At 42.1% G+C, this 57,671-nt stretch carries 47 protein-coding genes (2 of these 47 only partly in view); 32 read left to right on the plus strand and 15 right to left on the minus strand.

The window, feature by feature from the left end; genetic code table 11:
• A protein-coding gene (locus AC0KVP_RS03635; protein ID WP_473339054.1) for an ABC transporter ATP-binding protein crosses the window boundary here: on the plus strand, positions 1–1,727 show its 3' portion. 4 nt of this gene lie to the left of the window's left edge; 1,727 of the gene's 1,731 nt are visible here — the last part of the coding sequence; the start codon falls outside the window, past its left edge; its stop codon occupies positions 1,725–1,727.
• A 165-nt stretch (positions 1,728–1,892) separates the two neighbouring features.
• Here AC0KVP_RS03635 and rluB read toward each other — a convergent pair whose 3' ends face one another.
• From rluB to AC0KVP_RS03670, 7 genes are all read right to left on the minus strand, one after another.
• Positions 1,893–2,999: a 23S rRNA pseudouridine(2605) synthase RluB gene (gene rluB, locus AC0KVP_RS03640; protein ID WP_201706686.1), complete on the minus strand. Its 1,107-nt coding sequence runs from the start codon at positions 2,997–2,999 to the stop codon at positions 1,893–1,895.
• Positions 3,000–3,040: 41 nt separating this feature from the next.
• On the minus strand, positions 3,041–3,628 hold the full coding sequence (scpB, locus tag AC0KVP_RS03645) for an SMC-Scp complex subunit ScpB (protein WP_473339056.1): 588 nt from the start codon (positions 3,626–3,628) through the stop codon (positions 3,041–3,043).
• On the minus strand, positions 3,628–4,422 hold the full coding sequence (locus tag AC0KVP_RS03650; protein WP_473339058.1) for a segregation and condensation protein A: 795 nt from the start codon (positions 4,420–4,422) through the stop codon (positions 3,628–3,630). The genes scpB and AC0KVP_RS03650 overlap by 1 nt, the downstream gene beginning before the upstream one ends.
• 509 nt (positions 4,423–4,931) lie before the next feature.
• Positions 4,932–7,337, minus strand: a complete 2,406-nt coding sequence (locus tag AC0KVP_RS03655) for a sulfatase-like hydrolase/transferase (protein ID WP_473339060.1) — start codon at positions 7,335–7,337, stop codon at positions 4,932–4,934.
• A gap of 665 nt (positions 7,338–8,002) precedes the next feature.
• The gene (locus AC0KVP_RS03660; protein ID WP_473339062.1) at positions 8,003–8,269 is read right to left on the minus strand and encodes a hypothetical protein; all 267 of its coding nucleotides are present in this window, start codon (positions 8,267–8,269) and stop codon (positions 8,003–8,005) included.
• A gap of 54 nt (positions 8,270–8,323) precedes the next feature.
• The gene (locus AC0KVP_RS03665; protein ID WP_004695345.1) at positions 8,324–8,941 is read right to left on the minus strand and encodes an L-threonylcarbamoyladenylate synthase; all 618 of its coding nucleotides are present in this window, start codon (positions 8,939–8,941) and stop codon (positions 8,324–8,326) included.
• Positions 8,942–9,026: 85 nt separating this feature from the next.
• The gene (locus tag AC0KVP_RS03670; RefSeq protein ID WP_058870158.1) at positions 9,027–9,689 is read right to left on the minus strand and encodes an elongation factor P hydroxylase; all 663 of its coding nucleotides are present in this window, start codon (positions 9,687–9,689) and stop codon (positions 9,027–9,029) included.
• Between the two features lie 97 nt (positions 9,690–9,786).
• Here AC0KVP_RS03670 and AC0KVP_RS03675 point away from each other — a divergent pair, with 97 nt between their 5' ends.
• The 6 genes from AC0KVP_RS03675 to lysM all read left to right on the plus strand — a co-directional run bounded on the left by AC0KVP_RS03675 (position 9,787) and on the right by lysM (position 13,540).
• On the plus strand, positions 9,787–10,344 hold the full coding sequence (locus AC0KVP_RS03675; RefSeq protein WP_004982945.1) for a YceD family protein: 558 nt from the start codon (positions 9,787–9,789) through the stop codon (positions 10,342–10,344).
• A 76-nt stretch (positions 10,345–10,420) separates the two neighbouring features.
• Complete coding sequence (gene rpmF / locus AC0KVP_RS03680) at positions 10,421–10,603, plus strand: 50S ribosomal protein L32 (RefSeq protein ID WP_004695348.1); 183 nt, start codon at positions 10,421–10,423, stop codon at positions 10,601–10,603.
• A gap of 176 nt (positions 10,604–10,779) precedes the next feature.
• Complete coding sequence (fabD, locus tag AC0KVP_RS03685; RefSeq protein WP_010327367.1) at positions 10,780–11,766, plus strand: ACP S-malonyltransferase; 987 nt, start codon at positions 10,780–10,782, stop codon at positions 11,764–11,766.
• Positions 11,763–12,497, plus strand: coding sequence for a 3-oxoacyl-ACP reductase FabG (fabG, locus tag AC0KVP_RS03690; RefSeq protein WP_473339067.1), 735 nt, complete (start codon positions 11,763–11,765; stop codon positions 12,495–12,497). Before fabD ends, fabG begins: the two co-directional genes overlap by 4 nt.
• Before the next feature lie 86 nt (positions 12,498–12,583).
• A complete protein-coding gene (gene acpP, locus AC0KVP_RS03695; protein WP_004695351.1) occupies positions 12,584–12,820 on the plus strand; it encodes an acyl carrier protein in 237 nt (78 codons plus the stop codon).
• A gap of 246 nt (positions 12,821–13,066) precedes the next feature.
• Entirely contained in the window at positions 13,067–13,540 is a 474-nt protein-coding gene (gene lysM, locus AC0KVP_RS03700; protein ID WP_473339069.1) for a peptidoglycan-binding protein LysM, read from the plus strand.
• Positions 13,541–13,606: 66 nt separating this feature from the next.
• Here the strand turns inward: lysM and AC0KVP_RS03705 are convergent, their stop codons facing one another.
• Genes AC0KVP_RS03705 through atzF form a run of 3 tightly spaced genes read right to left on the minus strand, consistent with a single transcriptional unit; the run spans position 13,607 to position 19,767 of the window.
• Positions 13,607–14,311, minus strand: coding sequence for a GntR family transcriptional regulator (locus tag AC0KVP_RS03705; RefSeq protein ID WP_473339071.1), 705 nt, complete (start codon positions 14,309–14,311; stop codon positions 13,607–13,609).
• A 3-nt stretch (positions 14,312–14,314) separates the two neighbouring features.
• The gene (gene uca / locus AC0KVP_RS03710) at positions 14,315–17,917 is read right to left on the minus strand and encodes an urea carboxylase (RefSeq protein ID WP_473339074.1); all 3,603 of its coding nucleotides are present in this window, start codon (positions 17,915–17,917) and stop codon (positions 14,315–14,317) included.
• 20 nt (positions 17,918–17,937) lie between these two features.
• The gene (gene atzF, locus AC0KVP_RS03715) at positions 17,938–19,767 is read right to left on the minus strand and encodes an allophanate hydrolase (protein WP_473339078.1); all 1,830 of its coding nucleotides are present in this window, start codon (positions 19,765–19,767) and stop codon (positions 17,938–17,940) included.
• 1,081 nt (positions 19,768–20,848) lie between these two features.
• On the opposite strand from atzF, the gene AC0KVP_RS03720 reads away from it, so the two are divergent.
• The 5 genes from AC0KVP_RS03720 to AC0KVP_RS03740 all read left to right on the plus strand — a co-directional run bounded on the left by AC0KVP_RS03720 (position 20,849) and on the right by AC0KVP_RS03740 (position 28,854).
• Positions 20,849–23,923, plus strand: coding sequence for a type VI secretion system Vgr family protein (locus AC0KVP_RS03720; protein WP_473339082.1), 3,075 nt, complete (start codon positions 20,849–20,851; stop codon positions 23,921–23,923).
• On the plus strand, positions 23,923–25,503 hold the full coding sequence (locus AC0KVP_RS03725) for a hypothetical protein (protein ID WP_473339085.1): 1,581 nt from the start codon (positions 23,923–23,925) through the stop codon (positions 25,501–25,503). Before AC0KVP_RS03720 ends, AC0KVP_RS03725 begins: the two co-directional genes overlap by 1 nt.
• 4 nt (positions 25,504–25,507) lie before the next feature.
• Positions 25,508–26,515, plus strand: coding sequence for a PoNe immunity protein domain-containing protein (locus tag AC0KVP_RS03730; protein ID WP_473339089.1), 1,008 nt, complete (start codon positions 25,508–25,510; stop codon positions 26,513–26,515).
• Positions 26,516–26,667: 152 nt separating this feature from the next.
• Positions 26,668–27,519: a PoNe immunity protein domain-containing protein gene (locus tag AC0KVP_RS03735; RefSeq protein WP_473340408.1), complete on the plus strand. Its 852-nt coding sequence runs from the start codon at positions 26,668–26,670 to the stop codon at positions 27,517–27,519.
• 411 nt (positions 27,520–27,930) lie between these two features.
• On the plus strand, positions 27,931–28,854 hold the full coding sequence (locus tag AC0KVP_RS03740; RefSeq protein WP_317312861.1) for a hypothetical protein: 924 nt from the start codon (positions 27,931–27,933) through the stop codon (positions 28,852–28,854).
• A 363-nt stretch (positions 28,855–29,217) separates the two neighbouring features.
• Here the strand turns inward: AC0KVP_RS03740 and AC0KVP_RS03745 are convergent, their stop codons facing one another.
• Positions 29,218–30,150 carry an IS5 family transposase gene (locus AC0KVP_RS03745; protein ID WP_473336427.1) on the minus strand — a complete coding sequence of 311 codons (933 nt, stop codon included), beginning with the start codon at positions 30,148–30,150 and terminating at the stop codon, positions 29,218–29,220.
• Between the two features lie 465 nt (positions 30,151–30,615).
• Between AC0KVP_RS03745 and AC0KVP_RS03750 the strand changes: the two genes are divergently transcribed.
• Positions 30,616–31,548 carry an IS5 family transposase gene (locus AC0KVP_RS03750; RefSeq protein ID WP_473336427.1) on the plus strand — a complete coding sequence of 311 codons (933 nt, stop codon included), beginning with the start codon at positions 30,616–30,618 and terminating at the stop codon, positions 31,546–31,548.
• 71 nt (positions 31,549–31,619) lie between these two features.
• Positions 31,620–32,576: a DUF3732 domain-containing protein gene (locus tag AC0KVP_RS03755; RefSeq protein ID WP_473339091.1), complete on the plus strand. Its 957-nt coding sequence runs from the start codon at positions 31,620–31,622 to the stop codon at positions 32,574–32,576.
• A gap of 148 nt (positions 32,577–32,724) precedes the next feature.
• On the opposite strand, the gene AC0KVP_RS03760 is transcribed toward AC0KVP_RS03755, so the two are convergent.
• The 3 genes from AC0KVP_RS03760 to AC0KVP_RS03770 form a co-directional block, all read right to left on the minus strand.
• Entirely contained in the window at positions 32,725–34,008 is a 1,284-nt protein-coding gene (locus AC0KVP_RS03760) for a ribonucleotide-diphosphate reductase subunit beta (protein ID WP_159128482.1), read from the minus strand.
• A 137-nt stretch (positions 34,009–34,145) separates the two neighbouring features.
• Positions 34,146–34,283 (minus strand): hypothetical protein, encoded by a 138-nt coding sequence (locus tag AC0KVP_RS03765; protein ID WP_171428485.1) that lies wholly within the window; start codon positions 34,281–34,283, stop codon positions 34,146–34,148.
• 124 nt (positions 34,284–34,407) lie between these two features.
• Positions 34,408–37,239: a ribonucleoside-diphosphate reductase subunit alpha gene (locus AC0KVP_RS03770; RefSeq protein WP_004695373.1), complete on the minus strand. Its 2,832-nt coding sequence runs from the start codon at positions 37,237–37,239 to the stop codon at positions 34,408–34,410.
• Positions 37,240–37,834: 595 nt separating this feature from the next.
• Between AC0KVP_RS03770 and bfmR the strand changes: the two genes are divergently transcribed.
• On the plus strand, positions 37,835–38,551 hold the full coding sequence (bfmR, locus tag AC0KVP_RS03775; RefSeq protein ID WP_004695375.1) for a response regulator transcription factor BfmR: 717 nt from the start codon (positions 37,835–37,837) through the stop codon (positions 38,549–38,551).
• 36 nt (positions 38,552–38,587) lie between these two features.
• Positions 38,588–40,252, plus strand: coding sequence for a sensor histidine kinase BfmS (gene bfmS / locus AC0KVP_RS03780; RefSeq protein WP_473339094.1), 1,665 nt, complete (start codon positions 38,588–38,590; stop codon positions 40,250–40,252).
• A gap of 50 nt (positions 40,253–40,302) precedes the next feature.
• On the opposite strand, the gene AC0KVP_RS03785 is transcribed toward bfmS, so the two are convergent.
• Entirely contained in the window at positions 40,303–40,659 is a 357-nt protein-coding gene (locus AC0KVP_RS03785) for a hypothetical protein (RefSeq protein ID WP_004695379.1), read from the minus strand.
• A gap of 491 nt (positions 40,660–41,150) precedes the next feature.
• Here AC0KVP_RS03785 and AC0KVP_RS03790 point away from each other — a divergent pair, with 491 nt between their 5' ends.
• The 16 genes from AC0KVP_RS03790 to AC0KVP_RS03865 form a co-directional block, all read left to right on the plus strand.
• The gene (locus tag AC0KVP_RS03790) at positions 41,151–41,699 is read left to right on the plus strand and encodes an NADH-quinone oxidoreductase subunit A (protein WP_004695380.1); all 549 of its coding nucleotides are present in this window, start codon (positions 41,151–41,153) and stop codon (positions 41,697–41,699) included.
• Between the two features lie 6 nt (positions 41,700–41,705).
• Positions 41,706–42,383 carry a NuoB/complex I 20 kDa subunit family protein gene (locus AC0KVP_RS03795; RefSeq protein ID WP_004695382.1) on the plus strand — a complete coding sequence of 226 codons (678 nt, stop codon included), beginning with the start codon at positions 41,706–41,708 and terminating at the stop codon, positions 42,381–42,383.
• Positions 42,384–42,471: 88 nt separating this feature from the next.
• Positions 42,472–44,259, plus strand: coding sequence for an NADH-quinone oxidoreductase subunit C/D (gene nuoC / locus AC0KVP_RS03800; RefSeq protein WP_078426486.1), 1,788 nt, complete (start codon positions 42,472–42,474; stop codon positions 44,257–44,259).
• 14 nt (positions 44,260–44,273) lie between these two features.
• Complete coding sequence (nuoE, locus tag AC0KVP_RS03805; protein WP_004982912.1) at positions 44,274–44,783, plus strand: NADH-quinone oxidoreductase subunit NuoE; 510 nt, start codon at positions 44,274–44,276, stop codon at positions 44,781–44,783.
• Positions 44,780–46,111, plus strand: a complete 1,332-nt coding sequence (gene nuoF, locus AC0KVP_RS03810) for an NADH-quinone oxidoreductase subunit NuoF (protein ID WP_094148764.1) — start codon at positions 44,780–44,782, stop codon at positions 46,109–46,111. Before nuoE ends, nuoF begins: the two co-directional genes overlap by 4 nt.
• Before the next feature lie 11 nt (positions 46,112–46,122).
• Entirely contained in the window at positions 46,123–48,804 is a 2,682-nt protein-coding gene (gene nuoG / locus AC0KVP_RS03815) for an NADH-quinone oxidoreductase subunit NuoG (protein WP_473339104.1), read from the plus strand.
• A 3-nt stretch (positions 48,805–48,807) separates the two neighbouring features.
• Positions 48,808–49,815: an NADH-quinone oxidoreductase subunit NuoH gene (nuoH, locus tag AC0KVP_RS03820; protein WP_004695391.1), complete on the plus strand. Its 1,008-nt coding sequence runs from the start codon at positions 48,808–48,810 to the stop codon at positions 49,813–49,815.
• A 16-nt stretch (positions 49,816–49,831) separates the two neighbouring features.
• Positions 49,832–50,374, plus strand: coding sequence for an NADH-quinone oxidoreductase subunit NuoI (nuoI, locus tag AC0KVP_RS03825; RefSeq protein ID WP_004651038.1), 543 nt, complete (start codon positions 49,832–49,834; stop codon positions 50,372–50,374).
• Complete coding sequence (nuoJ, locus tag AC0KVP_RS03830) at positions 50,374–50,892, plus strand: NADH-quinone oxidoreductase subunit J (RefSeq protein WP_171056751.1); 519 nt, start codon at positions 50,374–50,376, stop codon at positions 50,890–50,892. The genes nuoI and nuoJ overlap by 1 nt, the downstream gene beginning before the upstream one ends.
• Positions 50,892–51,200 carry an NADH-quinone oxidoreductase subunit NuoK gene (gene nuoK, locus AC0KVP_RS03835; protein ID WP_004695395.1) on the plus strand — a complete coding sequence of 103 codons (309 nt, stop codon included), beginning with the start codon at positions 50,892–50,894 and terminating at the stop codon, positions 51,198–51,200. The genes nuoJ and nuoK overlap by 1 nt, the downstream gene beginning before the upstream one ends.
• Complete coding sequence (gene nuoL, locus AC0KVP_RS03840) at positions 51,197–53,086, plus strand: NADH-quinone oxidoreductase subunit L (protein ID WP_094148762.1); 1,890 nt, start codon at positions 51,197–51,199, stop codon at positions 53,084–53,086. The genes nuoK and nuoL overlap by 4 nt, the downstream gene beginning before the upstream one ends.
• A gap of 7 nt (positions 53,087–53,093) precedes the next feature.
• Positions 53,094–54,701 (plus strand): NADH-quinone oxidoreductase subunit M, encoded by a 1,608-nt coding sequence (gene nuoM / locus AC0KVP_RS03845; RefSeq protein WP_171065421.1) that lies wholly within the window; start codon positions 53,094–53,096, stop codon positions 54,699–54,701.
• 3 nt (positions 54,702–54,704) lie between these two features.
• Entirely contained in the window at positions 54,705–56,201 is a 1,497-nt protein-coding gene (gene nuoN, locus AC0KVP_RS03850; protein WP_005400347.1) for an NADH-quinone oxidoreductase subunit NuoN, read from the plus strand.
• Positions 56,202–56,323: 122 nt separating this feature from the next.
• A complete protein-coding gene (upp, locus tag AC0KVP_RS03855; RefSeq protein WP_058870138.1) occupies positions 56,324–56,959 on the plus strand; it encodes a uracil phosphoribosyltransferase in 636 nt (211 codons plus the stop codon).
• Between the two features lie 81 nt (positions 56,960–57,040).
• Positions 57,041–57,334: a cold shock domain-containing protein gene (locus AC0KVP_RS03860; RefSeq protein WP_005400349.1), complete on the plus strand. Its 294-nt coding sequence runs from the start codon at positions 57,041–57,043 to the stop codon at positions 57,332–57,334.
• Positions 57,335–57,455: 121 nt separating this feature from the next.
• Positions 57,456–57,671: the 5' end (the start) of a cold shock domain-containing protein gene (locus AC0KVP_RS03865; protein ID WP_094148760.1), read on the plus strand. 516 nt of this gene lie beyond the right edge of the window; 216 of the gene's 732 nt are visible here — the first part of the coding sequence; it begins with the start codon at positions 57,456–57,458; its stop codon lies off the right edge, out of view.

Below are 57,671 nucleotides of genomic sequence, written 5' to 3' on the forward strand. Positions count from 1 at the left end.
CTGAACTTAATCATATGACAGCGCCAGCCTTACTTCAGGTGGAAAACTTGCGTGTCAGCTTTAAAAATGAAGAAAAGCAGTACATTGAAACGGTCAAAGGCATCAGTTTTAGTATTCCAGTGAATACCACAGTGGCCTTGGTTGGGGAGTCAGGCAGTGGGAAGTCGGTCACATCGCTAGCGACTATGGGACTACTATCTCCTGAAAGCAGTCAAATTGCTTCGGACAGTAAAATTTTGTTTGAGGGGCAAAACCTACTCGATTTACCACGCCGTGAAATGCGGAAAAAGTGTGGTAAAGATATTGCCATGATTTTTCAGGAACCGATGTCATCCTTAAATCCTGTGTTTACGGTAGGTTCACAAATTGCAGAAATTTTGCAGTTACATTTGGGCATGAGTCGTAAGCAGGCGCGTGCACGTGCTTTGGAACTGTTGATAGAAGTTGGGATTCCATCTCCTGAAACCAAGATTGATGCTTATCCGGGGCAATTGTCGGGTGGGCAGCAGCAGCGCGTCATGATTGCTATGGCAATTGCGTGTAAACCCAAACTATTGATTGCCGATGAACCGACGACGGCGCTGGATGTCACTATTCAAAAGCAAATTTTAGATTTGCTGGAGTCTTTGCGGAAGAAGCATCAAATGTCGATGTTGTTTATTACCCATGATTTGGCTTTGGTCGGGGAAATTGCTGATCAGGTAATCGTGATGCGAGATGGTCAAATTCGTGAACAAGGCTGGGTTAAAGATATGCTTGAACGCCCTCAAGATGTCTATACCAAAGCGTTGTTGCACTGCCGTCCGCAACTATCTAAACGTCCCATGCGTTTGCCCATGATCAGTGATTTCATGCAGCAAAAGGGCGATGACTATATTGAAACGCATACCATCGATGTCGAGTCACTTCAACAAAGATCTCGCGGCTTAACTGGCCAAGAAGCGGTTATTTTAGATGTGCGTGATCTTAAAAAGTCATTTTATAGTCGTAAAGGATTATTCGGCAAAGAGGAGTTTCAAGCGGTCAAAGGCGTGAGTTTCCAACTGGCAAAAGGCAAGACTTTGGGCTTGGTGGGTGAGTCTGGTTCGGGGAAAACCACCATCGGATTATTGCTGATGCGTTTACAGGCAGCGACAGGAGGAAAAGCGCTGTTTGAAGGTCAAGATATTTTAGCCATGTCAGAAAAAGAGTTTGCTCGGTATCAACGCAAGATTCAAATCATTTTTCAAAATCCCTATGCATCACTTAATCCACGCTTTACTGTCGGGCAGATTTTAATGGAGCCGATGCAGGTACATGGGATCGGGGCGAATGATGCTGAACGTAAACAGATGGCTTTGGACTTGTTAGAACGCGTGAGCTTACCTGCACAGGCTTTTTATCGTTATCCACATGAGTTTTCAGGCGGACAGCGTCAACGTATTGCGATTGCGCGCTGCCTAACTTTAAAACCTGAGGTTTTGATTTGTGATGAGTCGGTATCAGCATTGGATGTTTCGGTACAAGCCCAAGTACTGAATTTGCTGCAAGACTTACAGGATGAATTTGGACTGAGTTATATCTTTATTTCACATGATTTATCAGTGGTGAAATATATTTCAGATCAAATTATGGTGATGAATCATGGTGATTTGGTGGAAATAGCCAATTCAGATGATTTGTACCAGTCGCCACAGCACGAATATACCAAACGTTTACTTAGTGCTATTCCGCAAAGTGTGGCATGAATGGGGGGCTGTTGTTTTAATAATAAAAATGCTTAATAGGTTGGGCGTTTTTTATGAGGAGTTTGCAGTTTTTTTCTGATCTAGAACAGAAAGAGGGCTTATTGTGTAGTGTTAACACATATAAAAAGAGCCACTCGAAAGTGGCTCAAATTTTGACTTTAAAAATTAAAACTTCTTAAAGCCTTTATTTCCAAAAGGTTTACGTGGCGCATTTTCATCACGCGCGTCGCGTTGACCATAGGTGCCTTTGTTGCCAAAGTTCTCTGGACGGCTGTCACGTTGTGTGTAGCCTGAGTTTTGGCGTGGTTCACGTTGACCATAACCTGTTTGAGCATTGTCCTGACGACGTTGGCTATGACCATTTGGATTTTCACGACGTTCACGGTTGAAAGCTGGCTTCGCTTGTTGTTGGCCTTCATCTTCATTGTCACGGCGCTGTTGACGTAAGAAACCACCACGACGTGCAGCCATTGGTTTTTCTTGCATACGTTCAGTACGACGTTTTGCCATGCCGTACAAACCAGTGCCTTGACGTGGTTTTAACTCAACCGCTTTGGTTAAGTTATCGATGTCGTTTTTGTCCAATTCCATCCAACGACCCGTACGTAGTTCGCGTGGTAAAATAACCGTGCCATAACGTGTACGGAGTAGACGGCTGACTTTTAAACCTTGCGATTCAAAAATACGACGTACTTCGCGGTTACGACCTTCTTTTACCACCACTTGATACCAACGGTTAATCCCTTCACCGCCAATTTCAGAGAATGACTCAAACTTCGCTGGGCCATCATCTAACACCACACCTTTGAGCATGTTGTTCTTAATTTGAGGCGTCACTTCACCCATAACACGTACAGCATACTCACGTTCAACTTCGTTTGATGGGTGCATCAAGCGATTCGCGAGTTCGCCATCATTTGTGAACAACAGTAGACCTGTTGAGTTAATATCCAGACGTCCAACCATCACCCAGCGATCATTCGCGATTGCAGGTAATTGATCAAATACCGTTGGACGTGACTCAGGGTCGTTACGTGAACAAATTTCGCCTTCTGGTTTATAGTAAATCAGAACACGACGACGAATTTCATCTTCAATTTGGAACGATACTTTACGACCATCGATGCGAAGCTCATCACCTGGTTCAATACGTTCGCCTACTTGGGCAACTTGGCCGTTGACACTCACACGACCAGCGGCAATGACTTCTTCCATATAACGGCGAGAACCCAAACCAACTCGTGCGAGTACCTTTTGCAACTTTTCACTCATGACAGCATAACCTTAGAAATTATCATCAACAGTTCACCTATTTACGACTTCGGTGCATTCGCATCGAGGGCCATAAAAGCTTCCTTGGCATCCTGCAGGGGAGGCAACTGACCTAAAGAATTTAGGCCAAATGCATTTAAAAATTGGGGCGTCGTAACTAACAACGCAGGTCTTCCTGGGAGTTCACGAAAACCAGATTCTTTAATCCAGTTCCAATCAAATAACGCTCGTAACAGTTGACTGTTATTTGAGACTCCTCGAATTTGTTCTATATCTGCTCGAGTGACGGGTTGATGATAAGCAACCACGGCCAACATTTCGAGTAGCGATGGCGAGAGGCGAGTTGGTCGCTCTGGCCACGTTTGTGCAACAATTTGACGGTATTTTGCTCGAACCTGAAAACGAAAACCTTGAGCAGTTTCAATCAGTTCAATCGAACGACCATGTTGTAGCATGGCAAGTTGTTGTAAAAACTGGCGTAAATCTTGTTTGCTATATTGATTTTGGAACGATTCTTTCAATCGCGCAAGTGAAACAGGCGCATCACTGGCAAAAATAATTGCTTCTAACTGCATCAGCACTTCATGCAAGTTATCTTCATTCGTTAAAGGAGCGGTTTGTTCTAACATTATTTTTTGACTCCTTGTATCGAAAGTGGTGCTTCAACACCTGAACTCACAATTTGAATACGTTGCTGACGTGTTAACTCTAAAATGGCCATAAACGTCACGACCATGCCCATACGACCTTGGATGGGACGCAGCAAAGATTCAAAAACTAAAACTTCACCTGAAGCGACTTTGCTTTCAATAAAAGCCATGCGCTCTTCAAGTAAAACAGGTTCTTGTGCAATTTGATGGGTGATCGGCTCAGGTCGGTTAAACACGCAGAACAGTGCATCACGCAGCTGTTGCACATCATGACCGTCATTATTGTTTAGAGTTTGGCCTAAGCTGACATTGGTTGAGAAGGTGTCTCGCTCTAATATAGGCATTTGCCCCAAGCGTTCAGCCGCTTGTTTAATACGGAGATAAGTTTCTAAACGGTCAATCAGCTCTTGTTTTGGATCTTTTTCAATTTGGATTGTATTGGGTGCTTTTGGCAACAGCAAACGTGACTTTAAATCAGCCAAGAGTGCGGCCATCACCATATAGTCCGCTGTCAGCTCAATGTTAAGCGACTTCATGGCATCCATATAAGACAGGTATTGCGCTGCAATCGGGGCAATATCTAACTGTAATAAGTCGAAGCCGTTTTTTTGAATCAGGTAAATCAGAAAGTCGAGTGGTCCTTCAAAATGCTCTAAAAGAATTTCAAATGCAGCTGGAGGAATATATAAATCCTCGGGGATGGAGTCATGCCACTCATCCATAACACGGATTTGTGGAAGATCTTCCATGGCATTATGGACGGATTGATTCATTACAGTTATTGGCCACGCGAATTTTCAAAGGCATGATTATGTTTTTTCGAATCAGTACTTAAGGAGAAAAAGTAGAGGCGATTTAAAAAATACATAATTTTAATAGGGCTTAGTGTAAAACAAATTGCGGCGTGAATACATGATTTCACCGACCAAATAACAAAAAAAGCTGTAAATAAATAGAGAGTATTTATTTGTGTGATGCTTTTTATCCGCTGATGTCGTGGCTAAATTTGCAGAAATGGATTGGGTTTAAGAGAACATGATGTACTTAGGGCCTAGTCCTGTGGTTTAAAAAATAATCGATTTATTGTAAGTAGCTAGATGAGGCTGCATAGTGCGGCATTATGAATCTCAAAAGCAGCCTACAAAATAGGCATTGGATGAATACCTTAAAGAATAGCGCTGAAATACGAAGAAAGTATTTCAGCGCTGCTCCAACTTCAGAGACTTTGAAGTCTCAAATTTTTGGGTGTTGATCAATCTCAGATCATCGCGTTTGAAATTATTTAGTCTTTTAAATCGATTGTGACGGTATCGATTTGACCTGTGAATGCATACGGCGCTTTTTCATTGTAGCGAGGTGAAACGGTTGAGCCTAAGTCCATACCGATATCGAAGGTTTCAGTTGCGGAGAAGCGATAAGGAACCACTTTTTCAACCTGACCTTGGGCAACCGTATCGCCATTGACGCTGATCGTCACGGGTCCACCAATACCATGTCGTCCTTCACGCCGAGTCTGTTGATAATCTACAACGATGCTGTGTTTACCCGGCGCTAACGCTTTGGTGGCAGCAATCCGATAATAAGATTGGGCAAAGAAGTTGTATTCGTACACAGGTATGCCATTTTCCAAATACAACGAGAACCCGCCTCCTGAACCACCTTCAGCCACAATCACACCATTGGCACCGCTTTTAGGAATGACAACGTCAGCCTTAATGCTATGCGAGCGTTGATACATCGGTGGTGCACTGCCTTCAGGTAGACGCGTGGTGCCTGCTGAATAGGTAAATTGCTTTCGTCCACGAATCGAAGAAGGGCGCTCTGGATTAAAGGCACGTTCCACAAAACGGTCATCTAATGGGTATACGCCATATTTGCCAGCTTCTTGGTCGAACAGCTTCTGCATTTCTGCTAGGCGTTGAGGCTCTTTGGCTGCTAGGTCATGCGCTTGGGAAAAGTCCTGCTTGATATTGTATAGCTCCCATTGACTATCTTTAAAACCTTTAGAGCCACTCAGCTTCCACGGTACGCCATGGAAGGATGATGCAACCCAGCCGTCTTGATAGATGGCGCGATGTCCACCCGTTTCAAAGTATTGGATATGGCGCTGATCTTTGGCTTTTGTATCATTGAAACTGTATGTCATGCTAATGCCAGACATTGGCGTTTGCTTTACACCATCCACGAGGTTAGGCTGCGGAATATTAGCCGCTTCTAAAATGGTTGGGGTGATATCGGAAACATGATGGAATTGGTTATGAATAGCATGTGTGGCTTTAATTTTCGCAGGCCAAGAAACGATCATGCCATTACGTGTTCCCCCGAAGTGAGAAGGAACACGTTTCATCCATTGAAATGGAGATGAGCCAGCCCATGCCCAGCCTACAGGATATTGGTTTTCGTGTTTTGGGCCGCCAATTTCATCAATATGTTTTAATTGATTTTCAACGGTATCTGGAAAACCATTTTGAGTCATTAGGTTATTTAAGGTGCCGGTTAATGTCCCTTCGGCACTGGCACCATTATCCCCCGCAATAAAAATAATGAGGGTATTGTCTGCATCGGGAAGTTTTTTGATGGCTTTAATCAAACGTCCCATTTCATGATCTGTTTGTGCGAGGAAGCCTGCAAAGACTTCTTGATGTTTTGCAAACAAGCGCTTCTCATCTGCACTCAGCGCAGCCCAAGCTTGAATGCTATCTGGGCGAGGCGTTAAATCGGTATTTTTAGGGACAATGCCAAGCTTTTTTTGACGGGCCAAGGTTTCTTCACGGACTTTGTCCCAACCTTGATTGAACTGCCCTTGAAACTTGTCAATCCATTCTTGATTGACATGCAGTGGTGCATGGACAGCACCGGGTGCCATATAGACAAAATACGGTTTATCTGGTGAGACTGAGCCTTGACGATTGATCCAACCAATTGCATCATCGACCAAGTCAACATTCATGTTATAGCCTTGCTCTGGCCGTTTAGTTGGTTCAACGGGTGTCACTCCGCGGATCAGCTGTGGTTCCCATTGACTCGATTCACCACCAAAAAAGCCATAAAAATATTCGAAACCGAGACCTGTTGGCCAGCGTTCAAAGGGACCAACTGGGGATGTTTCCCAGTCAGGGGTGTTGTGCCATTTACCAAATGCCGCAGTGGCATAACCATTGTCTTTAAGGATTCTAGCGACACTGGCACTTTCTTTGGGCCATATTGTGTTATATCCCGGATAACCTGTTGAAAGTTCAGTAATGGTTCCCGCTCCAACTTGATGTGGGTTTTGTCCTGTTAAAAGCGCTGCACGTGTTGGAGAGCTAATCCCTGTGGTATGGAAACGATTGAAAATCACACCATCATCTGCAAGTTCATCCATTTCAGGTGTCGGCACAGGCCCACCAAAGGTGCCAGCTTGCCCAAAGCCTAAGTCATCTAACAAAATCACCACCACATTGGGTGCGTCTTTAGATGCTTTTACAGATTGAGGGAAATCTTGTTTAGAGCCTTCAAAGGTTTCTTTAATCACCCCTTTAAATGCGGGTGTGGGTTGGGGTAAGACCAAGCCTGTCTGGTTTAAGGCTTGAGGTGGAGTACTTTGGGGTTCAGGTGCGGCTAAAGCGGCATGTGATGCTGTAATAGCTGCGACCAGCGTGAGGACTTGTGTCAGTGGTTTTGGGGTTAATGGTCTATTTTTGTTCATATGCAATCCCTTATTAAAAGTTTCCTTGTTGTGGTGTTGAAAAACCATATTCAGTTTTGAAAAAAAATGCGCAAAAATGCGAAGTAGGAAGAAAAGACCTACAGAAGAAAAAGGCTTAGATGTTTGGGTATTCCGATTGAGTTAGAGCTCCAGACATGAGGCTTTCACAACTTTTCCTCATTTCATACAACCTGTTGTAGGCTCGATTTAAATGAAGCTGAGATAGTTGTTTGGGGTAAACCTGAATGTGATAGATTGGCTTGGATGCATTGGAGTGGTTGAAACGGCAAACAGGCCTAATATTGTTATATTCCATTGGTTTGGCATTTTTCGTCCTTATTGATTTGATTATGATGTGGCTGTTTTTCATGCTCATGACGATCCATCGTCAATGTACGGCGAAGTATGTTTGATGTTCTGGCCGTACAGTAGCAAACTGCTTCAGAAGATGAACCACTCAAAAGAATGGACTTGGCTGTTTTTTCTGCACTTTTAAATGAAGATGGTTCTTTGCAGTAACATCGGTCGTTAGCGCTAAAGCCGCACAGGTGAAGTGCTTTAATTTTTTATGGATGTGTACTGATTTGAAAGCCTAGGGATGTAAAGTGCGTCCAAAATATGCATAAATGCGTCAGTTGACGCCAAGGAAAAGATTCATCCACAATTTACTCAGGTGCTTGTAGCGCAAATTCAATGATGCGCTGACAGCTGTCTTGCAGGCAGAGATTTTTGGGTTCAAGATATTTAAAGTATTGTTGGATGGTCGCGATCGGCAGGAAATAGTTGTACAGATTCTTTTCCCGCATAATGCAGTTGATTGAACTCGGGCTTTGCACCAAAGTCTCGGACTCAAGCGTCCACGGACGCTGAACATATAAACTATGTTGCGCGGGAAATTGATTCAGATTGAGCAAAACCGTAAACAGGGTCATGTTGATCTCTTGAGAATGTGAGATTCAGTTTCCCTAGCGAATAAATGCAGCGCATCACTCAAATGCGCTGACATCGCCAAGCCCACGGCGAATCACTTCAGGGTGATCACCTGATAAGTCGACAATACTGGTGGTGCTCAAGGTGCCCAGCCCGCTGTCGATAAACACATCAATTCGTTTTGAAAGTTGCATTTCAATGTCATAGGGATCATCCAGCGGTTCTTCCTGATTCGGCAGGATTAAAGTACTGGTTAGTAGCGGCTCACCTAACTCTTTGAGTAACATTTGGCACACAGGGTTACTTGGAATACGTAGACCAATGGTTTTTTTCTTCGGATGCATCAAGCGTTTAGGCACTTCACTGGTTGCAGGCAAAATGAACGTGGTCACGGCTGGTGTATTGTTTTTCAGTAAACGATACATGGCATTATCGACTTTGGCATAAGTGGCAATATCGGACAGATCTGCACAAATGATGGCATATTGATGTTTGGCCCCAAGGCCGCGAATTTGAGCAATCCGCTCCATGGCATTTTTATTCCCAATCTGGCAGCCAATGGCATAAGCGGCATCGGTCGGGTATACCACCACATCGCCTGCACGAATCCGTTCTACTGCTTGGCTGATGGAGCGTGCTTGAGGGTTATCAGGATGGACTCTTAAATGAAGCATCGTTTTTATCTCCTGATGGTTTTTTCAACATTATCGCGCTTTATCTCGGTGATGTTCAATGACCAAAATGTGAATCGTGTGAAATTTAGTCGAGCATTTCTCTTTGAAATTCATCGCTCTGTAATGTTTTGCCAGCACGAGTACATAGGCAAATACAGTCAATGAAGTGTTTCGCATCACGTGGTAATTGAGCTTGGCCTGAAAAATAAGCCTGAACTTGAGCAAAAACATGGTCTTTGAAGCGGTTGCCGTCACCACCTTCACCAGTCAGATTGTCTAAGGAAACACGGAACTTCCGACCAAAAGCTGTGGCAAATAACCATTCAATGGCTTGCGGTTTAATTTCAACCTGCTCAAATAAAGCTTGTTGCTCAGCCGTACGACCATCGGGTGCATACCAGTAGCCTAAGTCGGGGAGTAGACGGCGTTGGTCTCCTGCGATGCTCCAATGGCTGATTTCATGCAAGGCGCTATTAAAAAAACCATGGGCAAATTGGATGCGTGCAGGGGTGCTGTCTATCGCGGGAAAATATTCAGGTTCAAAGTCACCTTTAACCAAGTTGACATTCAGGTGGGAAAACCAACGATTAAAGTGTAAGATGAGCCAATCAACTTGTTCTGCTTCTGTACACAAATTCTCCCACGTCGAGAGTTGCACTTGGCGGTTTGAAATGTCAGAATCGACAGTTGAAATTGTGCTCACAAGTGATGAAATACTCACTTCTGTTTGCGGCTGCAACAGATGCATGACTTAAGTTACCCAAATGGTCTGTCTAAATAAGTACAAAATTGTATCTTAATCTTTGACAGAGTACTGATGAATTTGTAGAATTGCCGCCTTAATTATGTCAGCAAATACCTTTCCGGCACAGATTGAGCCGTTTAAATGGGCCGAACAAGGCTTTACATGGTCAGGAACACTGCCATTGTCTCGCTTTGCTCGTATAGCCCGTGAAGCTGTTGGATCAATTGATGATCAATTGATTAACATAGACTGTAAGCTATCAATGGATGCGTATCATCGTATTGTATGGCTAGATGGTCACGTTGAAACGAACGTTCCAATGGAATGCCAGCGCTGTTTAGGCACGGTAAACATTGAACTCGTTTCAGATTTTCATCTAGCTCTAGTGGATGATGAGTCACTGATAGAGCGCTTGGATGAGGATGCTGATTTCATCGTCTTAGGTGAAAGTGAAGCAACGACGAAAGGTAGCTATGATGCGCCTGCGACGGCTGATTTACTGTCTCTGATAGAAGATGAATTGTTATTGTTGATGCCTTTGTCCGCTAAGCATGACGCTTGTGAACATAAGCACCAACCTGCCGTTGAAGAACTTGTTGAAGAAAAGCGGGATAATCCGTTTGATGTTTTGGCAAGTTTGAAGGGTAAACTTAACTAATTTTTGTGTTATACTCTTCCGTATAAGACAACTGAATTTGTTCTGATCCATATTTTTCGATTTGTAAGGAGCCATCATGGCCGTTCAGCAAAACCGTAAAAGTCGCTCTCGCCGTGACATGCGCCGTTCACATGACGCTTTAACCGAGAATGCATTAACTGTAGACCAAGCTACTGGCGAGATTCACCGTCGTCACCACGTATCTAAAGATGGTATCTACCGTGGTCGTCAATTATTCGCTAAAGCATCTGCTGAATAATTGTCGAAGCATTAAGCTTAAAGCTTAGTCGAAAAAAGGGGAGCGTAAAGCTCCCTTTTTTTGTTGTCGAATTTTTATCGCTGCTGTTTTTGTTGTATTTGGCAATTACATCGACCTAAATTAAGTGTTAAATTTTCGCTCCATAAACGAGAGCAAAGACAAGAAAGGACTTTTTTATGTCTGCGAAACAACTTGATCAAGTCGCTCAGGCAACAAAAACAGCTTTTGTATTTCCCGGTCAGGGTTCACAAAAGGTTGGCATGTTGGCTGAATTGGCAGAACAATTTGCCAGTGTTGAAGCAACATTTGCAGAAGCCTCTAAAGCGGTTGGATTCGATTTGTGGCACATTGCACAATCTGGTGAAGGTTTAGACCAAACTGAATTTACCCAACCGGTATTGTTAACTGCCAGCATTGCTTTGTGGCGTGTATGGTTAGAACTTGGTGGTGTTGCACCAAAGTATTTGGCGGGACACTCACTTGGTGAATACAGTGCGTTGGTTGCAGCAGGAAGCCTAAGCTTAGGCGATGCAGTCAAGCTGGTAAACTTGCGTGGCAAGTTAATGCAAAGTGCTGTACCTCAAGGTAAGGGTGCAATGGCGGCCATCTTAGGTTTAGATGATGCGCAAGTTGTTGCTTTATGCCAACAAGTTTCGAGTCAAGCTGAAGGTTCAGTTGAAGCGGCTAACTACAATGCTCAGGGTCAAGTGGTAATTGCTGGTGAAAAAGCAGCAGTTGAAGCAGTCATGGCTTTAGCCAAAGAAAACAGTGGCAAAGCGATTGCATTACCAGTTTCTGTTCCATCGCATTGTTCATTGATGAAGCCTGCTGCAGAACAGTTCGCACAAGCTTTGGAACAAACTGCCATTGAGCTGCCTAGCATACCTGTAATACAAAATGTGGGCGCGGAAATTGCTACAGATGTAGCACAAGTCCGCCAAGCACTTACAGCTCAGTTATATGAGTCTGTACAGTGGACCAAAACAATGCAGTTTATTCAGGATCAAGGGATCCAATATGTTGCAGAGTGTGGTCCAGGCAATGTTTTGGCAAACTTGGCAAAACGTCTACCTAATATTGAAAAAGCATTTCCACTCGATAGTAAATCACGCTTGGAAGATGCACTAAATGCCATTTTAGTGGCTGAAGGAAAAATTGCATGACACAGGAACGCAAAATTGCACTCGTGACAGGTGCAAGTCGAGGGATTGGTGCTGCCATCGCTCAGCAACTTATTCAAGACGGTTATTTTGTTGTGGGTACTGCGACATCTGAGTCAGGTGCAGAAAAACTGGCTGCAAGCTTCGGTGAACACGGTGCAGGTAAAGTGCTCGATGTTCGTGATGGTGCTGCCATTGATGCGCTTGTAACTGACATTGAACAAAACTATGGCCCTGTGTTGGTTTTGGTGAACAATGCAGGGATTACCAAAGATAATTTGTTACTTCGTATGTCAGAAGATGACTGGGATGACATTTTAAATATCCATTTAAAAGCAGTTTACCGTTTGTCGAAACGCGTTTTAAAAGGTATGACCAAAGCACGTTTTGGACGAATTATTAATATTAGTTCTGTGGTTGCGCATTTTGCCAACCCAGGTCAGGCCAACTATTCAGCAGCGAAAGCTGGTATTGAAGCATTTAGCCGTAGCCTTGCAAAAGAAATGGGCAGCCGTCAAATCACTGTAAACTCAGTGGCGCCTGGTTTTATTGCAACAGAAATGACTGGGCAATTAAGCGAAGACATCCGTAAAAAAATGAGCGATCAAGTGGCCTTGAACCGTTTAGGTGATCCACAAGATATTGCAAATGCGGTGAGCTTCTTGGCATCAGACAAAGCAAATTACATTACTGGTACGGTAATGCATGTAAATGGTGGTCTATACATGAGCTAATTGGCTGATGGATAAACTTTCAAAATTTTAAAGATTCAATTAAACTAACGGCATTAAAAACGCCACAAGCAATGAGGAGAATTCCTGTGAGCGATATCGAACAACGCATCAAGCAAGCAGTTGCAGAACAACTTGGTCTTAAGGCTGAAGAAATCAAAAACGAAGCATCTTTCATGGATGACTTAGGTGCTGACTCTTTAGACCTTGTTGAGCTTGTTATGTCTTTCGAAAACGACTTTGACATCACAATCCCAGATGAAGATTCTAACGAAATCACAACTGTACAATCTGCAATTGACTACGTTTCTAAGAAACTAGGTTAATACATATTGTTTCAGCTTTGCTGAATGGAAAGGCCACCCAGTTGGGTGGCTTTTTTATGCCTTTCAAAAAATGCAAAGCACCTAACTCACCTTTAAAATCTGCTATTTACTTGGGTAACTTACAAAGCTTTACCTTAAGAGGACTATTCGCTACCAAATCTGTTGTCTTTTTTGGGTATAAAAAAGGGTGTCTCATTTTTGAGCATTCAATATAACAACACTGATATAACAAGATGGAGCATACACATGGGTCTTTTTGATTTTGTTAAAGGCATTGGTAAGAAAAACACAGCAGCCGCCGAGCCTCAAGCCGCACCAACCACACCAGCAGAGCCATCGGCTCAAGAAATTGCCAACAAGTTATTGGGTCATATCAAAGCATTGGGCTTATCTGTGACGGGACTTTCAGTCAGCTATAACTCCACCACGGATTTGGCGACCGTGAAAGGGCAAGTTCAGACTCAAGCCGACAAAGAAAAGATTGTTTTAGCCGTCGGTAATATTGACCATGTGGCACAAGTCGATGATCAACTCACTGTGGCGAGCCCTGAACCTGAAAGTAAGTTCTACACAGTTAAATCGGGCGATAATCTATCAAAAATTTCCAAAGAATTTTATGGCGATGTCAACCAATACAATAAAATTTTTGAGGCCAACCGTCCGCTATTGAAAGATGCAGATGATATTTTCCCAGGCCAAGTGCTGCGTATTCCTGCTTAAATTAAAAGGCTAAAAAAGGCGCATGAAGCGCCTTTTTTATTTGAGAGTGGAATGTTGATTGAGTGCTTAGCGACTTGCTTTCACAACAGCATGCTGATTAAGCATACCTAAGGTAATTTTTTTTACCTCATCTCGACTTTGTTGAATGTGAGCGCTGATCTTTTCAACGGCAAGCTCCGTCTGTTGCTGTGCTATATAATTCAAAATGGCTTGATGCTCCGCATAGGTGGCTTCAATCCGATCTGTTTTTGAAAAATCGAGGCGACGAATAATGCGAATTTTTTCACTGACTTCTTGGTGAATTTTGATCATTTCTTGATTGCCAATCGCGCGAACCAACGCGCAGTGAAAATCTTCATCAATTTTCGCCATGGCTTTTAAACTTGACAGATACTGCTCAGGTGCAACCATCCAAATTTTGTGTAGGTGTTTCATTTCCTTCGAGGGCTGAGATGCACTGCTGCATAACTTTCGAATTGCATACTGCTCAATCATGATGCGTAGCTCATACAGCTCATCGTAGTATTGCAAGTTCAACGGACGGACAGTCCAGCCACTACGAAATGCTACCTCTACATAGCCTTCTTGTTGCAGTCGATAGAGTGCCTGCCGTGCAGGCGTACGACTGACCTGATAGTTCAAGGCGATTTCAGATTCGGTAAAACGTTCACCCGGCATCAGCTTGAAATCAAAGATATCGTTTTTAATTTGCTGGTAAACCAGTTCAGACAAATTGTCTGAACTTGAACCCGCACGCGTCATATTGGGCATGTGTTATTCCATATAAACCAAAGGCTCACCGCTATGCACAGTTTGTCCAGCTCGACAAATAATGGCTTTAACCACACCATCGTCGGCTGCGAACACTGGTAATTCCATTTTCATGGCTTCAATGATAGCAATGGTTTCACCTTTTTTCACAATCTGACCTTGTTCCACTAATATTTTCCAAATATTACCGGTCATCGAAGCATGTAGTGCTGCATAGGCGCTGTAGTCAGTCTCATCAGGTACTTCTGTAATCAGATGCTCTTGATGATCAGCGCTTTCTTTCCATAAGCCCACTTCAGCACTAAAAGCGTGTTGTTGCTGTGCTCTAAACTCGGCAATGCTGTCTTTTTCATCTTCAAGCAGTTGTAAATACGCGGCATAGTCAAATTCAGTGTCTTCAATTTGAATTTGTGCTTGACCATTTTCAAAGTCGGCACGCCATTGCTCTAACTCTGACTCAGATACGGGGAAGTATTTGATTTGATCAAAGAAGTTTAGAAACCATTGTTTGTCGCCAAACTGTTTGTTCTTTTTAAACTTATTCCAGATGGGTAGGGTGCGCCCGACCAGTTGGTATCCTCCCGGAGAGTCCATACCGTAGATACACATATACATGCCGCCAATGCCTACAGTACCTTCAGCGGTAAAAGTACGTGCAGGGTTGTATTTCGAGCTTAATAGGCGGTGGCGTGGGTCAATCGGTACTGCACAGGGCGCAGTGAGATAAACATCACCAAGGCCTAAAATCAGATAATGGGCATTGAAAATAATTTCTTTGACTTGCTCATGGCTTTCTAAACCATTGATACGTTGAATAAAATCGACATTGTTCGGTAGCCAAGGTGCTTTGGCACAGACACTTTCTTGATAGCGTTCAACAGCACCTAAAGTTGCACTGTCTTCAAATGCCATTGGGAGATGAATGATCCGTGACGGAATCTTGATTTGGCTTAAATCTCCCATTTGTTGTTCAAGCTTGAGTAGAAATTCGATCAATTGATACTGTGGAAGTGTGAGTCCATCGTATTTGATTTGCAGCGAGCGTACACCGGGGGACAGTTCCAATATGCCTTGAATATTAGCCGCGCGGATCAGCTGCATCAGTTGGTGAACGCGCAAGCGTAGCGCCAAGTCTAAAACGTTGTCACCGTACTCCAGTAAGATATAACTGTCACCCGCTTGGCGGTATACCGTGCGTGGAGACATGTCAGTTGCCTCTAAGCTGGCAAGAATTGCGGATGTTGGAATATCACTGCTTGGCGGCTCAGAATGGAGTACTGCATCGGTAAAGTTTTCGATTCGTTCAATTTGTTGTTGTTCTAAGGCATTGGCTTGTTCAATAGTTAAAGGATAAAATCTGATTTTATCATCGGCTTTAAGCTGACCCACTTTCCAAAGTTCAGCTTTGGCAATGGTTACAGGGCAAACAAAGCCCCCCAGACTCGGCCCATCTTTGGCTAAAATGACAGGGAAGTCGCCTGTGAAGTTAATCGCACCAATGGCATATTCACAGTCATGGACATTGGATGGGTGAAGTCCTGCCTCACCGCCATTTTCACGTGCCCAGCTTGGTGTTGGCCCTGATAGACGAATGCCTAAACGGTTGGAGTTAAAGTGTACGCTCCATTGGGAGGCAAAAAACTCTTCAATATATTCGGGTTTAAAGAAGTCAGGTGCACCATGTGGTCCATACAGCACCCCAATTTTCCACTCTTTGCCGTAGCTTGGAATGAGTGCAGGAGATAGAGCTTCTGGTTCTTGCGTTGCTAAAGGTGTATCGCTATTTGGATGGATTGTGTTGACGAGTTTGATCATGTCACCTGCACGAAGCACGCGTCCTGCATGCCCGCCAAAGTTACCTAAAGCAAAAGTCGAACGACTGCCCAAATATAGGGGGACATCAAGTCCATGGCGAACGGCTAAATAGCTACGGCAACCAGACTCGACCTGTCCTAAGCTGAGAACCTGACCTGCATGTACATGAATGGGTTGCCAAAAGGTCACGGGCTTATCATCCAGTTGCGCAGGGCATGGCGCACCTGTCAGTGCAATCACACTGTCTTGGTGGAACTTGAGGCTTGGGCCTTGTAGGGTAAACTCGAAGCCTGCTGCGCTAGCATCATTCCCTACAATTTGATTGGCCAATTGAAAAGCATAGTCATCCATAGGACCCGATGGTGGTACACCGATATCCCAATAGCCAACACGTCCCGGAAAGTCCTGAATTGAGCTTTGCGTACCAGCTTGTAGAACTTCAATCACATTCGGCACGTAGTCAAAGTCGTCCAGCAGGCGTGTCCAGATTTGCATCTGTGCAAAGCGTTCATCGGAAATGACGTTATGTGCATAGTCTAAATTGGTGCTGATGCCATTTAAACGAGTTTGAGAGAGTACATTTTTTAGTTGCTCAATGGCTTGTGCACGGGTGTCCGCATGTACGATGATTTTGGCAATCATCGGGTCAAAATATTGCGAAATTTCTGTTCCTGTTGAGACCCAAGTATCGATGCGGCAGTCTTCTGGAAATGAAACCTCAGTCAGTACACCCGGGCTGGGTTGGAAGTTTTTAACTGGATCTTCTGCATAAATACGCACTTCAATCGCCGCACCTTGCGGTTGGATGTTGCTAAGTGCCGTCCAATCCAGTGCATCGCCCGCAGCAACTTTAAGCATGCATTCAATCAGGTCTAAACCCGTCACCATCTCAGTGACAGGATGTTCCACTTGTAGTCGGGTATTGACCTCAAGGAAGTAAAATTCATCACGTGCAGCATCATAAATAAATTCGACCGTACCTGCGCTGCGGTAATTGACCGATTTGCCTAGTTCAACTGCTGCTTGGTGTAGTTTTTGACGTGTGGCTTCGGGGAGATGAGCCGCTGGGGTCTCTTCCACTACCTTTTGGTTACGACGTTGCAATGAACAGTCGCGTTCACCCAATGCAACCACTTGACCTTGGCCATCACCAAAAATCTGAACTTCGACATGACGCGCACGGTCAATAAAACGTTCTAAAAATACGCCCGAATCTTTAAAAAATTGTGCGCCTAAACGTTTGACGCTTTCATAAGCTTCGACTAAGGCTTGTTCATTATCACAGCGGGTAAGACCAATACCACCACCGCCTGCGGTACTTTTCAGCATGATAGGGTAACCAATCTTAGCTGCAGCTGAAATTGCCTCATCTAAGCTTTCAAGTAACCCTGTCCCTGGTGTCATAGGAACCTGTGCAGCCGCCGCAAGTTCACGTGCACGGTGTTTTAAACCAAACTCTAAAATTTGTGTCGCGGTTGGCCCCATAAAGGCAATATTATTTTTCTCACAAGCCTCTGCAAATTCAGCGCTTTCTGATAAAAAGCCATAGCCGGGGAAAATAGCTTCAGCCCCCGTTTTTTGTGCGGCTTGAATCAATTTTTCAATGTTTAAATAAGTGTCGGATGGTTTTAAGCCGTCTAAAGCAATGGCAATGTCCGCGTCTTTGACATGTTGTGCGTAACGGTCACTGTCTGAATATACCGCTACACTGGTCATCCCCAGTTTTTTTAAAGTGCGAATTGCACGTACGGCAATTTCGCCACGGTTTGCAATCAATACAGTTTTAAACATTTTAAAATTCCTAAATTTGACTAAGCTTGTTCTACTTTTGAATTGTTACGGTGCTGGATATAGGCGCGCCAACCGCCAAAGTGGCTAATGTTTTCAGCATCGTTTAAGCCATAAGGTTCACAAATGAAACCTTTCACCCATCGACCGTCTGCCAGTTCGACATTGCCCATGCCCAGTGGTGTCTGAATCTCTGCGACAAATTCTCCAAAGCGAGCGGTCGGTACATCCCACAGTTCAACAATGATCTGCTGACCGTGTTCATCGACTCGGGCTAGACCGGGTTTAGGTGGGATCGTGCCATTTAGTGCAAATAGGGCATAGTGCTCAGCGGTATGCGTGGTTTCCATAAGCACGGCATCACGTGTGAGCAATTGGAAGTTCAACGGCATTCCAGTCAAGTGTGCTCCAACCACCGCAACACGGATATGATGTGGAGAGACTGAGTTCTGTAGCCTTGGAATGGGTGCATAGCGGTCTAAAGCCCCCAGCTTTAAGTTCAAATGCGTCTGCCAAATTTTTCCGAATTCAATCAGAGCTTGGTCATACCATGCAGGTGCAATTAGGCTGATGCCGAAAGGTAAACCGTCGGTGCGGAAACCCGCGGGCAGGGTGAGGGCACTTAAATCGGCGAGGTTGGTAAAATTGGTATAAGTTCCAAACTCAGAGTTCAGACTAATCGGTGACTGTTCCATTTCCGCAAGAGTATGAATGGTTGGGGAGGTGGGAACAATCAATGCATCAAATTGGGCCAAAGTGTCTTGAATTTTTCGGCTTAAGTCCTGCTTTAAGTACTCTGCGTTATAGGCATCGACTGCACTAAAATCATGACCTTTTTGAATGATTGCACGTACTGTCGGATCGAAAACATCGGGTTGCTGTGCCAACAACTCGGCAACCGCTGCGGTACGTTCTGCCACCCATGAGCCTTGATAAAGTTGGGCTGCTAACTGTTCAAACGCTAAAAAATCAATTTCAGTAATTTCAGCCCCTAGAACTTTTAACTGTTCTACCGCCAGTTGGAAGGCATACTTAGCTTGGTCATCACCAAAGAATTCCAGTTTTTGGGGAATAGCAAAATGTGGTTTAGCCGAGAGTTTCGCAGGTGCAGTCTTTGGATGCTGGCGTGAATAGCTATCTAGCGCATCGTAGTGTTCTACCATTTGGGCAATGGTGTCGGCGTCTGTTACCGTTAATGCGAAAATCGAAATACAGTCCAAGCTTTTACAAGCTGGTAATAAACCACGATTTGAAAAACGGCCTTTAGTCGGTTTTAGCCCAATAATATTGTTAAATGCAGCAGGAACACGGCCAGAGCCTGCAGTATCTGTTCCGAGTGCAAAGGGCACCAAGCCACGAGCAACAACACTGGCTGAACCAGAGCTAGAGCCACCACTGACATAGTCAGCATTAAACGTGTTACTGACTGCACCAAAGGGAGAGCGTGTCCCGACAAGCCCCGTTGCGAATTGGTCTAAATTGGTTTTTCCTACAACAATTGCCCCTGCATTTTTAAGCAGGCGAATGGTTTCTGCATCTTGTGTAGCAACAGTTGTCAGGGCTTTGCATGCGGCCGTGGTGACAAAACCAGCAACGTCGATGTTATCTTTCACTGCAAACGGAATACCGTATAAAGGTAATTCTTTGCTGAGGTCTGTAGCTTGCTCTGCTTTTTGCTTTAAGGCTTCAATTTGTTGGGAAAGTATTTCTGTCGTAGCAATTGAAATCCATGCATGATCAGGTTGGGGTAGTTGCGCTACATAGTCGATTAAATCTTCAAGATGAATATCTTGGTTGAGATAAGCAGTTTGCCATTCTTGAAGTGTCCAGCCAATGCATTTGTTCTGACTCATTTTTTGCATTCCAACTTGTATACATGATGGAATACAAAAATGCAGAATCTATGCCAATCTAATCAATTTTATTTATCTTTAGTTATAATTTTTATAAATCAATTGGTTGAGAGTAAAGCTTTGGATTAATTGAGTGAGTCTAAGTGTTTTTAGAGTTGCACCAAAACAAGCGCATAGGGGAGCTAATGGTGCTTTTTATGATCAAGCTTTGGGTCGTTTGACATTAAACTATTTAAAAATAGGGTTTAAATCATATTCGTTTTTTATGTGAATTAAAGCCAAAAGAATTGAGGTTAAAACATATTCTAAAATAGGATGATTCAAAGAAACTATACACACTCAGTTTTTAATTTTTATGTATAACTGAATGTATTTGAACTATACCAAATCTGAAAAGTTGCAAGCTTCATTTAATTCGTGACTAATACAACCGTTGGAATGTGCAGAGATAATCAATAAATCACGCGTATAACTTATAATAAACTATTATTTTTATAATTTTGCATTCAGATTTTCTCATCTTTCCTGTGTAATTAATTCTATGCCATATATTGATATACATAAGCAGGCTGGATCTCAATTCAAACATCTGACGTGAATTGCTGGGTCTTTTTTTCGAATAATAATTGATGTACTTAACTTGTATTTATCCTGCATAAGGTGATGATCTAAACTGTCTGTCGATAGCAGATCAATTGCTACTATGTATAAGCTATTGGCAGTAGGCTATGTATCTATGGGGGAGTGGCCTATATTATCCTGATAAGCAACAGCTTCAAGAATTGCGGGTTATGTAGAAGATTGTAATTGTTAGCGGGCTAAATGAAGTTCGAGTAAATTGCAAACCAGTTTGAAGAAAATAAAATTTTAATACTTCTCTGGGGGATAAAGGAATGAATGGGGTTAAGCTGAATATGACTGGGATAATATCAAAACTATAAAAATAGAAACTTACAGATGGATCGGTCATTTATTGAAAAAAGGCTCTGAAACTTAAAAAATTTATTAAAGTTACAAAAAATTAAAGATTTTTTTTGAGACTTTTGTACAATCAGCCACAACTTAAAATTTAATAATAACGATGCCCAATAATATTTATGCTGCAATAGAGCAACTTGGACTTAGTGCACAAAAACGTGCCATTCATATTCAGTTCAGCAATACTTCGCTTAACGAACAAGTATTCCTTCAGCGCATAGATGGAACGCATGAACTGAATGCAGGTATAGAGTTACAGCTCCTTTGCTTATCTACCTCCGCTCATATTCCGTTAAAGCAATTTATTGGTAGTCAGGTGGCTGTCGATATTGTCACTGAAAAATCAGAACTCAATCGTATTTCAGGCATCATCACCAAGGCTGATGTAGGGGCAAGCGATGGCGCTTTAACCATATACCGTTTAACCGTGGAAGACCCGACAGCCTTATGGAAGCATCGACGTAATTCTAGAGTTTTCATGGCGAAGTCTGTTGTTGATGTGGTTCAAACTATTTTTGCCGAGTGGCAGCAACGTAGTCCCTTATTTGCTTCGAGTCTGACTTTGGATAAAAGTGGTTTAAGCAAAGAATATGATGTGCGCCCATTCATTATGCAAGCGAATGAGTTGGACAGTGAATTTATTCAAAGGCTGCTCTCTTCAGAGGGGATTAACTGGCTTATTGATGAGTCTCAGCTCAAAGTGTCCAGTTCAAGTGAACCCATTCAGCCGCAAAAACTTAGACTGATTGATGACAACGCCCAATATCAAAGTTTAGAGCGTCAGAATATTCGCTTCCATCGTAGCAGTGCTGTAGAAAGCAGTGATTCGATTACAAATTTGGTCGGGCAGCGTTCTATACAACCAACATCTGTGCATATTCAACGTTGGCAATCGAATACTTTAGAAATTGAAGAAGGTGCGGGTTCAGTTCAAAGCAAACATAGCCATAGTGATAATCAAGACAACGCCAGCCTAGGTTTAGAGCAGGCATGGCATTTCTCACCTGCATGGATACAAGACCTTAAAGGTGAAGATGGAACGACCAAATCAGGCAATAGTCAGATTGAAAAGTTTAATCAAAATCTTGGTCATTATTACGACTTACAAGCCAAACAATTTATGGCTACCTCGACCGTACGAGATGCACAAGTGGGTTACTGGTTCGAACTCAATGAGCACCCTGAAATTGATCAGCATAGTGGTTCAGACAGAGAATTCTTAATCACATCCAAAAAATTCTATAATCAGAATAATTTGCCTAAAGATTTGACCGATCAAATCACAGCTTTGCTGAAACAAACCAATTGGAAACAGGCTGAAATTACGACAAATAATAAAGACGAACGCCAAGCCAATCACCTCGTCTTACAACGACGTAATATCAGCATTGTTCCAGAATACAATCCGCTGCGACAACGCCCTATTGCATCACCACAACGCGCGAAAGTGGTTGGACCAAGTGGTGAAGAAATTCATGTGGATGAATGGGGGCGTATTAAAGTCCGTTTCCTGTTCACGCGTAGTGAAGACAATACTCACGATGGCGGTGCAGGTTCAAATGACAATGATACAGATTCTGCTTGGGTTGATGTGCTCACACCTTGGGCTGGTGAAGGTTATGGTGCACGCTTCTTACCGCGTATTGGTGAAATCGTGGTTATCGACTTCTTTGATGGCAATATCGACAGGCCATTTGTCGTGGGGCGCATCCATGAAGCACAACGTCATCCAAGCAAATTTGACAATACAGGTAAACTGCCTGATACCAAAAAACTGGCAGGGATCCGATCAAAAGAAGTTCAAGGCGAGGGCTTTGGGCAACTACGCTTTGATGACACGACGGGTCAGATCAGTACCCAGCTACAAAGCAGTCATGGTGCGACACAACTGAATTTAGGGAATCTGAGTCATCCTAAAGAAACGGATACGAGTGAAGGGCGCGGTGAGGGTTTTGAACTGCGTACTGACCAATGGGGAGCACTCAGAGCTAAACAGGGTTTATTACTTTCTACCTATCGACAAGATTCAGCAAATGGTCATCATCTTGATACTTCTGAAACGAAATCACAATTTGAATCTAGTCTAAATAATTCAAAAGCTTTAAGTGAAGTTGCTAAAAATCAACAAACCGATCCATTAGAAATACTGGATAATCTAAAAGAGTTTATTGAACAAATTGAACAAGAAAGTGAGGCGAAGGCAAAAGCATTTAAACAAGCTTTAATGCTATTGACCTCCCCCCATTCGATTGCTCTTACTACAAATGAAGATGTTCACCTTTCAGCAGATGGTCAAATTGGTCACAGTGCAGGGGACAGTATTAATTTTAGTACCCAAAAGAATTTACTTGCACATGCACAAAGTAAAATCAGTTTGTTTGCCGCACAGGACGGTGCGAAATTCTATGCAGGTCAAGGCAAAGTTGAAATACAGGCTCAAGCAGATGGGGCTGATTTGATAGCACGTAAAGGTGTACAGATCATTTCAACTGAAGATGCCATTTACATTACCAGCCCTAAAGAAATTAAATTAATCGCTGATGGTTCTGAACTTAAGATTAATAGTTCCGGAGTTTTTGCAACAACTAGTGGAAAGTTTGAGGTTAAGGCGGGGCAGCATTTGTTTATGGGTGGGGGAGAGGTTTCAGCTCAATTACCTTATTTACCTGTTATTGGGAAAAATACGGGTTCCATTGAACTTAATTATGTTTATGAAGACTTATCACCTGTTAAACAAGCCACGTATGAGTTGTTATTTGATGATGGTACAAGTCAGAAAGGACAATTAGATGCAAACGGTTATGCGAAAATAGAAAATATTGAACTTGGAAAAAAAGCAAAAGTTTTATATGGGGAAGATATAAGAGTTGAGCCTGATCATTTCATAAAACTTTTAGAAAATCCTATTATTAATCAGAAAATAAGAACAGATGAAGATGCTAATTCTGCCAGAGATTCGTTTAAATCAGTCTATCAATCATATCTAACCGATAACTTCTTTGATGATGAAATTGAAGAAATACAAAATGGTGGAGATATTGTTCATGATTATTATGATGACTATATGTTAGACAATGAAATTAATCCTGAAACAAAATCATACACTGATACTCATTTAAAAAACTTAACTGACGATGAAGCGGAAACAGAACGTAATTTTCAAGAAGGTGATATTTAATGGCTAATTTACCTTCTGTTCCTGCAAATGCAACTAAACCTGTTAATCCTCATGTCTCTCAACAACAACTTAAAAAAGCTGATGATGATGTTGGCAAATGGTTTATGGGCTTACTTGATGGCAGTGGGACAGGTCCAAGTCAGATTATTGTGACTGCTGTTTTAGGTTGTGTCCCTGTAGTAGGTCAATTATTTGACCTAAGGGATTTGATAAGAGGCATTATTTTAGTTTCAGCAAATCCTGCAAATGTTATGGGGTGGGTGGATTTAGTCATTACGCTGATAGGATGTATCCCAGGTTTTGGTGATGCATTTAAAGCTGGGTTTAAGTTGGCTAAAAATGGGGCAAATGCAGAACGTGTCTTTGATGCAATGCGTAAATATGCCAAGATCGATCCCAAAAAAGCACTCAAAGAAATAAATTGGAATAAGTTAAAAAATGAGTGTATTTCTTTACTCAATAAAATGATTGATGAGATTGTTGATGTACTTGATTCTTGGTTAGCTAAACAGGTTATAGGTCGCCCAAAGGTCAATGAAGTAATCAAAATGTTTACTCAGGTAAAAAAAGATGCGCCTAAGTATATGAACGCTGCATTTGCTGAAATTCAAAAAACTGTCAATCAAATGCTAAATATGCATCCACCTTTGCCATCAACTGCTGTTGGTAAAGCTAGCCAACAAGTTCCTGCAAGACCTGTCTTGCCTAGAGGCGGTGGAAAAGGGGCAACACCTCCTCCTGCTCAGCGGCCTTCAAATCCTCAACGAGGTGGTGCGCAACAACAAGTTAAAAATAATGCGCCTACTGCTCAAAGTTCAGCAGCTGCAAAAGCAAAAAAAAGCCATGAAATACGTCAAGCAAAGAAAAAGCGTTGGTCTACTGGCGTGCCAGCCGAACATATCGTTGATTATTATTCGAAAGAAAAGCGTAAATCTTTACGTAAGGTCAATGATAATGGACGTTTGATTGAGGAGTATGAGCGTTTAAAGCGTAATGCGGCTGGTGATCGGATACGTAAGCAAGATATTAACCAAACGGGTATAGATCATTTATGGTTTGGTAACCATAAAGGGCGTAAATATTTAGTAGGTGAAACGAAGGGAAGTATTTTTGGTCATTTTTCATTTTTGGCTGGCATGGCACAATCCGATGCTAAGGCTATTGAAGGAAATCGTTCTGAGATTGGAAATATTTTTAATGAAAAAACTGAATATAATGAAAATTCTGGCTTAGGAAAGAGATCAACCAGTGCTGAGACTTCAATTAAAAATGAAAGTACTTTGGAAGGGAGTAAAGGTAAAGCGGGTCTAGGCGGAACTAAGACGAAAGGTCGTCAGATGAGTCATAAATGGATTTATAGTTCAATTAAAGTCGATACATCAATTCCTCAAATACATAGAACTGTTATTCAGGACTCATATGAAGATGCTACCTTAATGGGACAAACACCAACAATTTATAATCGTGAAGTATTTATGGTAACAGGAAAGCAATATGAACAACATGATCGTTCAAAAGGCAAATTACATAACATTCAATTCCCATTAATTACGTTATTAGATCAAACTTTCATTGAGTAGGTTTATGGATATTTTAAAATTAGATGATTGGAATAATTTTCATAGAGAAAATTATCAAAGTTTTAAAGATTATAAGTCAAGAGTAGATGCTATTTTTAGAAAGATTCCTATAGGGGTGAAAACATTAAGCAACCCAGAGAACATATCTAGTAATCGTTTGACTGGATTATCTATGGCATCAAATACTTTGGCTAAACTATCCTTGGAAAGTTTATTAATTAGCTATACAGCAGGATTGCCTGTTAAAAATCTTGCATCATTTTTTCCAACTATAGTCGAATATTGGAATATACATGCGAAGCACCATATCAATTTTCATAAAAGTAGTGAATGTGATGGTCATTTAGTACCGCATTTAGAGTTAATTACAGATGAATATTGGGAAGCGCTACAATTAGTTTGTTTTTCCATACTATTTGGCCAACCTGAGCATTTGCCTACAATTATGGATATTTTGGCTTATGAAAATGATGAACAAGATGCATTGTTAGATAAGTTAGTTTCTCCTTGGTTACCAGACCGAGATATTTCGAATATTTATTTAAGACAGTTGCCTTATCGCAAACTGGATAAAATATTTGCAGCCAAAGAAGAAGACCGACCTAAGTTGATGTCACAGTATTTGGATGAATGGTATGGTGCTAGCAAACGCGAGCCATATCATGACCGACATAAGAGTAGTTTTTTCCCAGGCTATTGGTCACTTGAAGCTGCGGCAGTTACAGTAATATTAAGAATAGATGACAGTAGCTATCGAGGTAAATCCTATTATCCAAAAGACTTGGTTGATTATGCTCGAAGCCAATATACGCCTTTAGATCAACAAGGTAATGCTGAGGATGGTGACAAGCGTTTACGTTGTTTTGCAGGTGAAATATGCCCTCAATCAGGTGAATGGTATAGCCCAGCAAATAACATGGAGAAACGTCATTTTAACCAAGGTGATGTGATGCCCGAGATTCCAAATAATGCTTGGGGTGAAACGATTTGGTATTTGGATTTAAGTCATTGATATGAATTAAAAGAAACTGGTAAGGTTCCTTTTTTATAACAAATATTTTCTGGTAGTTGATAAATAAGCTGATTGAGTCTAGATATAAATCATTTGGTTTAGAACAACTAATTATCTTAGGCTGGATACATATTGATGGAATAACTTTGATGATCGGATTACTTAATGAAAGTGATTGGAAAATACAAAAAAGAGAACTCTACCAAAAATATAAAGATTATGAATATTTTATAAATCAAGCTTTAGAGTCCGTCCAAACAATTGGAGAGAGACTAAATGACAAAGAACTGTTAAAAGATAAACCTAAAGGTGCCATTTATCTATCATCTAATCATTTTTTTGAAGCTTCTTTGGAACTTATATTCTTTAGTTATTCGGCAGGTATTTCTATAAAGGTATTATCTGAATACTTTCCAAATGTTCTTTATGCTCTTAAACAAGCAGAATTTTTTCATTTAAATTTTCACAAAAGTGGTGAATCTGATGGACATCTAGTCCCACATTTAGAATTGGTTACAGGTGACTATTGGGAAGCACTACAATTAGTTTGTTTTTCGATACTGTTTGCCCAACCTGAACATTTGCCAACGATCATGGATATTTTGGCTTATGAGAATAATGAACAAGATGCCCTGTTAGATAAGTTAGTTTCTCCTTGGTTACCAGACCGAGATATTTCTAATATTTATTTAAGACAACTACCTTATCGAAAACTAGATAAAGTATTTGCAGCCAAAGAAGAAGACCGACCTAAGTTGATGTCACAGTATTTGGATGAATGGTATGGAGCGAGTAAACGAGAACCTTATCATGATCGGCATAAGAGTAGTCAATTTCCAGGCTATTGGTCACTTGAAGCAGCAGCGGTTACCGTTATATTGAGAATAGATGATAGTAGTTATCGAGATAAACCTTATTATCCCAAAGACTTGGTTGATTATGCTCGAAGCCAATATACGCCTTTAGATCAACAAGGTAATACTATGATCAAAGAATTAGGATAATTTGTTTTTAATGAAAAAAAGGCTGCAAATAGCAGCCTTTTCTATGACGACCGTCAAACGACACATAGCTTGTCATTAGCATGATAATCAAATCAATATCTTAGTTCTTCTTATGAACCATAATGACATCATACAGCGACTCAACCGATGTCATTAGGAGTTTAAGACGACTCAACCAGTGTCATTTTTCAATAAAAGATTTTTTAGACTCAGGATCTGTAACAAGGTCTTTCCTAAAAGAGTCATTATGTTAAATAGAAGTATTCATTTTAATTAAATTCGTTGATATCAAATTCGATTTTAGAATTAGTAATAATTTTATAAAATTGAATACTAAATAATAAATCTATTGAGCAATTACAATAAGATATTAATTATCATATAAAATTTAATAAAGGAAACTTTTAACTAATGATCAAAGATATTCCGACAAGCGAAGAGTTTGATATTGCAGCAAAAGCTCAGTTCGATTTTGCATGGGACATAGTAATTTCATTTTTATTAATGATTAATGATGCTAGTCGGTATTCAGAAATAGACGAGAATGACAAAGAAGCTTTTTGGGAAACTGCACGTCAAAGAATTCTTACATCACTTATAATTGCTCAACAAGGAGTTGAATTAGCAATAAAAGGGAAGCTCGTTGAAATTAGCCCATATTTGCTTATTTCTGGAAATTATTCAGATTGGCCTAAAGATAATGATGGTAGGGGAGTGAGCTTCTCAGAATTTAGAGCTATTGATGCTCAAGATTTAATCAAGGTTTATAATACGGTTAATGCTACGAAATTTGATGATAAATTTTCTGAATTGTTTGATAGGCTTAGAAAGCAAAGAAATAAAGCAATGCATACTGTTAGTAGAGACTTGAATGTGTCAGCTCAAGAAGTCATTTTGATTCTGCTTGAGGTACATGAATATCTTTATCATGATGAAAGTTGGGTTGAAACACGTTCTGATTTTCTTGGGAATTCACCAGAAACTCACTTATATTTCGATACAGACCATGTATCTGGTTTAGTTGCTAAAGAATTTTTAACTGTATTCAATTTTTTAACCCCCTCTCAGATAACTCGATTTTTTAAAATTGATAAGAAACAACGTTTATATTATTGCCCACAATGTAAATATGAAGGTGATAAATATGAAGGAATTGAACCTATATATGCAGTTTTAAGACCTAATAAACCTGATTCAGATAATTTATTCTGTTTCGTTTGTAATGATGTACATTTAGTTGATAGAGATGATTGTTTAACAGAAGGATGCCCTGGGAACGTAATTAGCTGTGAGTATGCGATATGTTGTACATGTGGGGAAGATCAATCATCTTAAATTAAATATTGAGAGAAAATCACCTCAAAAATACTTTCCAATTTGGGAGTACTACTAAACTTAACATGATACAAGTTATGCGAAATATTTTTTAATTTATATTTAAATTCAATAGCTTGAATTAAGTTTTATAGCCCGAGTATCTTTGCTCGGGTTTTTTAGGATTTTTATGTTTCATACCTAATATTTAATCAATGTTTTACAACTTCAATTTCATAACTAAGTTAATATAACGATAGCAAATAATAATTATCATTTTATGGGGTAAAAGTGAGTCAAAAATTAATTCAAATTGGCTTTGATATTCATAGGGCTTTGTTGCACAAAGATTTAAAAATTAAGATTTCCCATATCTACTCAAATTTAAGTGGCAACTTGGGTGTGAGGTCGGCCTAACTCTGTGAATTTATTTAATACTGCTACACGTGCATGCATCTCATTGACTTGGCTTTGAAAGTTTCTCGAACTGAGTTTATCCCCCAATAATTTGATGCAATGCATCTTAGTTTCGACCAAACTTCGCCGATGATAGCCTGACCATTTTTTCCATAGTGTCCTGCCTAAACGTTTAACTGTTCGAAGTAATTCATTTCGCTCTAGCGAGCTGATCTTTGTATCTTTCCAAGGTTTCGCATTTTTTCTTGGCGGAATCACCGCATGCGCTTGCCGATCTGCAATGACCTGACGGCATTGCTTGGTGTCATAAGCTCCATCGGTATAAACAGAGTCAATCTGATCATCTTGTGGAATCTGATCGAGTAAATCACCAAGCACTTGTGAATCACTCACATTATTTGTAGTGAGTTGAATAGCGCGTATTTGAAGGGTTTCAGCATCTATACCAATATGAAGTTTACGCCATTGGCGACGATATTCAGGTTGGTGTTTCTTACGCTTCCATTCACCTTCGCCTAGAAACTTTAAGCCAGTAGAATCGACGAGTAGCTGGAGACCATTACTGCTTTTTTGATAGTTAATTGCAATATCAATATGCTTTTGTCTTCTGCAGATGGTGGAATAGTCTGGTGCTGTCCAATCTAATCTACAAAGATGAATGAGACTTTGCACAAAGCCAGTGACCATGCGTAAAGACAATCGAAATAGGGATTTGATCATCAGACAGCATTGGATGGCTGTATCTGAATAAGTTTGATTTCGACCATGTTTACCTTTGGGTTGAGCGTACCATTGAGTCTTGGGATCGAACCAAATTGAGAGATTTCCTCGATTTATTAATGCACTGTTATAAGAAGACCAATTGGTTGTACGATAGATTTTAGGTGTGGGCTTATTCATTTGCGAATTATATTGCCGAATAAGACTTTATCGGTAGGTTTGTGCAACAAAGCCGTTAAGTTCCAACAAAAAATACATCTAGCTGTTATATGCATATCTTTATTTAGATAAAATTTTAATTTATATGTGTGTGTTAAATATATTTAAAGATTTTTTTTGATTTATGGTTTTTTTAGAATTAATTTAATAGGTTTTTTTAGTTATTTTTTTTGATGTAAGTTAATGATATAAGTGGTGATGCAAAAAAATGGTTATATGGAATTTTTCTAATTGAATTGAATATTTTTATTTTAATAGGGGGTTATTTGTTTTTGGTGGATATGGTTTAAATAAAAAATATTATTATTGATTTTGTTTTTTAAAATTTCACATACCTAATAATTATGAAAATTATATAGATGGATTTTATACGGCTTTGTTGCACAAACCTACCGATAAAGTCTTATTCGGCAATATAATTCGCAAATGAATAAGCCCACACCTAAAATCTATCGTACAACCAATTGGTCTTCTTATAACAGTGCATTAATAAATCGAGGAAATCTCTCAATTTGGTTCGATCCCAAGACTCAATGGTACGCTCAACCCAAAGGTAAACATGGTCGAAATCAAACTTATTCAGATACAGCCATCCAATGCTGTCTGATGATCAAATCCCTATTTCGATTGTCTTTACGCATGGTCACTGGCTTTGTGCAAAGTCTCATTCATCTTTGTAGATTAGATTGGACAGCACCAGACTATTCCACCATCTGCAGAAGACAAAAGCATATTGATATTGCAATTAACTATCAAAAAAGCAGTAATGGTCTCCAGCTACTCGTCGATTCTACTGGCTTAAAGTTTCTAGGCGAAGGTGAATGGAAGCGTAAGAAACACCAACCTGAATATCGTCGCCAATGGCGTAAACTTCATATTGGTATAGATGCTGAAACCCTTCAAATACGCGCTATTCAACTCACTACAAATAATGTGAGTGATTCACAAGTGCTTGGTGATTTACTCGATCAGATTCCACAAGATGATCAGATTGACTCTGTTTATACCGATGGAGCTTATGACACCAAGCAATGCCGTCAGGTCATTGCAGATCGGCAAGCGCATGCGGTGATTCCGCCAAGAAAAAATGCGAAACCTTGGAAAGATACAAAGATCAGCTCGCTAGAGCGAAATGAATTACTTCGAACAGTTAAACGTTTAGGCAGGACACTATGGAAAAAATGGTCAGGCTATCATCGGCGAAGTTTGGTCGAAACTAAGATGCATTGCATCAAATTATTGGGGGATAAACTCAGTTCGAGAAACTTTCAAAGCCAAGTCAATGAGATGCATGCACGTGTAGCAGTATTAAATAAATTCACAGAGTTAGGCCGACCTCACACCCAAGTTGCCACTTAAATTTGAGTAGATATGGGAAATCTTAATTTTTAAATCTTTGTGCAACAAAGCCATTGGAATCTATAAAGGCTTTGCCTCGTAATCCAGAAACTAATGAATGGCAATGGCCATTCTGTGAGAGTAATTTATCGTTAGATACTCCTATCGCTAAATTATTGCTTAATGAACTGGAGTCTCTAAATCGTGAAATGAATCAAGTAGGTGCGCAGAAGCCTAAGTTGGAAGCATATTTAGTTGGGTTAAAAAATGAACTACAAGAAGTTATTGAAAATATAAACTTAATTGAATTGCAATTGTCTAAAGCAATAGAAGCTAATGAGTTAATGGAAAAAGCGAAAACACGTAATAATGCAGCACTACGTGTTATTGGAAGGGTAAGTCTTTTTTTGGAAAACTTAGTTTCTAATACAGATCTGGTCCTGCTTGAATCAGAAAACCAAAGATTAAAACTAAGAATTGAAGAACTCATGCAGAGTTACGGAAATGATGATAGTAATGGTCGTTTTATTTCAATAATGAATAATATTTCGTCTCAAATCTCAAAATATATAGTTAAATTTAAAGCTGAGTTTTTTGATTTTCCCATTAGACTTGACCTATCTGTACCTACAATAATTTTTGATAGGCCTGATAGACCTGTTCCAATGAGTAGAACAGGTGGAGGAGAAAACTATTTAGCATATCACTTATCAACATTGATGGGTCTGCACTCATTTATGGCAAAAAATAATAGACCAGTTCCTAGATTCCTAATGATAGATCAACCTACTCAAGTTTATTTTCCATCAGAAAAATCATATCAAGAAGCTGATGGAACAGTACAAAAAACTGAATCAGATGCTGATATTAATGCTGTTAACTTATTATTTACATTATTGTTAGAATTTACTCAAAAAGAAGTCCCAGGATTTCAAATAATAGTTACTGAGCATGCAAACTTAAGAGATAAATGGTTTCAGGAGTGTCTAGTCGAAACTCCTTGGACAAAACCACCAGCGCTGGTCCCTGATGATTGGCCTACTTTATAAGCTTTCATATTTATAATGTAAAAAACCGCCATTAATGGCGGTTTTTTCAATGACAACTTATGTGTCGCGCAATGACATTTTATGTGTCGCAAATGACAACTTATGTGTCGCGTGACGACGACATATGTGTCGCCTTACGCGTTTTACCTTACCAACTCAACGCACCGCCGGTCTGATAATCTGTCACACGTGTTTCGAAGAAGTTCTTCTCTTTACGCAAGTCCATCATTTCAGACATCCACTGGAATGGGTTGTTCACACCAGCAAACTGCTCAGGCAAACCTAACTGAGCTAAACGACGGTTACAGATGAATTTCAAGTATTCTTCCATCATCGCAGCATTCATACCCAATACACCACGTGGCATAGTGTCACGCGCATATTCGATTTCAAGCATGGTGCCTTCAAGAATCATTTGAATGATTTCTTCTTGGAATTCAGCAGTCCACAAGCTTGGGTTTTCGATCTTGATTTGGTTAATCATATCGATACCAAAATTCAAGTGCATCGACTCATCACGTAAGATGTATTGGAATTGCTCAGCAACACCATTCATTTTATTACGACGGCCCATCGACAAGATTTGGCTGAAACCACAGTAGAAGAAGATCCCTTCAAGAACACAGTAGAACGCGATCAAGTTGCGAAGCAAAATTTGGTCGTTTTCAGGTGTACCAGTTTGGAAAGTAGGATCACTTAAAGACTGCGTATATTTCAAGCCCCAAGCTGCTTTACGCGCAACTGATGGAACTTCGCGGTACATGTTGAAGACTTCGCCTTCGTCCATACCTAAAGATTCGATACAGTATTGGTAAGCGTGAGTGTGAATGGCTTCTTCAAAGGCTTGACGCAAAATGTACTGACGGCATTCAGGGTTAGTAATGTGACGGTAAATCGCCAATACCAAGTTGTTTGCAACCAATGAGTCTGCTGTAGAGAAGAAACCAAGAGAGCGCATAACAATGGTACGTTCGTCTTCAGTTAAGCCATTTTCAGACTTCCAAAGCGCGATGTCATGGTTCATGTTCACTTCTTGTGGCATCCAGTGGTTTGCACAACCATCTAGATATTTCTGCCAAGCCCATTCGTATTTGAATGGTACAAGTTGGTTTAAGTCCGCACGACAGTTAATCATCGCTTTGTCATCAACTTGTACACGTTGTGCACCCATTTCTAGTTCTTCTAGACCTGGAGCAACATCTAAGCTTTCTAAGGCGTTAGATGCTCTTGCCAACGGATCGGCTGGATTTGTTGATCGGCTTCGAGGGGTTGAAGCGGGTTGTGCAGTTGCCACATTCTTCTGTGGTTGCTCTGCAGCAGATACCATCTGCGGATTAGCCGCTTTTTGCGGTTCGACGGGCGCAGACTTGTGTTCAGGTGCAGCCGGTTTTTGCGAATCATCTTCGAAATCGTCCCAACTTAGGATAGACATATCAATTCTCTCTACGTTGCTTTATATCTTTTATCGACATCCAGCAGTGCTGAGATGTCTTACTATACGCTTAATTTGTGAAAGCAAAATTAAGTTTTGCCAATCATTGTTCTAAAACTGTGCATAGAACGTGATTCTCACGACTTATTTTGCTTTCGCTTTTTGGTTTGGTTTGCTTTTACCCAAAAGTAGGCAATTGGCATATAAAACAAAACCACAAAGGAAATCACCAAGGTCGCAAGACCTAACATATAGTTATGTGTCATATGGAGCATGGTGATTTCCTAGGTTGTCTTTAATTTTTTAATCTCCCTAAATCCCTCTTTTAAAAGAGGGACTTTCACACCTCAATAAGTTTGGTGTAATTCCCCTCCTTTTGGGAGGGGTTAGGGGAGGTGATTACTGACAAGCCTCACAGTCTGGATTGTCAATTGAACACGCCATTGGCACTGGAGCTGCTTGACCGAAGCCTTCATCTTCAGCAACCACTTCTGGTTTAACTTCCTGAGCAACTGCTGCAACAGGCGCTGCCGTTACAGTTGCAGGTTTTACTGCATTCAATGCACCAGTGTTAATGGTTGATTTCTCAGCAGAAGTTGCACCTAAAGCTCGAAGGTAATACGTTGTTTTCAGACCACGTAACCAAGCCATTTTATAGGTCAAATCAAGTTTCTTACCGTTTGCACCAGAGATGTAAAGGTTTAAAGACTGCGCTTGATCGATCCATTTTTGACGACGTGATGCAGCATCCACAATCCAGCGTGGCTCAACTTCAAATGCCGTCGCGAAGATCGCTTTAAGCTCTTCAGGAATACGAGAAATCTTCTGAACTGAACCTTCAAAGTGTTTCAGATCATTCACCATCACAGAGTCCCACAGACCACGGTCTTTCAACGCACGTACTAGGTACGGGTTGATCACTGTGAATTCACCTGATAGGTTCGATTTTACATATAAGTTTTGGAATGTTGGCTCAATCGACTGAGACACACCACAAATGTTTGAAATGGTTGCAGTCGGTGCAATGGCCATCACGTTTGAGTTACGCATACCGTCTTTTTGAACTTTGGCACGTAAAGTGTCCCAGTCCAAACGTTGAGTGCGGTCAACTTCAAACATACGCTCAGGACGTGTTTTAGCCACAAGGTCTAGTGAGTCAATTGGCAGGATACCTTGATCCCACAGTGAACCTTTGAATGTCTCATAAGTACCACGTTCAACAGCCAAATCACTTGATGTTGAAATTGCGTAGTAGCTGATCACTTCCATTGATTCATCAGCAAAGTCTACTGCTGCATCAGAACCATAAGCGAGTTGCATTTCATACAGCGCATCTTGGAAGCCCATGATACCCATACCCACTGGGCGGTGTTTCAAATTCGAGTTTTTCGCTTGTGGCACAGCATAGTAGTTAATGTCGATCACGTTATCGAGCATACGAACCGCTGTTTTTACTGTACGTGCAAGCTTTTCACGGTCTAACACACCACCTTGAACGTGTTGTACAAGGTTGATTGAACCTAAGTTACATACCGCAATTTCATCTTTGCTTGTATTTAATGTGATTTCTGTACACAAGTTAGAAGAGTGAACTACACCAACGTGTTGTTGTGGTGAACGTAAGTTACATACGTCTTTGAATGTGATCCACGGGTGACCTGTTTCAAACAACATCGACAGCATTTTGCGCCACAAATCTTTTGCACGGATTTTCTTGTGCAACATGTTTGTTTCTTTCGCAATCGCTTCATAGTGTGCATAACGCTCAGCGAATTCTGCACCCATTAAGTCGTGTAGATCTGGTGTTTCAGATGGCGTGAACAGTGTCCATTCAGCATCTTCAAAAACACGTTGCATAAATAAGTCAGGAACCCAGTTCGCGGTGTTCATGTCATGCGTACGGCGACGGTCATCACCAGTATTTTTACGTAGCTCTAGGAACTCTTCGATGTCCAAGTGCCAAGTTTCAAGGTATGCACACACAGCACCTTTACGCTTACCACCTTGGTTAACTGCAACAGCAGTATCGTTTGCCACTTTAAGGAATGGAACTACACCTTGTGACTTACCGTTTGTACCTTTGATATATGAGTTCAAGGCACGAACTGGCGTCCAGTCATTACCTAAACCGCCTGCCCATTTAGATAGCATTGCGTTATCACGCATAGCGCCATAAATGTCATATAGGTCATCATCAATGGTCGTTAAATAACAGCTAGACAACTGTGGACGTAGCGTACCTGAGTTAAACAGGGTAGGCGTAGACGCCATGTAATCGAAGCTCGACAATAAGTTGTAGAACTCGATTGCACGTTCTTCACGGTTTGCTTCGTTGAGTGAAAGACCCATCGAAACACGCATGAAGAATAATTGTGGTAATTCGAAACGTACGCCATCTGAGTGGATGAAGTAACGGTCAAATAATGTTTGTAGACCTAAGTACGTAAATTGGTTTGAGCGTTCTGGTTGAATCGCTGCGGCTAATTTCGCAAGGTCAAAGTTGAGAAGTTCTGGTGAAAGTAGGTCTAGCTCAATACCTTTCTTTAGGAAAGTTTCTAAAGCATCGCCTTCAGCTGTGTCTTCAGACAAGCCAAGGAAAGTTAAACCAGTTGCGACCAATTCATCACGAAGTAGGCGAGCTGTCACGTAGGTATAGTTTGGTTCTTGTTCGATACGTGTACGTGTTGCCATCATCATCGTGGTTGCGATGTCAGACGCTTTTACACCGTTGTAAAGGTTTTTAATGGTTTCATCGATGATCGCTTGAACATTGATGCCTTCTAAACCTTCAGCAGCTTTTGTTACAGTCGCTTCAAGCTTACGCATGTCAAGCGGTTGAAGCTGACCATTGGCGTCAGTGATTTGTAAGGTTGGGTGATGGTTTTCACCTGCTTGTTTACGTGCATCAGCACGTTGATCGCGGTAGATGACATACGCACGAGCAACTTTCTGTTCACCTGTACGCATCAGCGCAAGTTCAACTTGGTCTTGGATTTCTTCGATGTGAATTGTACCGCCAGAAGGTAGGCGGCGACTGAACGTATTTAATACCATCTCGGTAAGTTGAGAAATACGATCGTGGATGCGGCTTGAGTCAGCACTTTGTTGGCCTTCAACAGCCAAAAATGCCTTACCAATGGCAACAGAGATTTTTTCTGCGTCAAAGCTGGCAACATCTCCAGTGCGTTTAATCACCTGAATTTGACCAGGGGTTGAATTCGATACGCTCATGCTAGCATAGCTCCATTTTGTCATCTATTTTTATGTCTATGGACCGTTTGAACTGGGCGATTTTTATGCCACAGTGTTTGAGGTTTAAACACAAGACCTAGTGGTTTAAAAATTAATTGAACACAAGATACGGGAAAATTCAGGGTAGATCAATATTGACATTTTATTAAATATTTTGATCGATCTGGTCTCGAAAAGATCTCAAAAAGATCCCTTTTTTATGATTCTTGTATTAAGCCTTATTAGACAAGGCGATAGCATAACAAAGCTCGGTTTAAGTGCTTATAGATAACATTGTGGATAAGTTCAAAACAGACGAATGAGTGAGTTATAAACTGTTCAAACAGTGACTTGGTATGAAAAATCGCCATTTTGTAAAGAAACGTTTCTTTTGCTTTGGTTGGATATACAGCAAACGCGAGAAAGCGCTCATTTCGGGGCTGAAAAAATGTATAACAAAATGCTACTTTGATGTATCAGTTTGGTGAACAAGATCTTGTTTACAATGTAAACGTGTGTATATTGCAAAATATATCAGAGCGTATCCCTTGGATTTTAAAGGATACGTTAAGTCGTCAAAATAAAGGGGCACTCCATGAGCCAAGAAGAAAAGTTACCAAAAATTTTAATCGTAGAAGACGATGAGCGCCTAGCTCGCTTAACTCAAGAATACCTAATCCGTAATGGTCTTGAGGTTGGGGTAGAACCCGATGGTAACCGTGCCATTCGCCGTATTATTGCAGAACAACCCGATATGGTGGTGTTGGATGTGATGCTTCCAGGTGCAGATGGTTTAACCATTTGCCGTGAAGTTCGTCCACATTATCACCAACCGATTTTGATGTTGACTGCACGTACCGAAGATATGGATCAAGTGCTTGGTCTAGAAATGGGTGCAGATGACTATGTGGCAAAACCAGTTCAGCCACGTGTTTTACTTGCACGTATTCGTGCTTTATTACGTCGTACTGACAAAGCACCTGAAGATGAAGTTGCACAGCGTATCGAATTTGATGATCTGGTGATCGATAACGGTGGTCGTTCAGTGACTTTAAATGGTGAGTTAGTTGACTTTACCAGCGCTGAATATGACTTATTGTGGTTGTTGGCTTCAAATGCAGGTCGCATCCTTTCTCGCGAAGACATTTTCGAACGCTTACGTGGTATCGAATATGACGGTCAAGACCGTTCAATTGATGTGCGTATTTCGCGTATTCGTCCAAAAATTGGTGATGATCCTGAAAATCCAAAACGTATTAAAACGGTGCGTAGTAAAGGCTACTTATTTGTAAAAGAAACCAATGGTCTTTAAGCCGTTTATTTGATTCGTTAAAACGGGACATTTTTAGTGTTCAAACACAGTATATTCTTGCGTATCTATGCTGGGCTGGTGGTGCTGGTCGCTATTGTTGCCCTCATGGGATATTTCCTTGTACAAATTATTAACTATCAGCGAGTGCAAGAATATCGCGAGTCTTTGACGGACGGGATTTCCTTTATTATTAGTGAAGGTGTATCCCGTCAGACCAATGCACAGCAAAAAGCAGACTGGATTTCAGATGCTTCAGATTTGCTTGAACTGCCGATTAATATGATCCCTGCGGATAAGGTGGATTTGAGTCGTGCAGAGTTAAAGCGGATCAGTGAGCGTAAAGCGGCTGTGCGTTATGATGCGCAAACGCAAGTGGCGTACTTGATCATTGGTCTAAAAGATGATCCGAAACATTTACTGTATATTAAAGTAGATAAGATTGGCGAGTTGCAAATGAAAGCACTCCCGATTTTTATCCTAGATTATCTGGTGTATTACCCAGGTCAAGAAGAAGAGTACTTGGAAAAAGTACAGAAACATTTCTCTTATCCTGTACAGATTGAAGAAGTACAAAATCTGGCTTTAGAGTCGGAGCAGATTGGTCGTTTGCGTTTAGATCATAGCGTGATCTTATATCGTGATAGTGCTTCTGTGCGTGGCACCACCATTTCTATTGTGTCTCCACCTTTACCAAGTTCGCCGAGCAAGGTTTTGGTATTGGGGCCTGTGCCTATTTTCAACTGGATGCCGTTTCAGCTCGCAGCAGGGATTACCTTGTTGAGCCTGTTTGTGCTCAGCTTAGGGGTGTATGGTTTGCTTGTACCGATGCAGCGTAAACTTCGCGAGGTCAATTACGGGTTAAACCGTATGAAAGCGGGTGATATGACCCTACGTTTGCCTGTCGATGGCACCGATGAAATGGCCAGTCTAGCCAATAGCTATAACAGCATGTCAGACCATATTCAGCGACTCATCGAGGCACAGCGTGAGCTGATGCGTGCGGTATCGCACGAGCTTCGTACGCCCGTTGCTCGGATTCGTTTTGGTATGGAAATGTTGGCTGAAGAAGATGATTATGAATACCGTCTTCAGCAAGTCGATATGATTGATAAAGACATTGAGGCTTTAAATACCTTAATTGATGAAATCATGACCTATGCTAAGTTGGAGCAGGGCACACCATCACTCGATATTGAAAACATTGTATTGTTTGAAGTCTTGGATCAGGTGGTGGTTGAAACGGAAGCCTTAAAAACTCAGAAAGAAATTCATTTAAATGCCCCTCCTTTAACTTTGAAGGTTGAAGCTGAGCGCCGTTATTTACACCGTGTGGTACAGAACTTGGTTGGTAATGCGGTTCGTTATGGTGACCATCAAGTGCTGGTCAGTGGTGGTATTAATGACAGCGGTATGGCCTATGTTTGTGTTGAAGATGATGGGCCAGGCATTCCAGAAGACGAGCGAGAGCGCGTTTTTGAAGCCTTTGCACGTTTGGATGATAGTCGGACTCGAGCATCGGGTGGCTATGGTTTAGGTTTGTCGATTGTGAGCCGAATTGCCTATTGGTTTGGTGGTAGCGTTAAAGTGGATCAGAGTCCAAGTCTCGGTGGTGCACGTTTTACCATGACATGGCCGGCACATCGCTTTAGTAAGTCTAAAAAGAAGTATAGTGTCAAAGATAGTACAGATTCAAAAAACTAAGCATTAAAAAAAGCACCGAAATTCGGTGCTTTTTTATTTTTTATACTGACTTATTCTTGGATGCTGGCATCGGGAGAAATAATCTGCTTGCCTTGTTTTAGGCTTTCAAGCGCATCTGCATTAAAGTCAATCAATAATGAGTTATTTTGGGTATCTATGCCATAACGGCTAATGAGCTTTTGATCACCATTAATCGTTTCAATTTTATATTCATCCACAATATTCATAATGCCATCAAGGTTGGTGGTGGCTGAAGCTTTATCTTGGCGAAAAAGTTCATAAATGTCGCGTAAATCAAAGATGGCATTATTGGCATCGGGGTGTTTACGAACATAAGTTTCAACATGGCGAATAAGCAACTGGGCAAATAAAAAATAGTTAGGTTTATGGGTGAATTCCAGACTCATGTGGTGCTCCTTATTCTTTGTTGTTGGTTGTCTATATCAATAGCACAAGAAAAAGCCAAGTGCATTAATTGATTGGAGTGATTTGCAAAAAAATACAAAAAATATGAGTGACTTAATCTACTTTTGTACTTTTTAAATAAACAAAATGCAGCGGTTGTTGAGCTGAGTTTTTTAAACTGCTGATTGTGTGATTGTTATCGGAATGAGGTTGAAAAATGGTTTATAGGCTTTGTTTGAATGTCAAAATTTGGAAAAATAATAGAATAGTAGTGTTTTATTAGATAAAGCGATTGGTTTCGAAATAAAAGGGCTTTCATCGAAAAAATCTCAAAAAACGAAGAGAAATCATCCTAAAGACGAAGGTCTATAAGCTAGCAACTTACGTCAGCAATCGGGTACAATTGGCGGGATTAATTTTGTGTTTGGTGTATTTGAAGGCCAATACATGCATTCTTTGTTAATAAATTAGGCCTGCCAGGAGTTATCCCCGCATGAGTGCCATTACTCCATACGAATGGGCAATTATTGCCTTCGTGATCGGCGTTACATTTCTTTGCGTCTTTATGCTTACTGTCCCATTACTCCTTGGGGGTAAGTCATGGGGCCGTGCAAAGCAAGAGCAATTTGAATCAGGTGTGGTTGGTGCTGGTGGCGCACGTATCCGCCTGTCAGCAAAGTTCTATTTGGTTGCAATCTTCTTCGTCGTATTCGACTTAGAGGCACTTTACCTATACGCATGGGCTACATCGGTTCGTGAAGTGGGTTGGGTGGGTTTCACCACTGCAGCAGTATTTATTTTAGTTTTACTCGTTGGTTTGGTTTATGAGTTGTCTACCGGTGCGCTTAACTGGTCGCCTTCTGACAAACGTAAAGCAGCAGGGATTAAACCTAAAGTTGGTTCTCCAAATATGAATCTTGCAGAAATCACTCGCTTTAATTCAATTGAAGAGTTGGTTATGGACCCTACAGGTCAAATCCCAGCTCAATCATCTGGTCGTGTGAAAGATAAGTCACCGGCTAAATCGTCTGATAAGGAGTAACTCGGGATGAAATATACATTAACCCGTGCGAATCCGGATGCTGATCAATATCCACTTCAAGAGCGTCAAATCGTAACGGATCCGCTTGAAGAAGAAGTGAATAAAAATGTGTTCATGACTCGTTTAGAGGACGTGGCACATACAGCAGTGAACTGGGGTCGTAAGAACTCAGTTTGGCCGTTTAACTTTGGTACATCTTGCTGCTACGTAGAGTATGCAACGACTTTAACTGGCGTGCATGACTTGTCGCGTTTCGGTGCCGAAGTAATCCGTGCTTCACCTCGTCAGGCTGACTTGATGATTGTTGCAGGTACATGTTTCGTCAAAATGGCTCCAGTTATTCAACGTTTATATGAACAAATGTTGGAACCGAAGTGGGTTATTTCAATGGGCGCATGTGCAAACTCTGGCGGTATGTACGATATTTATTCAGTTGTACAAGGTGTGGATAAAATCATCCCAGTTGATGTTTATATTCCAGGTTGCCCCCCACGCCCAGAGGCATTAATCCAAGCATTAATGTTGTTACAAGACCAAATTCAATTAGAGCGCCGTCCACTTTCTGCCGTGATTGGTGATGATCTTAAGCCAGTGTATAAGCCAAAGATGATGCCAGAACGTGACCGTAAGAATGCTGAACGTATTGCAGTGAAAAACTTACGCTCTATGGATGAAATTAAATAATTTAAACGACAGTTATTTTGATGCACCCGGTCTGGGTGTAGTTGTCGTTTAGGTTGAATGAATTTGTATTAAATAGGAAGCCAAGCCAATGGCTGAAACTGAAAACGCTATGCCAGAGTCAGCGCAAGTTGATTCACGCCCAGCATTTGCAATTGTAGAAGAGCTCAAAACCAAATTTGGCGAGAACTTCTATGTGCAAACGACTTTTGAAGACTTTCCAACAGTCTGGGTTGAGCGCGCGCGCGTACAAGAAGTTTTAATGTTCTTGCGTACAGTGTCACGTCCATACGTGATGTTGTTTGACTTGTCTGCGGTAGATGAACGTTTACGTACACACCGCGACGGTTTGCCTGCGTCTGACTTTACTGTGTTCTATCACTTATTATCGCTTGAGCGTAATAGTGATATTCGTATCAAAGTTGCATTGAATGAAAATGATGTAAATCTTCCAACTGCAACCAACATTTGGCCAAATGCCAACTGGTACGAACGTGAAGCTTACGATATGTTCGGGATCAATTTCGAAGGGCATCCAATGCTCCGTCGTATTTTGTTGCCAACCTATTGGGAAGGTCACCCTCTTCGTAAAGAATACTCTGCACGTGCCACTGAATATACACCGTATATGCAGAACCAAGCGAAGCAGGATTACGAACAGGAACACCTTCGTTTTGTACCTGAAGATTGGGGTATGAAACGCGGTAATGACGACGAAGACTTCATGTTCTTGAACTTAGGTCCGAACCACCCATCTGCGCACGGTGCTTTCCGTATCATTTTGCAGTTGGACGGTGAAGAAGTGAAAGACTGTGTGCCTGATATCGGCTATCACCACCGTGGTGTGGAAAAGATGGCTGAGCGTCAAACTTGGCATTCATTCATTCCTTATACTGACCGTGTCGACTACTTGGGTGGTTGTGCGCAAAACATGCCTTATGTGATGGGTGTGGAGCAAATGGCGGGGATTACTGTACCTGACCGCGCGCAATGTATCCGTGTCATGATGTCTGAATTGTTCCGTATCAATAACCACTTATTGTATATCGGTACAGCGATTCAAGATGCCGGCGGTATGACACCAGTCTTCTACATGTTTGCGGATCGTCAAAAAATCTATGACGCGATTGAAGCAATCACTGGTTACCGTATGCACCCAGCATGGTTCCGTATCGGTGGTACAGCGCATGACTTGCCAAACAACTGGCAGCATCTGATTCGTGAAATCCTAGATTGGATGCCGAAGCGTATGAATGAATACTATACAGCTGCATTACGCAACTCAGTATTTATTGGTCGTACCCGTAACGTAGCTCAATATGATGCAAAATCTGCATTGGCTTGGGGCGTGACTGGTACAGGTCTGCGTGCAACAGGTATTGATTTCGACGTTCGTAAATATCGTCCGTACAGTGGCTATGAAAACTACGACTTCGACATCCCACTTGAGTACGAAGGCGATGCTTATGCACGTGTGATGGTTCACTTCCGTGAAATTGAAGAATCACTCAAAATCGTGAAGCAATGTTTAGACAACATGCCTTCAGGTGCGTACAAAGCAGATCACCCATTGGCTGTTCCACCACCAAAAGACAAGACTTTACAAGACATTGAAACCTTGATTACGCACTTCTTAAGCGTATCTTGGGGTCCAGTCATGCCTGCAGGTGAAGCATCTGTGATGGCGGAAGTGGTAAAAGGTGCGTCGAATTACTACTTGACTTCAGACAAGTCAACCATGAGTTACCGTACCCGTATTCGTACACCGACCTTCACGCATTTACAGCAAATGCCTTCTGTGATTAACGGCAGCTTAATGTCTGACTTGATCATTTATTTAGCGACTATTGACGTCGTTATGGCTGACGTGGATCGCTAAGGGGTAAACGCATTATGATGATTTTGACTGATAAAAAGCCACGCGTGAATGTTGAAGGGATTTTGACTGCGGACGAAATCCACGAAATTGAACATCACATTGGTCACTATCCGTACCCACGTGCAGCATCTTTGGATGCTTTGAAGTGTGTACAACGCCGTAATGGCTGGGTAGATGACGCGCAGCTAAACGCCATTGCTCAGTTATTGACAATCAGTGTTGCTGATTTGGAAGGTGTTGCAACTTTCTACAACCGTATTTACCGTCAACCCGTGGGTCGTAACGTCATTTTACTTTGTGACTCGATCGCGTGTTTCTTGATGGGTGCGGAAACTTTAGCAGAAGCTTTTCAGCGCGAGTTAGGCATACAGTTTGGTCAAACGACTGCGGATGGTCGTTTTACTTTGCTGCCGATTTGCTGCTTAGGTAACTGTGACAAAGGCCCAACCTTAATGGTGAATGAAGACACTCACGGTTTGGTTGAAGTTTCTTCAGTGAAACAGTTATTGGAGAAGTATGTATGAATACCGAACCAAAACCAATTTATGGCGAAGGTAACCCAGAAACGCATCCATTAACTTGGCGTTTGAGTAAACAAGAGCACGTTCGTAATGCCGATGATTACGAAGCGCTTGAAGGTTACGCGGGTCTGAAAAAAGCAATCACCATGCCACCGAAAGATGTGCTTGAAGTGATTAAAGCGGCGACTGTAAAAGGTCGTGGTGGTGCGGGCTTCCCAGCAGGGATCAAATGGTCTTTGATGGCGCCAAATGACAACTCAGGTCCACGTTACCTGATTTGTAATGCCGATGAGATGGAACCAGGGACCTTCAAAGACCGTTTGTTGATGGAAAAACTTCCTCACCAATTGATCGAAGGGATGTTGATTGCAGCGTATACGCTAGAAGCAACCCATGGTTATATCTTTATTCGTGGCGAGTACATTGAAGCAGCTGCGTACTTAAATGAAGCGCTTGAGCAAGTTCGTGCCAAAGGTTACTTGGGTGAGAACATCCTTGGAACGGGTTGGAACTTCGAGTTGTATGTGCACACCGGTGCGGGTCGTTATATTTGTGGTGAAGAAACTGCATTGATCAACTCGCTTGAAGGTCGCCGTGCAAACCCACGTACGAAACCACCATTCCCACAAGTTGCAGGTGCTTGGGGTCGTCCTACCATTGTTAACAACGTAGAGACCTACAATAACTTACCGGCAATCATGTTGCGTGGTCCTGAATGGTATATCGGCTTATCTGCGGGTAAGTCGAAAGATCCAGGCACAAAAATTTATGGTGCATCTGGCAAGGTGAAATTCCCTGGTCTTTGGGAGCTTCCATTTGGTACAACTGCGCGTGAAGTAATTGAAGACTATGCGGGCGGTATGCGTGATGGCTTGAAGCTTAAAGCATGGTTACCGGGTGGTGCGTCTACAGACTTCTTGGCTGCTGAACACATTGATCTACCGATGGATGCTGAGAGCATCATGAAAGCAGGTTCACGTTTAGGTACGTGTTTGCTGATGGTGGTGGATGAAACGCAATGTATGGTTTCAGCGACTCGTAACTTAGAAGAATTCTTTGCACGTGAGTCATGTGGTTTCTGTACGCCTTGTCGTGATGGTTTACCGTGGGCGGTGAAAGCACTGAAAGCATTGGAAGATGGTACAGGTAAGAAAGAAGATATCGATCACTTACAAGAACTTACTCGTAAGCTTTGGATTGGTAAGACTTTCTGTGCGCATGCTCCAGGTGCAATGGAACCGTTGATGGGTGCACTCAAATATTTTCGTGGCGAGTTTGAAGCAAAAGTAGTGAATGCTGCTGCGCAAACTAGCAACGTAGAACAAGCTTAAGGAATTCGACTATGGCTACAATTCATGTCGATGGCAAATCGTACGAAGTCAATGGCTCAGAGAACTTGCTGCAAGCATGTTTGTCTTTGGGTATTGATATCCCGTACTTTTGTTGGCATCCATCCTTAGGTTCTGTCGGTTCTTGCCGTCAATGTGCCGTGACTCAATACGCGAATCCTGAAGATACGCGTGGTCGTTTAGTCATGTCATGTATGACACCTGCATCTGACAATACCTACATCTCGATTGAAGACAAAGAAGCGAAAGACTTCCGTGCGTCAATTGTTGAGTTCTTGATGACTAACCACCCACACGACTGCCCAGTCTGTGAAGAAGGTGGTCACTGTCATTTACAAGATATGACCGTGATGACTCAACACGACCGTCGTCGTTACCGTTTCACAAAACGTACGCACTACAACCAAGAGCTAGGCTCATTCATTTCACACGAAATGAACCGTTGTATTGCATGTTACCGTTGTGTTCGTTACTACAACGACTATGCCGGTGGTACAGACTTTGGTGTGTATGCAAGCGCGTCACGTGTTTACTTTGGTCGTCCTGAGTCAGGTACTTTAGAGTCTGAATTCTCGGGTAACTTGACTGAAGTATGTCCTACAGGTGTATTCACCGACAAAACTCACTCAGAACGTTATAACCGTAAGTGGGACATGCAGTATGCGCCAAGCGTATGCCAAGGCTGTTCTTCGGGTTGTAATATTTCTCCGGGTGAGCGTTATGGCGAACTTCGTCGTGTCGAAAACCGTTTCAACGGCGAAGTAAACCAATACTTCTTGTGTGATAAAGGTCGTTTTGGTACAGGCTATGTGAACCGTGCAGATCGCCCACGTCAACCACAGTTCCGTGATGGTGCTGAAGTAACTACAGTTTCTGTAGATCAGGCATTAGATACCGTGATTGCAAATATCCAAGGCAAAAAAGTTTTGGGTATTGGTTCTCCACGTGCATCACTTGAGTCGAACTTCGCGCTTCGCGAATTAGTTGGTCAAGAGAACTATTCAACAGGTATGTCTCAAAAAGAGCAAAACTTGGTTGAATTGGCTGCATCGATTATGCAAACCGAAGGTGTATATAATCCGGGTATGCGTGAAATCGAAAGCTATGATGCTGTGCTTATTTTGGGTGAAGACTTAACGCAAACTGCGCCACGTATGGCGTTGTCTGTTCGTCAAGCGGCGAAAAACAAAGCCAAAGAAATGGCTGCGGAACGTCGTACCCAAGACTGGTTAGCAGAACCGCTACAACGTATTGCTCAAGATGCGAAATCACCGATTTTCATCCTGGCTGCAACGCAAACACGCTTAGCTGATGTTGCTGCAGGTGAAGTGGTTGCTTCTCCAAACGACATCGCTCGTTTAGGTTTTGCCGTTGCTACTGCTGTAAAGGGTGATACAATTCTTGGTCTGGCGGATGATGCGAAAGCATTTGCTCAGAACATTGCAGATACACTGAAAGCGGCGAAGAAACCACTGATCATTTCAGGTACAAGTTTACAAGACGCATCCATTATGGAAGCTGCTGCACAAGTTGCGCAAAACCTTGGTGGAAATGCTGGCTTAACCTTGACGGTTCCTGAAGTGAACTCTATGGGCTTAGCAATCTTCGGTGGCCAAAGCTTAGAGCAAGCATTTGCGCAAGACTATGACACGGTTGTGATTGTTGAAAATGATCTATTCCGTCGTTTGCCAGCGGTACAAGTTGAAGCAGCACTTTCTGGTAAAGACGTGATTGTTTTAGATCACTCTGAAACTGAAACTGTGAAGAAAGCGGATATCGTACTTTCTGCTGCGTCATTTGCTGAAGGCGATGGTACGGTTGTCTCTCAAGAAGGCCGTGCACAACGTTTCTACCAAGTGTATGACCCGAGCTACTACAAACCTGAACTGGCGATCAAAGAATCTTGGCGCTGGTTACATGCCATTGAAACAGGCGTGAAGGGCAAAGCGATTTCTTGGACCTTGCTTGATGATGTCATAGAGTCAGTTGCGAAAAACGTACCTGCACTTGCTGCGATTCAAGATGTGGCTCCAGATGCGGGCTTCCGTGTCCATGGTTTGAAAGTTGCGCGTGAACCGCGTCGTTACTCTGGTCGTACCTCTATGCGTGCACCATTGAACGTGCATGAACCGAAACAACCGACAGATATCGATTCGGCATTAACATTCTCTATGGAAGGTTATGTCGGGAACCAGACGCCGTCTCCACTGGTACCATTTGCATGGTCAGCAGGTTGGAACTCACCGCAAGCTTGGAACAAATTCCAAGATAACGTGGGTGGTCACTTAAAAGGTGGTGATTCGGGTGTGCGTTTATTTGATCGTTTAGCGAAGCGCCCAGCACGTACTTTCGTTGCTCCAGCGGTTGTGGTTGCAAACCCTGAAAGCTTCCGTTTAGTGCCAATGCATCACATTTTTGCTTCTGGTGAATTTACTGTGAAAACACCTGCGATGGAATCGCGTATTCCTGAAGCGGTCTTTGCAGTGGGTGAGCAAGATGCAACTCGTTTGAATGTTCAAGATGGTCAAAAAATCACTGTGAAAGCAGGTGAGACTTCGATCGTACTTCCAGTTCAAGTGATTGATTATTTACCTACAGGTTATATTGGTTATCCAGTTGGTCTTGCACCTACGGTTTCACTTGCTGAGCCTGTATCAGTCGCGGTAGGAGCGTAATTCATGCAACAAGAATTAATCCGTCAAACGCCGCTTTGGGCTGAGAACTGGCCAATTGCCTACTCAGTCATTCAAGCGATTGTGATTTTACTCGTTGTAGTACTCATCGCTGCGTTGATGTCTTTTATTGAGCGTCGTTTACTGGGCTTATGGCAAGACCGTTATGGTCCGAACCGTGTAGGTCCTGGGGGGATGTTCCAGATCGTTGCCGACATGTTGAAAATCATGTTCAAAGAAGACTGGACACCAAAGTTTGCTGACAAATTGACTTTCCGTTTAGCTCCTGCTGTTGCCATGGCAACAGCGGTGATGTCGTTCATGGTTATTCCTGTATCACCATACTTAGGTGTTGCAGACATGAGCATCGGTCTATTGTTCTTTATGGCAATGGCAGGTATTGCAGTCTATGCCGTATTGTTTGGTGGTTGGTCATCAAACAACAAATATGCATTGCTTGGTGGTCTACGTTCTGCAGCTCAAACCATTTCGTATGAAGTGTTCTTGGGTATTTCATTGATGGGTGTGGTTGCGATTGCAGGCTCATTCAACATGCGTGAAATTGTAGAAGCACAAAAAGATGTATGGTTTGTCATTCCACAGTTCTTAGGTTTCTTAATCTTCGTGGTTGCAGGTGTTGCGGTAACTCACCGTCACCCATTTGACCAACCAGAAGCAGAACAAGAATTGGCGGAAGGTTACCACGTCGAGTACGGCGGTATGAAATGGGGGATGTTCTTCGTTGCGGAATACGTCAACGTAGTTCTGATCTCTGCATTGATCGTAACGCTATTCTTCGGTGGTTGGTTAGCGCCATTTAACATCGATATTCCGTTCATTCCACCAGTATTCTGGTTCATTATCAAAACAGCATTCTTTGTGATGATGTTTGTCTTGGCTCGTGGTTCACTTATGCGTCCGCGTTATGACCAAGTGATGAACTTTGGTTGGAAGATTTGCTTACCATTAGCGTTAGTTAACTTATTAGTTACTGGCGCAGTGATTCTGTGGTAAGGGCAGGGAGAATAAAATGTATAAAATTCTAGCTGGGTTCGGGTCAATCGTACGTTCACTGTGGATGGTTTTCTCACACGTGACACGTAAACGTGACACCATTCTTTACCCAGAAGTGCCAGCCGAACAAATTGTTCCACCACGTTTCCGTGGTCGTATCGTGTTAACACGTGACCCAGATGGTGAAGAACGTTGTGTTGCGTGTAACTTATGTGCAGTTGCATGTCCTGTTGGCTGTATTTCATTACAAAAAGCAGAAAAAGAAGATGGTCGTTGGTATCCGGAGTTTTTCCGTATCAACTTCTCACGTTGTATTTTCTGCGGTATGTGTGAAGAAGCATGTCCGACGACTGCAATTCAAATGACTCCAGATTTCGAGTTGGGTGAATACGTTCGTCAAGACTTGGTATATGAGAAAGAAAACTTACTCATTTCAGGTCCTGGTAAATACCCAGACTACAACTTCTACCGTGTAACCGGTATGGCTGTAACTGGAAAAGACAAAGGTCAAGCGCAGCGTGAAAGCGCACCAGTTGATGTACGGAGCTTATTACCATGATGTGGCCATTTTATTTGATGGCACTTGTGGCCATCGTTTCGACGATTCGTGTTGTGACCAACGCGAATCCTGTACACGCTTTATTAAGCTTGATCGTGTCACTTCTTGCAGTTGCAGGCATGTTTATGATCGTGGGTGCGCCATTTGCTGGTGCACTTGAGATCATCGTCTATGCAGGCGCGATCATGGTGTTATTCGTATTCGTAGTGATGATGTTAAACCTTGGTCAACACACCGTTGAACAAGAGCGTAAATGGTTAACATCATCTGCTTGGGCATATCCAGCACTCATGAGCTTCTTAATGGGCTTGGTGTTGGTGTGGATGCTCGGCTCTGACTACACAGCGGCTGGCCCTGTTATGGGTACTGAAGTTGTGGGTCCAAAAGTCGTTGGCCAAGCACTCTTTACTCACTATTTATTATTGGTTGAAGTTGCTGCCATGTTATTGCTTGCTGCGTTGGTTGCAGCATTCCATCTTGGTAAACGTGAACCAGGTGCAGAAGAGGACAAACAATAATGGGCAACATCCCTTTAGAACATGGTTTGATTGTTGCAACCATTCTTTTTGCACTGGGTTTTTACGGTGTGATGGTGCGACGCAATCTATTATTTATGTTAATGAGCCTTGAAATCATGATGAACGCAGCTGCACTTGCGTTTGTTTTGGCTGGTAGTGCATGGGTACAACCAGACGGACAAATCATGTTTATTCTGATCTTAACGCTTGCTGCGGCAGAGGCTTGTATTGGTCTTGCGATCGTCCTTCAGTTCTACCATCGCTTCCATCACTTGGATGTGGATGCTGCTAGTGAGATGCGCGGATGAGTTTTTTATATTTAACAGTATTATTCCCGCTCATTGGTTTTGTCCTTTTAGCGGCAGGTCGTAACAAGCTTCCTGAAAATGTCGCTGCCATTATTGGTGTGGGGGCAGTTGGCCTTTCTGCATTGGTTGCTTTGATCGCTGGTCTAGACTTTGTTAATAATGGCAAAGTGACTTATGTTCAACATCTTTGGACATGGTTCAATGTAGGTAACCTAAGTCCAGGCATTAGCTTACATCTTGACGGGTTATCACTGCTCATGATGGGTATGGTGACAGGTGTGGGTTTCCTGATTCACATCTTTGCATCATGGTATATGCGTGGTGAAGAAGACTTCGCGCGTTTCTTCTCTTATTTCAACCTATTCGTTGCCAGCATGTTGCTGCTCGTATTGGGCGATAACTTAGCGTTATTGTTCTTGGGTTGGGAAGGCGTAGGTCTATGCTCTTACTTGCTGATTGGTTACTACTACCAAAACCCTGCAAATGGTTTTGCAGCAATTAAAGCATTTACCGTAACACGTGTCGGTGACGTTTTCTTACTGATCGCTTTGTTCTTAATTTACCAACAGTTCGGTACTTTAAACATTGCAGAAGTGGTTGCAGCTGCACCAACAGTGATGACACAAAGTTCATCTTTAACTATTTGGACAGCACTGATGTTGTTCTTGGGTGCGGCAGGTAAATCTGCACAGATCCCATTACAAACATGGTTGGCCGATGCAATGGCAGGTCCTACACCTGTATCTGCATTGATCCACGCTGCAACAATGGTAACTGCAGGTGTTTACCTGTGCTGTCGTATGTACACCGTGTTTGAAATGGCACCTGAAGTGATGATGTTTATCTCAATCACAGGTGCGGTAACGTTGTTAGTGGCTGGTTTTGCTGCATTGGTTCAAACCGACATCAAACGTATTTTGGCTTACTCAACGATGAGTCAGCTGGGTTATATGTTTATGGCTGTAGGTGCTGAAGCTTATCAAGCAGGCTTGTTCCACATGCTGACTCACGCATTCTTCAAGGCATTATTGTTCTTGTCTTCAGGTGCCGTGATTTTGGCTTACCACCACGAACAAAACATCTTCAAGATGGGCGGTTTATTCTACAAGAACAAATTCCTATTTGCTTGTTTCGCCATTGGTGGCGGTGCATTGGCAGCGATTCCATTCATTACCGTGGGCTTCTTCTCGAAAGATGCGATCTTAGGTGCAGTTTGGGTACAAGGCGAATCAATCGCAGTGTATAACTCATTGTACTGGGTGGGTGTAGCAGGTGCTTTCTTAACGTCGATTTACACATTCCGTCTCATTTGGGTTGTGTTCTTTGGTAAAGAAAATACACCGTATCATGCGATTAAAGGCATTACCTTCTGGGGTCCTTTGGCGATTCTTGCTGTACTTTCAACTTTCGTCGGTGCGGCACTTAAAGCACCAGTGGAAAGCATTTTAAATGCAGCAAAAATTCCAGCATTTGTGATTCCTGAAGCTTTAGAACATGGCATGCATAGCGCTGAATATACCGCTGTGGGTATTGCATTGGTTGGTTTAGTGATTGGTGTGGTCTTGTTTGCGTTTGCTTATAGCGCAGTGAAAGGCTTTGCTAAAACGTCATTGGGTGCAGGTCTTGCAAACATTTGCCGTAATGCACTGGGCTTCGATGCGCTTTATGACATCGTTTTTGTGAAACCATATTTGCTTATTGCGAAGATTTTAGGTCGTGATCCAATTGATCGCTTGTGGTTAGTCTTGCCTGCACTTGTAAAAGGCGGTCACAGCTTCACAAGTTCACGTCAGACGGGTTCATTGCGTGATTACGCATCAAGCATGGCATTAGGTATCTTTGTATTACTAATGGTCTTGATCGTCACTCAGATCGTGGGGAAATAAGATGGAAATCACAAACAACTGGATTCTACCCGCGCTGATCTTAGTTCCGTTCATTGCTGGTTTTATTTGTTGGTTAGTCGACAAACTCGACGACAAACTGCCGCGTTATATCGCGTTAGTGGGTATGCTCATTACTTTGGGCTTAACTGTTGCGCTATGGCAGACAGGTACATTTAACTACGAACTTGGCGCGAAAGTGCCATCGTGGTCTGCTGAATTTATGTTGCCATGGATTCAGACTTTAGGCATTAACATCCACTTAGCAGTGGATGGTCTATCTCTATTAATGGTGGGCTTAACGGCACTTTTAGGTGTGTTGGCTGTCGGCTGTTCTTGGGGTGAAATTCAAAAGAATGTTGGTTTCTTCCACTTAAACCTTTTATGGTCTTTGGGTGGTGTGATCGGTGTATTCTTAGCGATTGACATGTTCTTATTCTTCTTCTTCTGGGAGATGATGCTTGTACCTATCTACTTCTTGATCGCACTTTGGGGTCATAAAGGGGCAGAAGGTAAGTCACGTGTTTATGCTGCAACCAAATTCTTCCTCTACACGCAAGTAGCGGGTCTTATCATGCTCATCGGTATCCTAGGCCTTGTGGTTTATGGTTACATGATGACGGGTATGATCGGTTTTGATTATAACTACTTATTAGCTGTAGCCAATACTTTAGACAAAGAATTACCCGCTGTTGCTTTTGCATTCATGCTGTGTTTATTCGTCGGTTTTGCGGTAAAACTTCCAGTTTTCCCATTACATGGCTGGTTACCAGATGCGCATGCGCAAGCCCCTACAGCAGGTTCGGTTGACCTTGCAGGTATCTTAATTAAGACGGCTGCATATGGTTTACTGCGTTTTGTGATTCCATTCTTCCCAGCGGCTTCTGCGCAGTTTGCAGACATCGCGATCATTTTCGGTTTAATCGGTATCTTCTACGGTGCTTGGTGTGCTTTCCAGCAAACCGATATGAAACGTTTACTTGCGTACACGTCAATTTCACACATGGGCTTTGTTTTACTTGCGATTTACGCAGGTAACATCTTAACCTTCCAAGGTTTGATGATCATGATGTTGGCACATGGCTTGTCATCTGCTGCATTGTTCATTATGTGTGGTCAAGTGTACGAGCGTGTTCATACACGTGATATGCGTTTGATGGGTGGTATGCGTGGTCAGTTCCCATATCTTGCATTCTTCCTCATGTTCTTCGTGGCGGCGCTTGTAGGTATTCCAGGTCTAGGTAACTTCATTGGTGAGTTCCTGATCTTGATGGGTTCTTATGCAAAATTCCCAGTGTTTACTATTCTTGCGGCAGTAAGCTTAGTATTTGCAGGTCTTTATGGCTTGATTCTGATCCACAAAGCGTTGTTTGGTACGCCAAACGAAGAACAACAGCAGCACTACAACAACCCATTGAAAGACTTAAATGCGCGTGAAGTAGTGATCTTGTTAATCTGTGCTTTCGGTCTGTTATGGCTTGGTTTGTACCCACAAAGCTTCCTTGATATTTCAAATTCAAGCATGGCGTGGTTAGCGAACAGCTACATTCCTGTACAAGAAGTAGTTGACGTTGCGAGTCAAGCAACTGTTCAACTCGAAAATGTGGAGATGCAATAAGTCATGAACTTCACAATGTCATTTTCTGAGCTTATGCCTTTAGCTCCTGTGATGATCGTTGCTTTAACAACGATCGTCGTGATGATTCTTACTGCAATTAAGCGTAACCATAACTTAATTGCGACAGCATCAGTGGTGGGCTTAAACCTTGCGGCAGCATATGTACTATTCACAATGTTCGGTGGTGCTTTCAAACCTGCGAACGTGATGGGTATGTTCATGGTGGATGCGTTCACCTTGCTGTACCAAGTAATTATTCTAATTGCTGCTTTGGCATGCTGTACTCTGTCGCATGCCTATATCGAAAGCTATAAAGATAACCGTGAAGAGTTGTATATCTTAATGTTGTCATCAGTGACTGGTGCAATGTTAATGGTGGCAAGCTCTCACTATGCATCGTTCTTCATTAGCCTTGAGTTGATGTCGATTCCTGTATATGGCTTATTGGCATATACACACCAACGCTCTAAGTCTTTAGAAGCGGGTGTGAAGTACTTGGTACTTTCAGCAACAGCTTCGGCAATGTTGTTGATGGGTATGGCTTACATTTACGCGTACACAGGTTCAATGTCATTCTATGACAATGTTCAAGCGTTAATGCAAAACATCCAACAGCCAATGGTACTTTTAGGTTTAGGTCTAATAGTTTTTGCTGTGGCATTCAAACTGTCTTTAGCGCCATTCCACAAATGGACGCCAGACGTTTATGCAGGTGCACCAACACCGATCGCAACATTCCTTGCTACAGCTGCAAAAGTTGCGACAATTGGTCTGTTTGTACGTTACATCCTAACCTCAGGTGCGATCCTTGTTGACTCAATCGTGACGATCTTAACCGTGATTGCGGTATTATCGATCTTGGTGGGTAACTTCCTTGCAGTGAAACAAGTGAACTTGAAACGTATCTTGGCATACTCTTCAATTGCGCACTTTGGTTACTTGTTGATTGGTTTAATCAGCATGACTTATGCAAGCCTTGGTAACGTATCGGTCTATGTGATCACTTATGTGTTAACTACGATTGGTGCGTTTGGTGCGGTTGCATTGATGTCTAGCCCATACAACAACGTAGACGAAGCAGAAAGCTTAGCGGATTATCGTGGTCTATTCTGGCGTCGTCCAGTGTTGACTGCCGTATTAACCGTGATGATGCTATCGCTTGCGGGTATTCCATTGACAGCGGGCTTCATTGGTAAGTTCCTTGTGGTCATGGCTGCGGTAACGACTCAACATTGGTTCCTTGCTGCGATGATCATCGTTGGTTCTGGTATTGGTCTGTACTACTATCTCCGTGTGATGGTTGTCATGTACATGACACCACCAGATGCACCTCGTGTAGACGCTGTGGATCATTGGGGTCAAAAAGTGGGTGGTATTATGGTGCTTTTAGCTGCGGCAGCAGTGCTTGTGATTGGTATCTATCCAGATCCAATTATCAAGTTAGCACTCCAGTCAGAGATTCTATCTCCAATCCACTTTATGCTTTCTCAACAGCACTAATTTTTAAAAACGTTTCGTTTTAACAAAAAAGCCTCCATCAATTGGGGGCTTTTTTGTTTTTATCGCACGATAAAAAGCTTTATAATGTAAGGAATTTTATTTTACCTTTTAGGTGCTCTCCCGTGGCTATCCATGAAATTCGTCATCCACTGATTCGTCATAAGCTTGGTCTTCTTCGTCGTGCCGATATCAGCACTAAAAACTTCCGTGAGCTGGCTCAAGAAGTGACCATGCTGTTGACCTATGAAGCGACCAAAGATTTACCTGTTTGCGACCATGAAATTGATGGTTGGAATGGTAAAGTAACGGTAGATCGCATTGTGGGTAAAAAAATCACGGTTGTGCCAATTTTACGTGCGGGTATTGGCATGTTAGATGGTTTCTTAAATCTGATTCCAAGTGCAAAAGTGTCTGTACTGGGTTTAGAGCGTGATGAAGAAACGCTTGAAGCACGTACTTATTACAAAAAATTAGTTCCAGATGTACAAAACCGTTTAGCAATGATCATCGACCCAATGCTTGCAACGGGTTCTTCATTGGTTGCTGCGATTGATGTATTGAAAGCAAGTGGCTGTAAAGACATTCGTGTGATGGTGTTGGTTGCGGCGCCTGAAGGTATTAAACGTGTTTTGGATGCGCACCCAGATGTCACTATTTTCACGGCTTCAATTGACCAAGGCTTAAATGCCAATGGTTATATCGTGCCGGGTCTAGGCGATGCGGGCGATAAAATCTTTGGTTCAGTTCAAAAAGATTAAGATTGAGCCCCAGCAAAAAGAGGCTTTTATAGCCTCTTTTTTATATACTACAACAAAGCGTGTACATATTAGGATCTGTTTATGAAGGCCGAGCAATATCAAGGAAAAGTTAAGCAATATAACGCTGACAAAGGTTTTGGTTTTATTTCCTCACCTGAAGGCGACGTATTTTTTCATATCTCGGATTTTCCTGCAGACTCAGGTGAGCCGAAACGCAATGAACGCGTGAAGTTTAATGTGGTTGAAAATGGCGATCGCTATAAAGCGATTAAAATTGAGCGGGTTGAAGACAACTCTGCCAAAGCCAAAAAATCGAAAGTCTCAAGCCATAATAAATCGATTACCACAGACTTATTGTCTAATTTTAGACGCTAAGTCAGCGTTGATTCAGAGTGAAATCGTACAAAGATTAATCTTTGTATTTTGAAGCAAAGAGGCTTTTTAGCCTCTTTTTTATTGATTACAATACGAAAAATACAGTTGAATAGAGCAGATTATGTTTCTGAAAGGGAAAATCAAAAGCTTTAGTACCCCACGTGGTTTTGGTTTCATTGAGGTGGAAGGGGATATTGATGATGTGTTTTTTCATATCAAAGATTTGCCACAGCACAACATTGAGCCCAAGCTTGGTGAAGCACTTCAGTTTATGATTGTAGAAGACCAAGGCAAGTTTAAGGCTGGGAATATCCAGCGGCTCGGTCTGTCCTCAGAA

Source organism: Acinetobacter sp. DL27, assembly GCF_055810995.1.

Excerpts from the sequence above, each read along its gene's own strand:
- nuoG (WP_473339104.1), top strand. The coding sequence starts at position 46,123 with ATGGCTACAATTCATGTCGATGGCAAATCGTACGAAGTCAATGGCTCA.
- nuoN (WP_005400347.1), top strand. The coding sequence starts at position 54,705 with ATGAACTTCACAATGTCATTTTCTGAGCTTATGCCTTTAGCTCCTGTG.
- AC0KVP_RS03790 (WP_004695380.1), top strand. The coding sequence starts at position 41,151 with ATGAGTGCCATTACTCCATACGAATGGGCAATTATTGCCTTCGTGATC.
- atzF (WP_473339078.1), bottom strand. The coding sequence starts at position 19,767 with ATGAGTCAGAACAAATGCATTGGCTGGACACTTCAAGAATGGCAAACT.
- AC0KVP_RS03730 (WP_473339089.1), top strand. The coding sequence starts at position 25,508 with ATGGATATTTTAAAATTAGATGATTGGAATAATTTTCATAGAGAAAAT.
- uca (WP_473339074.1), bottom strand. The coding sequence starts at position 17,917 with ATGTTTAAAACTGTATTGATTGCAAACCGTGGCGAAATTGCCGTACGT.
- AC0KVP_RS03750 (WP_473336427.1), top strand. The coding sequence starts at position 30,616 with ATGAATAAGCCCACACCTAAAATCTATCGTACAACCAATTGGTCTTCT.
- nuoF (WP_094148764.1), top strand. The coding sequence starts at position 44,780 with ATGAATACCGAACCAAAACCAATTTATGGCGAAGGTAACCCAGAAACG.
- AC0KVP_RS03705 (WP_473339071.1), bottom strand. The coding sequence starts at position 14,311 with ATGCCCAATATGACGCGTGCGGGTTCAAGTTCAGACAATTTGTCTGAA.
- AC0KVP_RS03725 (WP_473339085.1), top strand. The coding sequence starts at position 23,923 with ATGGCTAATTTACCTTCTGTTCCTGCAAATGCAACTAAACCTGTTAAT.
- AC0KVP_RS03765 (WP_171428485.1), bottom strand. The coding sequence starts at position 34,283 with ATGCTCCATATGACACATAACTATATGTTAGGTCTTGCGACCTTGGTG.
- nuoC (WP_078426486.1), top strand. The coding sequence starts at position 42,472 with ATGGCTGAAACTGAAAACGCTATGCCAGAGTCAGCGCAAGTTGATTCA.
- nuoE (WP_004982912.1), top strand. The coding sequence starts at position 44,274 with ATGATGATTTTGACTGATAAAAAGCCACGCGTGAATGTTGAAGGGATT.
- AC0KVP_RS03745 (WP_473336427.1), bottom strand. The coding sequence starts at position 30,150 with ATGAATAAGCCCACACCTAAAATCTATCGTACAACCAATTGGTCTTCT.
- AC0KVP_RS03785 (WP_004695379.1), bottom strand. The coding sequence starts at position 40,659 with ATGAGTCTGGAATTCACCCATAAACCTAACTATTTTTTATTTGCCCAG.
- AC0KVP_RS03650 (WP_473339058.1), bottom strand. The coding sequence starts at position 4,422 with ATGAATCAATCCGTCCATAATGCCATGGAAGATCTTCCACAAATCCGT.
- lysM (WP_473339069.1), top strand. The coding sequence starts at position 13,067 with ATGGGTCTTTTTGATTTTGTTAAAGGCATTGGTAAGAAAAACACAGCA.
- nuoJ (WP_171056751.1), top strand. The coding sequence starts at position 50,374 with ATGTGGCCATTTTATTTGATGGCACTTGTGGCCATCGTTTCGACGATT.
- AC0KVP_RS03665 (WP_004695345.1), bottom strand. The coding sequence starts at position 8,941 with ATGCTTCATTTAAGAGTCCATCCTGATAACCCTCAAGCACGCTCCATC.
- scpB (WP_473339056.1), bottom strand. The coding sequence starts at position 3,628 with ATGTTAGAACAAACCGCTCCTTTAACGAATGAAGATAACTTGCATGAA.
- AC0KVP_RS03860 (WP_005400349.1), top strand. The coding sequence starts at position 57,041 with ATGAAGGCCGAGCAATATCAAGGAAAAGTTAAGCAATATAACGCTGAC.
- nuoH (WP_004695391.1), top strand. The coding sequence starts at position 48,808 with ATGCAACAAGAATTAATCCGTCAAACGCCGCTTTGGGCTGAGAACTGG.
- bfmR (WP_004695375.1), top strand. The coding sequence starts at position 37,835 with ATGAGCCAAGAAGAAAAGTTACCAAAAATTTTAATCGTAGAAGACGAT.
- nuoL (WP_094148762.1), top strand. The coding sequence starts at position 51,197 with ATGAGTTTTTTATATTTAACAGTATTATTCCCGCTCATTGGTTTTGTC.
- nuoK (WP_004695395.1), top strand. The coding sequence starts at position 50,892 with ATGGGCAACATCCCTTTAGAACATGGTTTGATTGTTGCAACCATTCTT.
- rluB (WP_201706686.1), bottom strand. The coding sequence starts at position 2,999 with ATGAGTGAAAAGTTGCAAAAGGTACTCGCACGAGTTGGTTTGGGTTCT.
- AC0KVP_RS03660 (WP_473339062.1), bottom strand. The coding sequence starts at position 8,269 with ATGACCCTGTTTACGGTTTTGCTCAATCTGAATCAATTTCCCGCGCAA.
- AC0KVP_RS03655 (WP_473339060.1), bottom strand. The coding sequence starts at position 7,337 with ATGAACAAAAATAGACCATTAACCCCAAAACCACTGACACAAGTCCTC.
- AC0KVP_RS03795 (WP_004695382.1), top strand. The coding sequence starts at position 41,706 with ATGAAATATACATTAACCCGTGCGAATCCGGATGCTGATCAATATCCA.
- AC0KVP_RS03770 (WP_004695373.1), bottom strand. The coding sequence starts at position 37,239 with ATGAGCGTATCGAATTCAACCCCTGGTCAAATTCAGGTGATTAAACGC.
- rpmF (WP_004695348.1), top strand. The coding sequence starts at position 10,421 with ATGGCCGTTCAGCAAAACCGTAAAAGTCGCTCTCGCCGTGACATGCGC.
- AC0KVP_RS03760 (WP_159128482.1), bottom strand. The coding sequence starts at position 34,008 with ATGTCTATCCTAAGTTGGGACGATTTCGAAGATGATTCGCAAAAACCG.
- fabG (WP_473339067.1), top strand. The coding sequence starts at position 11,763 with ATGACACAGGAACGCAAAATTGCACTCGTGACAGGTGCAAGTCGAGGG.
- AC0KVP_RS03740 (WP_317312861.1), top strand. The coding sequence starts at position 27,931 with ATGATCAAAGATATTCCGACAAGCGAAGAGTTTGATATTGCAGCAAAA.
- AC0KVP_RS03670 (WP_058870158.1), bottom strand. The coding sequence starts at position 9,689 with ATGCATCTGTTGCAGCCGCAAACAGAAGTGAGTATTTCATCACTTGTG.
- nuoI (WP_004651038.1), top strand. The coding sequence starts at position 49,832 with ATGTATAAAATTCTAGCTGGGTTCGGGTCAATCGTACGTTCACTGTGG.
- AC0KVP_RS03675 (WP_004982945.1), top strand. The coding sequence starts at position 9,787 with ATGTCAGCAAATACCTTTCCGGCACAGATTGAGCCGTTTAAATGGGCC.
- AC0KVP_RS03720 (WP_473339082.1), top strand. The coding sequence starts at position 20,849 with ATGCCCAATAATATTTATGCTGCAATAGAGCAACTTGGACTTAGTGCA.
- fabD (WP_010327367.1), top strand. The coding sequence starts at position 10,780 with ATGTCTGCGAAACAACTTGATCAAGTCGCTCAGGCAACAAAAACAGCT.